51 protein-coding genes and 1 pseudogene (1 of these 52 cut by a window edge) are annotated in these 56,193 nt (G+C 72.4%); 18 read left to right on the top strand and 34 right to left on the bottom strand.

Annotated elements, in window-relative coordinates; genetic code table 11:
* Positions 1–469 carry the end of a CapA family protein gene (locus ACIQUT_RS25580; RefSeq protein ID WP_403565967.1) on the top strand. 788 nt of this gene lie to the left of the window's left edge, so only the last 469 of its 1,257 coding nucleotides appear in the window; its start codon lies off the left edge, out of view; it ends in the stop codon at positions 467–469.
* Between the two features lie 68 nt (positions 470–537).
* Here the strand turns inward: ACIQUT_RS25580 and ACIQUT_RS25575 are convergent, their stop codons facing one another.
* The 9 genes from ACIQUT_RS25575 to ACIQUT_RS25535 all read right to left on the bottom strand — a co-directional run bounded on the left by ACIQUT_RS25575 (position 538) and on the right by ACIQUT_RS25535 (position 10,925).
* Entirely contained in the window at positions 538–1,488 is a 951-nt protein-coding gene (locus ACIQUT_RS25575) for an SCO1860 family LAETG-anchored protein (protein WP_403565965.1), read from the bottom strand.
* 358 nt (positions 1,489–1,846) lie between these two features.
* Entirely contained in the window at positions 1,847–2,935 is a 1,089-nt protein-coding gene (locus ACIQUT_RS25570) for an amidohydrolase family protein (protein ID WP_403565964.1), read from the bottom strand.
* Between the two features lie 839 nt (positions 2,936–3,774).
* Positions 3,775–4,482, bottom strand: coding sequence for a DsbA family oxidoreductase (locus ACIQUT_RS25565; protein ID WP_403565962.1), 708 nt, complete (start codon positions 4,480–4,482; stop codon positions 3,775–3,777).
* An 80-nt stretch (positions 4,483–4,562) separates the two neighbouring features.
* The gene (locus ACIQUT_RS25560) at positions 4,563–5,054 is read right to left on the bottom strand and encodes a GNAT family N-acetyltransferase (RefSeq protein ID WP_403565960.1); all 492 of its coding nucleotides are present in this window, start codon (positions 5,052–5,054) and stop codon (positions 4,563–4,565) included.
* A gap of 62 nt (positions 5,055–5,116) precedes the next feature.
* Entirely contained in the window at positions 5,117–6,565 is a 1,449-nt protein-coding gene (locus ACIQUT_RS25555; RefSeq protein WP_403565959.1) for a peptidoglycan D,D-transpeptidase FtsI family protein, read from the bottom strand.
* 73 nt (positions 6,566–6,638) lie between these two features.
* On the bottom strand, positions 6,639–7,310 hold the full coding sequence (locus ACIQUT_RS25550; RefSeq protein ID WP_403565958.1) for a response regulator: 672 nt from the start codon (positions 7,308–7,310) through the stop codon (positions 6,639–6,641).
* Positions 7,307–8,707, bottom strand: coding sequence for a sensor histidine kinase (locus ACIQUT_RS25545; protein ID WP_403565957.1), 1,401 nt, complete (start codon positions 8,705–8,707; stop codon positions 7,307–7,309). The genes ACIQUT_RS25550 and ACIQUT_RS25545 overlap by 4 nt, the downstream gene beginning before the upstream one ends.
* A gap of 158 nt (positions 8,708–8,865) precedes the next feature.
* Entirely contained in the window at positions 8,866–9,930 is a 1,065-nt protein-coding gene (locus tag ACIQUT_RS25540) for a hypothetical protein (RefSeq protein ID WP_403565955.1), read from the bottom strand.
* A gap of 104 nt (positions 9,931–10,034) precedes the next feature.
* The gene (locus ACIQUT_RS25535) at positions 10,035–10,925 is read right to left on the bottom strand and encodes an IclR family transcriptional regulator (protein ID WP_403565954.1); all 891 of its coding nucleotides are present in this window, start codon (positions 10,923–10,925) and stop codon (positions 10,035–10,037) included.
* A 147-nt stretch (positions 10,926–11,072) separates the two neighbouring features.
* Here ACIQUT_RS25535 and ACIQUT_RS25530 point away from each other — a divergent pair, with 147 nt between their 5' ends.
* The 4 genes from ACIQUT_RS25530 to ACIQUT_RS25515 all read left to right on the top strand — a co-directional run bounded on the left by ACIQUT_RS25530 (position 11,073) and on the right by ACIQUT_RS25515 (position 14,595).
* Complete coding sequence (locus tag ACIQUT_RS25530; RefSeq protein ID WP_403565953.1) at positions 11,073–12,614, top strand: aldehyde dehydrogenase (NADP(+)); 1,542 nt, start codon at positions 11,073–11,075, stop codon at positions 12,612–12,614.
* A gap of 52 nt (positions 12,615–12,666) precedes the next feature.
* Positions 12,667–12,888, top strand: coding sequence for a hypothetical protein (locus ACIQUT_RS25525; RefSeq protein WP_403565951.1), 222 nt, complete (start codon positions 12,667–12,669; stop codon positions 12,886–12,888).
* 210 nt (positions 12,889–13,098) lie between these two features.
* Positions 13,099–14,295 carry a TerD family protein gene (locus ACIQUT_RS25520; RefSeq protein WP_403565950.1) on the top strand — a complete coding sequence of 399 codons (1,197 nt, stop codon included), beginning with the start codon at positions 13,099–13,101 and terminating at the stop codon, positions 14,293–14,295.
* Between the two features lie 114 nt (positions 14,296–14,409).
* Positions 14,410–14,595, top strand: coding sequence for a hypothetical protein (locus ACIQUT_RS25515; RefSeq protein ID WP_403565949.1), 186 nt, complete (start codon positions 14,410–14,412; stop codon positions 14,593–14,595).
* An 84-nt stretch (positions 14,596–14,679) separates the two neighbouring features.
* On the opposite strand, the gene ACIQUT_RS25510 is transcribed toward ACIQUT_RS25515, so the two are convergent.
* Both ACIQUT_RS25510 and ACIQUT_RS25505 read right to left on the bottom strand, forming a co-directional pair.
* Positions 14,680–16,122, bottom strand: a complete 1,443-nt coding sequence (locus tag ACIQUT_RS25510; protein WP_403565947.1) for an alkaline phosphatase PhoX — start codon at positions 16,120–16,122, stop codon at positions 14,680–14,682.
* 286 nt (positions 16,123–16,408) lie between these two features.
* Positions 16,409–17,980 (bottom strand): hypothetical protein, encoded by a 1,572-nt coding sequence (locus ACIQUT_RS25505; protein WP_403565945.1) that lies wholly within the window; start codon positions 17,978–17,980, stop codon positions 16,409–16,411.
* 366 nt (positions 17,981–18,346) lie between these two features.
* Here ACIQUT_RS25505 and ACIQUT_RS25500 point away from each other — a divergent pair, with 366 nt between their 5' ends.
* The 3 genes from ACIQUT_RS25500 (at position 18,347) to ACIQUT_RS25490 (ending at position 21,214) form a co-directional block, all read left to right on the top strand.
* Positions 18,347–20,191 (top strand): endonuclease/exonuclease/phosphatase family protein, encoded by a 1,845-nt coding sequence (locus tag ACIQUT_RS25500; protein ID WP_403565943.1) that lies wholly within the window; start codon positions 18,347–18,349, stop codon positions 20,189–20,191.
* 123 nt (positions 20,192–20,314) lie between these two features.
* Entirely contained in the window at positions 20,315–20,752 is a 438-nt protein-coding gene (locus ACIQUT_RS25495) for a GNAT family N-acetyltransferase (protein ID WP_403565941.1), read from the top strand.
* Positions 20,753–20,935: 183 nt separating this feature from the next.
* Positions 20,936–21,214 (top strand): hypothetical protein, encoded by a 279-nt coding sequence (locus ACIQUT_RS25490; RefSeq protein WP_403565939.1) that lies wholly within the window; start codon positions 20,936–20,938, stop codon positions 21,212–21,214.
* A gap of 165 nt (positions 21,215–21,379) precedes the next feature.
* On the opposite strand, the gene dapD is transcribed toward ACIQUT_RS25490, so the two are convergent.
* Positions 21,380–22,360, bottom strand: a complete 981-nt coding sequence (gene dapD, locus ACIQUT_RS25485; protein ID WP_403565937.1) for a 2,3,4,5-tetrahydropyridine-2,6-dicarboxylate N-succinyltransferase — start codon at positions 22,358–22,360, stop codon at positions 21,380–21,382.
* 9 nt (positions 22,361–22,369) lie between these two features.
* Positions 22,370–23,599, bottom strand: coding sequence for an MFS transporter (locus tag ACIQUT_RS25480; protein WP_403566065.1), 1,230 nt, complete (start codon positions 23,597–23,599; stop codon positions 22,370–22,372).
* A 97-nt stretch (positions 23,600–23,696) separates the two neighbouring features.
* Between ACIQUT_RS25480 and ACIQUT_RS25475 the strand changes: the two genes are divergently transcribed.
* Positions 23,697–24,575, top strand: a complete 879-nt coding sequence (locus ACIQUT_RS25475; protein WP_403565935.1) for a winged helix-turn-helix transcriptional regulator — start codon at positions 23,697–23,699, stop codon at positions 24,573–24,575.
* A gap of 190 nt (positions 24,576–24,765) precedes the next feature.
* On the opposite strand, the gene ACIQUT_RS25470 is transcribed toward ACIQUT_RS25475, so the two are convergent.
* The 11 genes and pseudogenes from ACIQUT_RS25470 to ACIQUT_RS25420 all read right to left on the bottom strand — a co-directional run bounded on the left by ACIQUT_RS25470 (position 24,766) and on the right by ACIQUT_RS25420 (position 32,765).
* The gene (locus tag ACIQUT_RS25470; RefSeq protein WP_403565933.1) at positions 24,766–25,338 is read right to left on the bottom strand and encodes a TetR/AcrR family transcriptional regulator; all 573 of its coding nucleotides are present in this window, start codon (positions 25,336–25,338) and stop codon (positions 24,766–24,768) included.
* On the bottom strand, positions 25,338–25,658 hold the full coding sequence (locus tag ACIQUT_RS25465; RefSeq protein ID WP_403565931.1) for a DMT family transporter: 321 nt from the start codon (positions 25,656–25,658) through the stop codon (positions 25,338–25,340). The genes ACIQUT_RS25470 and ACIQUT_RS25465 overlap by 1 nt, the downstream gene beginning before the upstream one ends.
* A gap of 102 nt (positions 25,659–25,760) precedes the next feature.
* A pseudogene (locus ACIQUT_RS25460) lies at positions 25,761–26,072 on the bottom strand (hypothetical protein); the annotation flags it as partial.
* 108 nt (positions 26,073–26,180) lie between these two features.
* A complete protein-coding gene (locus tag ACIQUT_RS25455; RefSeq protein WP_403565929.1) occupies positions 26,181–26,525 on the bottom strand; it encodes a metal-sulfur cluster assembly factor in 345 nt (114 codons plus the stop codon).
* On the bottom strand, positions 26,522–26,983 hold the full coding sequence (sufU, locus tag ACIQUT_RS25450; protein ID WP_179172072.1) for a Fe-S cluster assembly sulfur transfer protein SufU: 462 nt from the start codon (positions 26,981–26,983) through the stop codon (positions 26,522–26,524). The genes ACIQUT_RS25455 and sufU overlap by 4 nt, the downstream gene beginning before the upstream one ends.
* A 25-nt stretch (positions 26,984–27,008) precedes the next feature.
* A complete protein-coding gene (locus ACIQUT_RS25445; protein WP_403565927.1) occupies positions 27,009–28,265 on the bottom strand; it encodes a cysteine desulfurase in 1,257 nt (418 codons plus the stop codon).
* A complete protein-coding gene (gene sufC / locus ACIQUT_RS25440) occupies positions 28,262–29,026 on the bottom strand; it encodes a Fe-S cluster assembly ATPase SufC (RefSeq protein ID WP_403565925.1) in 765 nt (254 codons plus the stop codon). The genes ACIQUT_RS25445 and sufC overlap by 4 nt, the downstream gene beginning before the upstream one ends.
* Positions 29,027–29,033: 7 nt before the next feature.
* Positions 29,034–29,351, bottom strand: coding sequence for a bifunctional 3-phenylpropionate/cinnamic acid dioxygenase ferredoxin subunit (locus tag ACIQUT_RS25435; RefSeq protein ID WP_403565923.1), 318 nt, complete (start codon positions 29,349–29,351; stop codon positions 29,034–29,036).
* Positions 29,351–30,529 carry a Fe-S cluster assembly protein SufD gene (gene sufD, locus ACIQUT_RS25430; RefSeq protein ID WP_403565921.1) on the bottom strand — a complete coding sequence of 393 codons (1,179 nt, stop codon included), beginning with the start codon at positions 30,527–30,529 and terminating at the stop codon, positions 29,351–29,353. Before sufD ends, ACIQUT_RS25435 begins: the two co-directional genes overlap by 1 nt.
* 62 nt (positions 30,530–30,591) lie before the next feature.
* Complete coding sequence (gene sufB / locus ACIQUT_RS25425; protein WP_385678121.1) at positions 30,592–32,007, bottom strand: Fe-S cluster assembly protein SufB; 1,416 nt, start codon at positions 32,005–32,007, stop codon at positions 30,592–30,594.
* On the bottom strand, positions 32,004–32,765 hold the full coding sequence (locus ACIQUT_RS25420; RefSeq protein ID WP_403565919.1) for a helix-turn-helix transcriptional regulator: 762 nt from the start codon (positions 32,763–32,765) through the stop codon (positions 32,004–32,006). Before ACIQUT_RS25420 ends, sufB begins: the two co-directional genes overlap by 4 nt.
* A 208-nt stretch (positions 32,766–32,973) precedes the next feature.
* Here ACIQUT_RS25420 and ACIQUT_RS25415 point away from each other — a divergent pair, with 208 nt between their 5' ends.
* From ACIQUT_RS25415 to ACIQUT_RS25400, 4 genes are all read left to right on the top strand, one after another.
* The gene (locus tag ACIQUT_RS25415) at positions 32,974–33,900 is read left to right on the top strand and encodes an ABC transporter ATP-binding protein (RefSeq protein WP_403565917.1); all 927 of its coding nucleotides are present in this window, start codon (positions 32,974–32,976) and stop codon (positions 33,898–33,900) included.
* Positions 33,897–34,679, top strand: coding sequence for an ABC transporter permease (locus ACIQUT_RS25410; RefSeq protein ID WP_403565915.1), 783 nt, complete (start codon positions 33,897–33,899; stop codon positions 34,677–34,679). The genes ACIQUT_RS25415 and ACIQUT_RS25410 overlap by 4 nt, the downstream gene beginning before the upstream one ends.
* A gap of 85 nt (positions 34,680–34,764) precedes the next feature.
* Positions 34,765–35,913 carry a hypothetical protein gene (locus tag ACIQUT_RS25405; protein WP_403565914.1) on the top strand — a complete coding sequence of 383 codons (1,149 nt, stop codon included), beginning with the start codon at positions 34,765–34,767 and terminating at the stop codon, positions 35,911–35,913.
* Between the two features lie 4 nt (positions 35,914–35,917).
* A complete protein-coding gene (locus ACIQUT_RS25400) occupies positions 35,918–36,907 on the top strand; it encodes a heme A synthase (protein ID WP_403565912.1) in 990 nt (329 codons plus the stop codon).
* Between the two features lie 153 nt (positions 36,908–37,060).
* Here the strand turns inward: ACIQUT_RS25400 and ACIQUT_RS25395 are convergent, their stop codons facing one another.
* From ACIQUT_RS25395 to ACIQUT_RS25385, 3 genes are all read right to left on the bottom strand, one after another.
* Positions 37,061–38,182, bottom strand: a complete 1,122-nt coding sequence (locus ACIQUT_RS25395; protein ID WP_403565911.1) for an amidohydrolase family protein — start codon at positions 38,180–38,182, stop codon at positions 37,061–37,063.
* A 202-nt stretch (positions 38,183–38,384) separates the two neighbouring features.
* Positions 38,385–38,723: a hypothetical protein gene (locus tag ACIQUT_RS25390; protein WP_403565910.1), complete on the bottom strand. Its 339-nt coding sequence runs from the start codon at positions 38,721–38,723 to the stop codon at positions 38,385–38,387.
* 24 nt (positions 38,724–38,747) lie between these two features.
* Positions 38,748–39,689 carry a heme o synthase gene (locus tag ACIQUT_RS25385; RefSeq protein ID WP_403565908.1) on the bottom strand — a complete coding sequence of 314 codons (942 nt, stop codon included), beginning with the start codon at positions 39,687–39,689 and terminating at the stop codon, positions 38,748–38,750.
* A 258-nt stretch (positions 39,690–39,947) separates the two neighbouring features.
* Here ACIQUT_RS25385 and tkt point away from each other — a divergent pair, with 258 nt between their 5' ends.
* The 5 genes from tkt to pgl all read left to right on the top strand — a co-directional run bounded on the left by tkt (position 39,948) and on the right by pgl (position 46,716).
* A complete protein-coding gene (gene tkt, locus ACIQUT_RS25380; protein ID WP_403565906.1) occupies positions 39,948–42,032 on the top strand; it encodes a transketolase in 2,085 nt (694 codons plus the stop codon).
* A 35-nt stretch (positions 42,033–42,067) separates the two neighbouring features.
* Entirely contained in the window at positions 42,068–43,186 is a 1,119-nt protein-coding gene (tal, locus tag ACIQUT_RS25375) for a transaldolase (protein ID WP_403565904.1), read from the top strand.
* A gap of 5 nt (positions 43,187–43,191) precedes the next feature.
* Positions 43,192–44,718: a glucose-6-phosphate dehydrogenase gene (zwf, locus tag ACIQUT_RS25370; RefSeq protein ID WP_403565902.1), complete on the top strand. Its 1,527-nt coding sequence runs from the start codon at positions 43,192–43,194 to the stop codon at positions 44,716–44,718.
* The gene (gene opcA, locus ACIQUT_RS25365; RefSeq protein ID WP_403565900.1) at positions 44,715–45,833 is read left to right on the top strand and encodes a glucose-6-phosphate dehydrogenase assembly protein OpcA; all 1,119 of its coding nucleotides are present in this window, start codon (positions 44,715–44,717) and stop codon (positions 45,831–45,833) included. Before zwf ends, opcA begins: the two co-directional genes overlap by 4 nt.
* 100 nt (positions 45,834–45,933) lie before the next feature.
* Entirely contained in the window at positions 45,934–46,716 is a 783-nt protein-coding gene (gene pgl / locus ACIQUT_RS25360) for a 6-phosphogluconolactonase (RefSeq protein WP_403565898.1), read from the top strand.
* A 190-nt stretch (positions 46,717–46,906) separates the two neighbouring features.
* Here pgl and pgi read toward each other — a convergent pair whose 3' ends face one another.
* The 7 genes from pgi to ACIQUT_RS25325 form a co-directional block, all read right to left on the bottom strand.
* Positions 46,907–48,562, bottom strand: coding sequence for a glucose-6-phosphate isomerase (pgi, locus tag ACIQUT_RS25355; RefSeq protein WP_403566063.1), 1,656 nt, complete (start codon positions 48,560–48,562; stop codon positions 46,907–46,909).
* Positions 48,563–48,714: 152 nt separating this feature from the next.
* Complete coding sequence (locus tag ACIQUT_RS25350) at positions 48,715–49,050, bottom strand: RNA polymerase-binding protein RbpA (protein ID WP_007263454.1); 336 nt, start codon at positions 49,048–49,050, stop codon at positions 48,715–48,717.
* 195 nt (positions 49,051–49,245) lie between these two features.
* Positions 49,246–49,476 carry a preprotein translocase subunit SecG gene (gene secG / locus ACIQUT_RS25345; RefSeq protein WP_179172089.1) on the bottom strand — a complete coding sequence of 77 codons (231 nt, stop codon included), beginning with the start codon at positions 49,474–49,476 and terminating at the stop codon, positions 49,246–49,248.
* Positions 49,477–49,651: 175 nt separating this feature from the next.
* Positions 49,652–50,428, bottom strand: a complete 777-nt coding sequence (gene tpiA, locus ACIQUT_RS25340; RefSeq protein WP_403565896.1) for a triose-phosphate isomerase — start codon at positions 50,426–50,428, stop codon at positions 49,652–49,654.
* 6 nt (positions 50,429–50,434) lie between these two features.
* Positions 50,435–51,646 carry a phosphoglycerate kinase gene (locus tag ACIQUT_RS25335; RefSeq protein WP_403565895.1) on the bottom strand — a complete coding sequence of 404 codons (1,212 nt, stop codon included), beginning with the start codon at positions 51,644–51,646 and terminating at the stop codon, positions 50,435–50,437.
* A gap of 146 nt (positions 51,647–51,792) precedes the next feature.
* Complete coding sequence (gene gap, locus ACIQUT_RS25330) at positions 51,793–52,797, bottom strand: type I glyceraldehyde-3-phosphate dehydrogenase (protein WP_403565892.1); 1,005 nt, start codon at positions 52,795–52,797, stop codon at positions 51,793–51,795.
* Between the two features lie 210 nt (positions 52,798–53,007).
* Complete coding sequence (locus tag ACIQUT_RS25325) at positions 53,008–55,968, bottom strand: M14 family zinc carboxypeptidase (protein WP_403565890.1); 2,961 nt, start codon at positions 55,966–55,968, stop codon at positions 53,008–53,010.
* Between the last annotated feature and the right edge of the window lie 225 nt (positions 55,969–56,193).

Raw genomic sequence — 56,193 nt, 5'->3', positions numbered from 1 at the left:
GTGGCAGACGGCGCCCGACCAGCAGCAGCGCGATCTGGCGCAGGCCCTGACCGCCTCGCGCGGTCCGGACGGCCTCCCCGACATCGATCTGATCCTCGGCACGCACAACCACGTGCCGCAGCCCTACGAGAAGATCAACGGGACGTGGGTGGTCTTCGGCATGGGCGACCAGATCGCCAGCTTCTACGAGCCCGAGAAGCTGCGCGGCAACATGTCGTCGATCCCCCGGTTCACCTTCGCCCCGTCGGCCGCGCACCCGGGCCGGTGGGAGGTGGCCAAGGCCGAGTACCTCACCCAGTTCTCGGACCGGGGCGGTCCGTTCCGCGTCGTGTGCACCTCCTGCGCCGCCGACGGCGGCGGGGCCGGCGGGGCCAAGCGGTCGGAGTACGCCGCGGTCGACAAGCAGATCAGCGAGGCCGTGCTGTCGCGCGGGGCCGACAAGCAGGGCCTGCAGCACGCGACGCGCTGAGCCGGCCCGCCCCCTCCAGCCGGGCCGGGTCCGCCTCGCCGCGTGCTGCGGTGGTGCCGCGCCCGGTGCTACCGGGTGCGGCTGCGCCGGGTCACGACGAGCGCGACCGCTCCGAGGCCGAGCAGGGCCAGTGCTCCGCCGGCGACGTACGGGGTGAGCGAACCGGCGCCGGTCTCGGCCAGGTTGGCGTCCGCGGTGATGCTCGACCCGGTGCCCGAGGCGCCGGTCTGCGGCTTGATGTCGGGCCGGCCGCCCGTGTCGGCGGCGGGCTCGGTGCCGGGGCCGGCGGAGGGGGGCGGCCCGGCCGGGGACTCGCAGCGCGACTCCGCGAGGACGATCTCGCCGTCGACCTGTGCCACGTTCAGGTTCAGCGGGTTCACCGACACCTTGAGGCGGAGCGCGGCCGCGGCGGCGGTGGTGGAGGTGGTCTCCTTGGCGGAGAGCTCCAGGTCGACCAGGCCGACCCCCGGGATCTCCACCTTGGTCGGGCCGCCGGCGGTGAGGGTGACCTTCTTGCCGAGCACGGTGGCCGCGCCGAGCACGTTGGCGTCGGCCTGCGGCTTCTTCCCGGCCTCGCACACGGCCTTGGAGGTGACCTTCTCCACCTCGATCAGGGAGAGCGCGGGCAGCCCGGGGACGTGCACCCTGGCGTGGGCCAGAGTGGCCTCGGCGACGGCGCGCTGCTTGTCCGCGGTGGCCTTGGAGGTGGCCACGTCGGCGCGGAGCACGCTGACCGGCTTTCCTCCCTCGGCGCCGTCCACGGCGACGGCGAGGGCGGTCTTCTCGGCGGTCGCCGGGGCGCTGACCTCGTTCAGGGTGGTCTTCAGCGGGACGTGCACGGCCTTGTTGAGCAGGCCCACGTCCAGTCCGGCGCGCAGCACGACGGCGGCGGCCTTGCCCTCGCCCCCGCCCGCGCCGGAGCCGCCGCCCGTAGCGGCGGCGGGCGGGGCGGTGAGCAGGGCGACCGCTCCCGCGGCGAGCAGGACGGCCGCGGGCGTGCGGAAGGTGTTGCGGTTCACGTGGGAAACCCCCAGGGAGACGGGAGCCGCCGCGCGCCAATGGGGGACATCGCGCCCGGACGGCCTACTACCCCCGGAATCTTTTACGCACGGAGAGTGAAGGGACAGCCACCTGAGGTGAGTTCATCCCAACGGGTGGTTTCCATGCACGTATTCGATTAGCTGCGCCCCACAAGGAACGGGAGTTCATTTCCGCCACACGCAGACGCGGGTCACCCCCGCGCCGAAGCCCCGGCGGACCCTCTACAACGACCGCCGAGCCACCCGGGTCACGCGACGTCAACCACGACGTCAACCGTGCGGTCAACCCGCGAGGTCAACCGATGGCGCCGACCGGGGACGCACCGCCGTGCCCCGCTCAGGCGCGGACCGTACCGTTCACGACCACCCGCAGCGGCTGCGCCAGCGCCCGTACGTCCGCCCGCGGGTCGGTGCCGTACACCACGAGGTCGGCGGGCGCGCCCTCGGTGAGCCCCGGCCGGCCGAGCCACTCGCGCGCCGCCCACGCCGTCGCCGACAGGGCGTCCAGGGGCGGGATCCCGGCCCGCACCAGCTCCGAGACCTCGTCCGCGACCAGGCCGTGCGGGAGGGAGCCGCCCGCGTCCGTGCCGACGTACACCGCGATGCCCGCGTCCCAGGCCGCACGCACGGTGTCGTACCGGCGCTCGTGCAGCCGCCGCATGTGCGCCGACCAGCGGGGGAACTTGGCCTCGCCGCCCGCCGCCAGCTTCGGGAAGGTGGCGATGTTGACCAGGGTCGGGACGATCGCGACCCCGCGCTCCGCGAACAGCGGGATCGTGTCCTCGGTGAGCCCCGTGGCGTGCTCGATGCAGTCGATGCCCGCCTCGACCAGGTCGCGCAGCGAGTCCTCCGCGAAGCAGTGCGCGGTGACCCGGGCGCCCAGCCGGTGCGCCTCGGCGATGGCCGCCTCCACCTCGGCACGCGGCCAGCAGGCCGTCAGGTCACCGGCATCGCGGTCGATCCAGTCCCCGACCAGCTTCACCCAGCCGTCGCCGCGCCGCGCCTCGCGGCCGACGTACGCGACGAGGTCGGCGGGCTCGATCTCGTGGGCGTAGTTGCGGATGTAGCGGCGGGTGCGGGCGATGTGCCGGCCCGCCCGGATGATCTTCGGCAGGTCGTCCCGGTCGTCGATCCAGCGCGTGTCGGAGGGCGAACCGGCGTCGCGGACGAGCAGGGTGCCGGCGTCGCGGTCGGTCAGCGCCTGCCGTTCGGCGGTCTCCGCGTCGACCGGGCCGTGGGCGTCCAGCCCCACGTGGCAGTGCGCATCGACCAGGCCCGGCAGGACCCAGCCCGACACCGTGGTCGTCTCACGGGCGCCGGCCGGGCGCTCGTAGGAGATCCGGCCGCCGACCACCCAGAGCTCGTCGCGCACGTCGTCGGGTCCGACGAGCACCCGCCCCTTCACATGCAGCACGTCATCGGTCATGCCCGCACTGTACGTGCGCACCCGACAGCCCCATCCGGCACCCCGAACGAACCGACCGCCACCGTGCCTGCGGACACGCCACCACGCGACTCGCGCTCACGGTTCACCTCAGGCCCATGAGCCGCCCGGCGGCCGCCCCGGGCAGCCGGCTCGGAGCACCCGGGCACGGGGGATCCGCGCAGCCCCAGGGGTCACACATGTGCATCGATCAATGAAATTTCTCTCTATTCGCTCTACCTGCGCCACCCCGCGCTATGTGGTGAGCCACGAACGCCACCCCCTACACATGGGGGCGACAGCCACTCCGACCGGTAGGAGAGACGGTGCCCAATCCGCGTGCCCAAGAGCCCCCTTCGGCTCCACAGGTCGATATTCGCTGTGGGTCCATGCGCATCACGATCCAGCGCGTTCCGGGTTGGCTGATCACTGCCATAACAACCGCCGCGGGAGCCGGAATTACCTGGTGGACGAGCCGCTAGCCGACAGGTGGGGTGCCGCGGGGGACACGCCCTCGAACTCGGTGCCCGCCTTGAGCCCGTGGCAGTCGTGGCACAGGACCTGAACGTTGCCGTCAACGCCATCGCCCATGGGGCGACGGCCGCAGGCTGACCCCCGGCCCGCATCCCGGCGGGGACTGCCACGCGGAACCGGCCCGAGTCGGCCCGGCGCGGCAGGTCGGCCGGCCGAGCGGGCGGGCGGTCTGACAAGCAGGCGAGCAGCAGGCCGACCGGTCAAGCACTTGGCGCCGACCGGCCAGACCGGCGCCAAGCCGCGGCCGAACGGGGCGGCGCACGATCGCGGCCGGGCCGGGTCCGGTGGCCGCGGCGAGCCGGGGGTGGTTATGGCTGGGGGACGGTGCAGGCGCCTTCCGGGGTGCAGGCGTCGGCCGTCGGGGTCGGCTCGGCAGGCTCCTGGTCGGCCCAGGCCTGCTCCAGGGCGCGGGTGAACACCTCGGCCGGCTGGCCGCCGGAGATCCCGTAGCGGCGGTCCAGGACGAAGAACGGCACGGCGTTGGCGCCGAGTTCGGCCGCCTCCCGCTCGTCCGCCCGCACCTGCGCGGCGTACGCGGAGTCGTCCGCGAGGACGGCGCGGACCTCGGCCTCCTCCAGTCCGGCTTCGACGCCGAGCGCGAGCAGCACCTCGGGGTCGAAGACGGACCGCTCCTCGGCGAAGTTCGCGCGGAAGGCCAGGTCGAGCAGCTCCTCCTGGCGGCCGCGGGCGGCGGCCAGGTGCAGCAGCCGGTGGATGTCGAACGTGTTGCCGTGGTCGCGGCCCTCGGTGCGGTACTCCAGCCCCTCGGCGCGGGCGGTCGCCGCGACGTGCTCCTCCATGCCGCGCGCCTCGTCGAGGGTGCGGCCGTACTTCTTGGCGAGCATCTCCACGACGGGCGCGGTGGCACCCTTGGCGCTGTTCGGGTCGAGCTCGAAGGACCGGAAGACGACCTCGACCTCGTCGCGGTGCGCGAACCCGGCCAGCCCCTTGGCGAAGCGGGCCTTGCCGATGTAGCACCACGGGCAGGCGATGTCGCTCCAGATCTCGACGCGCATGTTCCTTCTTCTCTCGGTTCAGGTGGACGCCCCGGCGGAGAGCCGAGGCGGTTTCACGTTCAACCACCGCCCGGAGCGTCTCATTCCCCGGACAGGGCTCCGACCTCCAGCACGAGCGTGAGGTGCGTGCCGGAGCGGGGGACGGCAGGGTCCTGGCGCCAGCCGTGGCGGGCGTAGAAGGCCTGGGCGCGGAGGTTGTGCTCGTACACCTCCAGCCGGACCCGGTCGACGCCGGCGGCGCGCCAGGCGTCGAGGCAGGCGGTGTGCAGGGCGGCGCCGATGCCGCGCCGCCAGAGCGCCGGGTCGACGTGGAGCTGGGTCAGGGTGGTCTCCCCCGCCCCGGTGCGGAAGGCGGCGACCCCGGCGAGCCGGCCGTCCTCCTCTGCGCACAGCACCCTCCCCTCGGCTTCGCTGCGGGCCACGGCACGGGACCAGCCCTCACGGGACGCCGCGAGTTCGGCTGCGCCCGCGTAGGCCTCCTCGGGGAGGCGGCCCCGGTAGTAGGTGGCACGGGCCCGGGTGTGGAGGGCGGCTATGGCATCGACGTCGGCGGCGTGCGCGGCTCTGATCATGGAGCGTGAAACGCGCCGGGAACCGTGTCGGTTCCCGGCGCGCGGGGGTGGTGCGGGGCCGGCTACTTCTTCAGCCAGGCGTCCATCATCTTCTGGGCGATGGGGGCGGCCAGCCGGCCGCCGCCGATCTCGGACCGGTCGGTGTCCGAGTTCTCGATCATCACGGCGACGGCGATCTGCTTGTCGCCCGCCTTGCCGTACGAGGTGAACCAGGCCAGCGGCGGCAGGCTGTTCTTCACACCGCGCTGGGCCGTGCCGGTCTTGCCGCCGACCTCGGCGCCCGACACCTGCGCGGGCTTGCCGCCGCCCTCGGCGACGACGGTCTTCATGGCGTCCCGCAGCATGGCGGCGGTCTTCGGGCTCATCGCCTGCTGGACCTTGGGGTTCTTGAAGCTCTCCAGCACGGTGCCGCCCGAGTCGGTGACCTCGGAGACCGAGTGCGGGGCGACGAGCTTGCCGTCGTTCTCGATCGCTGCGGTCACCATGGCCATCTGCAGCGGGGTGGCCTGCACGTCGAACTGGCCGATACCGGTGAGCGCGACCTGGTCGACGGACATCTTCTTCGACGGGTACTTGCTCGGCACCCGGGTCGTGACCGGGGTCTCGACGTTCGTGTTGAAGCCGAGCTTCTCGGCCATCGCGCGCATCTTGTCCTGGCCCAGCTTGGACGCGAGCTCGGCGAAGACGTTGTTGCAGGACAGCCGGAGCGCGGTGCGCGCCGAGGCGTTGTTGCAGGCTGCGGAGCCGGCCTCGCTGGGCAGCTGCGTCTTCGTCCCCGGGATGGTGTACGGGTCGGGGGTGCCGGTCGGCGTGTCCAGGTTCGTGACGAGCCCGTTCTCGATGGCCGCCGCCAGGGTGACCAGCTTGAAGGTGGAGCCGGGCGCCTGCGGCTTGCGCAGCGCCACGTTCTCCATGGCCTTGCCGTTGTCGGCGGACAGCTCCTTCCAGGCCTCGGTGTCGTTGGCACCGGAGATGCGGCCCGGGTCGAAGGAGGGGTTGTTCACGATGGCGAGGATCTCGCCGGTCGCGGGGTCGATCGCGACGGCGGAGCCCTGCTTGCCCTGCAGCGCGTCGTACGCGGCCTTCTGGACGCCCTTGTCGACGGTGGTCAGGACGTTGCCCGGTGAGGCCCGCTTGTTGGTGAGGAGGTCCATCACGGTCTTCAGACGGTCGTCCGAGCCGTTGAGGATCTTCTTGTACACGCCTTCGAGCATGCTCGTGCCGAACGCCTGCGAGCTGAAGCCGGTGAGCGGCGCGTACAGCGGGCCGTCGACGTAGGTCCGCTTGTACCCGAAGTCCTTGCCGCCCGTCTTGGCCGAGCCGGTGATCGCCTCCCCGCCCACGATGATGTTGCCCAGCGGGTTCTCGTACTGCCCGATGAGGTTCCGCCGGTTGTTCTCGTTGTCTGCGAGGGCCTGGCCTTGGTAGGCCTGCACCCAGGTGACCCGGAGAAGCAGGGCCAGCACGAGGAGCAGACAGAAGACCGACGCACGCCTGATCGTCTTGTTCATCTCCCGGAAGGACGTGCGAGGGCGTCCGGGCGTTCCGCCCTGTCCCGTTTGTGGCCGGGTTCTCAGCTTTTCCTCATGTTGCGGCCCCTCTGACGATGAAGCCGCCCTCGTAGGCGGCGATGACGGCCTGGGTGCGGTCGCGGGAACCGGTCTTGGACAGGACGGCGGCGACATGCGTCTTGACGGTCTGCGGGCCGACCCCGAGGCGTTCGCTCATCTCGTGGTTGGACAGCCCGGTGGCCATCAGGCGCAGGACGTCCGCCTCGCGGTCGGTGAGCCGGGCCACCCACGGGGCGGCGGCTCCGGGGGCGGCGGCCGCGTGGGAGGCGGCGAGGGCGCGGACGGCCGCCGGGAACAGCAGGGAGTCGCCCCGGGCCACCAGCCGGACCGCGCCGAGCAGCTCGTCCGGATCGGCTCGCTTGAGGAGGAAGCCGGCGGCGCCCGCGCGCAGCGCGTCGTAGACGTAGGAATCGTTCTCGAAGGTGGTCACGACCATGATCCGCGGCGGTTCGGGCAGGGTGGCGAGGATCTGCTCGGTGGCCTGGATCCCGTCGACACCGGGCATGCGGACGTCCATCAGCACCACGTCCGGGGCCAGTTCCCGCACCACGGAGACGGCCTCGGCGCCGGAGGCCGCCTCCCCGACGACCTCCAGGTCGGGTTCGGCGTCGATGATGACCCGCAGCGCGGTGCGGACCATCCGCTCGTCGTCGGCGAGCACGATGCGCAGCGGCGGCCGGCTCATCGCGAGCCCCCGCCGGAGCCCCGGCCGGAGCCCCCGCCGAGCGGGAGGACGGCGCGCAGCCGCCACAGCCCCTCGTGCGGGCCCGCCTCGACGCGGCCGCCCAGCAGGGCCGCCCGCTCGGCGGCGCCGCGCAGCCCGCGGCCCCCGGTGGTGCGCGGCGCGGGACCCTCGCCGCTGCCCGGTGGATTGGTCATGGTGATCTCCAGTTCGCGGTGTGCGCTGTGTTCGCGGAGTGCGCGGTGTGCGCGGTGTGCGCTGTCCTTGCCGGCCGATGCGTCGCCCGCGTCCCGCGCGTCCGTGACGGCGATGCGCAGCTCGACGGGTCCGGCGCCGTGCCGCAGTGCGTTGCTCAGGCCCTCCTGCACGATCCGGTACGCCTCGCGGGAGGCGATCGCCGGGAGCTGGGCCCAGTCCCCCACCGGTCCGGGATCCTGGCGGGCGGTGACGGTGGTGCCGGCGGCCCGGGTCCGGGCGAGCAGCCCGTCCAGGTCGGCGGCGAGGGTGGGGGCCGGCGCCGCGTCCGGCCGGGCCTGGTCCCCGTCCCGCAGCAGGCCCAGTACGGTGTCCAGCTCGCCCACCGTCCGCCGCGTGGTGTCCTCGATCGCCGCCAGCGCCTCCCGTACGAATGCGGGGTCGCTGTCGAGGACCCGCCGGGCGGCGACCGCCTGGAGGGTGACGGCGCTCAGGGCGTGCCCGACCGCGTCGTGCAGCTCCCGGGCGAGCCGGTTGCGCACGGCCAGGTCGGCGGCCCGCTCCTCGGCCGCGGCCAGCCGGTCCGCCGGCGTCGGCCCGAGCAGGACGGGGGCGAGCCGGGCCAGCAGCGCCCCGGCCCCGGCGGCGCACAGCACGAGCACCGCCAGCAGGCCGATCCCGAGGAACGGGGCGACGTACGGATCGGCGGCCGTGCTCAACCAGCCCGACCCGACCGGCATCTCCCGCAGTGCCGTCAGGAACGGCAGCAGGATCAGCACGACCGCCATGGGCGGCACCGCAAGGCTCATCCCGCTGACCAGCGCCCCGATCCCCAGGTGAAGAGACCACCAGGCGGCGGTCCTCGCCCGGGCCGCCCAGGACCGGGCCGGCCCCTCGGCCAGCTGCTCCCCCGGCACCCCGCACAGCGCCCGAACCGCGACCACCGACATCTGCCGGACCAGCCCGAGGACACCGGTCGCCGCGGCCAGCGGCACCGAGACCCCGTACGCGATGAACGTCAGGGGCGTGGAGGCCAGCGCGTTCACCCCGCCGGCGAGGACACCGACGAACACCTGCGCCAGCAGGAAGTACGGCATCAGCAGCGCCCCGCCGAGGATCAGGTGCACCCAGCGCAGCCGCGCCCGCGACCCCAGCACCCGCCCCAGGCCGGCGGGTATCCCCACGGCCCACGCCCCCGTCCGCATCACTCCACCCCCTCGTTCCGCTTCCGCCCGCGCCCGGCTCCCTCCGGGCGCGCCCCCTCCGGTCCATCTTCTGCTCGGCCCGTACGTTCTCCGGCCCGTCCCCTCCATCGCTCGCGGCCGTTCCGGCGCTTGCCCCGCGGCCGTTCCCGGCGGTCGGCTCAGGCCGCGAGGCGTGACCGGGTGAACCGGGCCAGGACGGCCGCGGAGAGGCAGCCGGCAAGCACCTGGCCAGCGTAGGCCAGGAAGATCATCGGCGATATGTGCGCGGTGTCGCCGAACTCCAGACCGAGCATCGCCACGAGCATCCACAGCCCCCAGCCGAGCGTCGCCGACGACCCGACCCAGGCGAGGGCCAACGGCCACCGGGCGCGCAGCGCCCCGCCCCGGGCCAGCAACAGCGCCCCGGCGCCCGCCGCCAGCGCGCACAGCCCGTGGACCGCCGAGCCCACGCCGGTCTCCGCCGAGTACTGCGCCACCTGCTTGGCGTCCAGCCAGGCCGTACCGCCGAAGGCCCAGTACAGGTGTATCGCTGCCACCGCTGCGCCGACCGTGGCCGCGGCTCCCGCCACCACCCCCGTGGGCGACGGGAGCCGCGTGCCCAGCACGCCCTGCCGGCACCGCCCCCAGCGCTCGCGCGCATAGGGGACGAACAGCCCGGCCAGGGCGAGTCCTTGGATGATGAAGCCGCTGTAGACGACGGCGAAGACCCATTCGTCGAGGAACGGCTCGCGCCCGGCCTCCACCGCTTCACCGGCTCCCAAGCCCAGCGCCCTGACCGCGAGTTGGGCCGGGAAGGCGGTCATGATCGGGGTGAGCAGTCCGGTGGCCGTGAACACGGGGACGACCAGCAGCCACCCCGGCACCCGTCTGCCCCAGGGCCGGGTGAGCAGCAGCGCGAGCACGATCACACAGGCGTCCATCGCGATCGTGAAGGCGTTGGCCACGGCGGAGAACAGCCCGGGTTCCAGCAGCACGCTGCCGTCCGGTATGCCGATGCGGCTCCCCGCCAGCCATGCGCCCTTCAGGGCGATGTAGGGCACGGTGGCGATCATGGCGGCCGCCCGCAGGAACCTTTGCACCGGGGTCGCCGCACTCGTCAGAGTCGCCGGGTCCGCCGGGAGCGTCTCGTTCGGCGGGTCCGCCCTGGCCGGCGGGTCGGTCGTCGGCGGCGGGTCGGTCGTCATCGGCGGGTCGGTCGTGCGTCGCATCGCTCGTGTCGTCATGGCTCAACAGTCGCGCGCCCGTCGCCCCGCCACCTCCCCCGCGAAGGTGAACCGCCTCCCCCATGCGGGGGAGAGGCCCCTCCACCCCCGGCTCAGCCTCCGCCTCACATGCGCCGGGTCACCACCGACAGCCGGTCCCGGGCTGCGAACAGCGCTGCCTTGATCGCCTCCTCGTGGTCCGCCGTCAGCCGGGCCACCGGCACCGAGCAGCTCACCGCGTCCCGCGCCGGCGTCCGGTACGGCACGGCCACGCCGAAGCAGCGCAGCCCGAGCGTGTTCTCCTCCCGGTCCACCGCGTACCCCTGCTCCCGCACGGCCTCCAGCTCCTCGATGAGCTGCTCGCGGTCGGTGACGGTGTGCTCGGTGACCGCCTCCAGCCGCCGCGGCAGCAGCGTGCGCACCTCCTCGTCGGAGTGCGTGGCGAGCAGCGCCTTGCCCAGCGCGGTCGAGTGCACGGGCAGCCGCCGCCCGACCCGGGTGAACGGCCGCAGGTAGTGCTGGGACTGGCGGGTGGCCAGGTAGACGACGCTCCGCCCGTCCATCCGGGCCAGGTGAATCGTTTCGGTGGTGTCCTCGGAGAGCCGGTCCAAGGTGGGCCGGGCCGCGGCGACCACCTCGTCCCCGTCGATGTAGGAGCTGCCGACGAGCAGGGCCCGTACGCCGATGCCGTACCGGGTGCCCGTGGCGTCCGTCTCCACCCACCCCAGATTCACGAGCGTGCGCAGCAGCATGTAGAGGCTCGACTTGGGCAGGCCGAGGTCGTGCTGGATGTCGGCGAGGCTGTGCAGGCCGGGCCGCGCCGCGAAGTGCTCCAGCAACACGACCGTGCGGACGGCGGACTTCACGGCCGCCGGGGCCGCGCCCCCCGCCCCGGCGGACTCGTCGGGGCCGCCGCCCTCGCCGCCGCCCCAGCCCTCGCCCCCGCTCCCGCCCGGTGCCGCTGCCGCTGCCGCTGCCGCCGGATCCTCGAACTCGATGCGCTCACCTCTGGCCATTCGCCTTCCTGCCCCTCTTGTTCTCTTGTCACGCGAAAGACGCGGAAATAGAGTCCGGAACGGATGGAGATCATTCACCCATCGGAACGGCGTTCAGAATACTGAACGCCACGCATGGGGCGGCGTAGATCCAGGAGGCAGTGCGGCATGGCAGGGACACCAGTCTGGAGTGTGGACCCCCGCACCGGGAAGCAGCGGGCGCAGGTTGCGGCGGAAGCCGGCTCCCCCGAGGTCGACGAAGCCGTCCGGGCGGCCCACGCCGCCCGCCCGGCGCTCGCGGACCGCACCGCCCGCATCGCGTTCCTGCGCGCCGCCGCGGACCTGCTCGACGCCGCCGCGGACCAGGTCGTCGAGGCCGCCGACGCCGAGACCGCCCTCGGGCCGGGCCGGCTCACCGGCGAGCTCGCCCGTACCACCGGCCAGCTGCGCGCCTTCGCCGACGCCGTCGCCGACGGCGGCTACCTCGACATCCGGATCGACCGGCCGGACCCCTCCCTCACCCCGCCGCGCCCCGAACTGCGCCGCTACAAGGTGCCGCTCGGCGTCGTCGCCGTCTACGCCGCCTCCAACTTCCCGCTCGCGTTCTCGGTCCCCGGCGGGGACACCGCGAGCGCGCTGGCCGCCGGCTGCCCCGTGGTCGTCAAGGCGCACCCCGACCACCCGGCCACCTCCGAGCTGTGCGCCTCGCTGCTGCGCCGGGCGGCGGTGTCCGTCGGGCTGCCGGGTGAGGTGATCACCGTGCTCCACGGGTTCGACGCCGGCCTGGAACTGGTCCGCCACCCGCTCGTCACCGCCGCCGGGTTCACGGGCTCCCTCCGCGGCGGCCGGGCGCTCTTCGACGCGGCCGCCGCGCGCCCCGTCCCCATCCCCTTCCACGGGGAACTCGGCTCCCTCAACCCCGTCGTGGTCACTCCGGACGCCGCCGCCGAGCGCGCCGAGGAGATCGGCGCCGGGCTGGCGGGCTCGGTCACCCTCGGCGTCGGCCAGTTCTGCGTCAAGCCGGGCCTGGTCCTCGTCCCGGAGGGCGCGGCCGGGGACCGGCTCGCCGAGTCCCTCACCAAGGCGCTCGGCGAGACCGGTCCGGGCGTCCTGCTCGACCACCGGATGCGGGACAACTTCATCGCGGGGGTCGCCGAACGGGCGGCGCTGCCCGGCGTCACCGCGCCCGTCACACCGGGCCCCGCCGGGGAGCACACCGTCGGCGCGGGGTACCTGGCCGTGCCTGCCGCGAGCCTGCTGGCGGGCCCGGCGCACGAGGTGCTGCTGGAGGAGTGCTTCGGCCCGGTGACCGTCGTCGTCCGGTACGCCGACCAGGACGAGGCGGGGGCGGTGCTCGACCGGCTCCCCGGCAACCTGAGCGCCACCCTCCAGCTGTCCGCCGCCGAGGCGGAGGGCGCCCCCGGCCCGGCGGCGGAGCTGGTCTCCCGCATCACGGCGCTGGCCGGGCGGGTCGTGGTCAACGGCTGGCCCACCGGGGTCGCGGTGGCCCCGGCCCAGCACCACGGCGGCCCCTACCCGGCCGCGACCTCGCACTCCACGTCGGTCGGGGCCACCGCGATCGAACGCTGGCTGCGCCCGGTGGCCTACCAGTCGGTGCCGGAGCCGCTGCTTCCGGCAGAGCTGCGCGAGGCGAACCCGCTGGGCCTGCCGCGCCGCGTCACCGAAGCCGCGGACCGGGCCGGCCGCTGAGTCCGGCAAATTCCGTTGCCTGCCCCGCCCCGAGCGGGGCAGGCTGCGGCCCATGCCGAGACCGCACGGATTCACGTACGAGCGAAGAGGCGACGGAAGCGTCGTCATCACCCACCGGGGCCGGGCCGCGGGAACCTTGCGCGGGGCCCGCGCCGAGAAGTTCCTGGCCGAGGTGGAGGCCGGCGACGCGCAGCTCGTGATGGCCCGCTGGACGGGCGCGTACAAGTTCGGGAACGAGCGCGCGGCCAAGAACCACCCCCGCAACCGCCGCTGACGCCTCCGCCGACACCGCCCGCACCGCAGCCACCCCGGCACCGCCCGCACCGCAGACGCCCCGGCACCGCAGCCACCCCGGCACGGCAGACACCTCAGCACCGCCCGCACCGCACACGCCCCGGCACCCCGGCCGCCCGCCTGTCCCCCAACCGGCCCCTCCGCTCGGCCCCGGGGGGAACGGCACGGCACCCCCGGTCGTTCTCCGGGCATGACCGCTATGACCCCTGGTTCCAACCTGCCGCTCAATGCCGTCCGGGTGACGGTGGACGTGGCTGCCCCGGTGCGGCTCGACGTGTCGGGGCTCCTCCTCGCGGCCGACGGCAAGGTGCGCTCCGACGCCGACTTCATCTTCTACAACCAGCCCTCCGGGCCCGGTGTCAGCCACCGCTCCGGCGGCGGTACGGCCCCCGACTCCATCACCGTGGACACCGGCGGGCTGCCGCCCGGCATCGAGCGGATCGTGGTCACGGCCAGCCCCGACGCGGCGGGGCAGACCTTCCAGGGCATCGAGCCCACCGCCACCGTGCGGCACGCGGACACCGGCGCGGTGATCGCCACGTTCACCCCGCCGCAGCTGGGCACGGAGACGGCGCTCGTGGTCGTCGAGGTCTACCAGCGGGGCGGTGTGTGGAAGGTGCGCGCGGTCGGCCAGGGGTACGCGAACGGCCTCGCCGGCATCGCCACCGACTTCGGGGTCTCGGTGGACGAGGAACCGGCCCCGGCACCCGCGGCCGCCCCGCACACCCCCGCCGCCCCGGTCTCCCCGCCGGCTCCGCCCGCCACACCCGCCACACCCGCCGCGCCCGCAGCCGCTCCGGCCGGCACCGGGAAGATCAACCTCGACAAGGGCCGGGTCAGCCTCCAGAAGAACCAGACGGTGTCCCTCGTCAAGAACGGCAGCCCGCTGCTCTCCCAGGTGAAGATGGGCCTCGGCTGGGAACCGGCCTTCCGCGGCCGGGACATCGACCTCGACGCGTCCGTCATCGCGTACGGCCCGCAGCGCAACCACATCGACAGCTGCTACTTCAGCAGACTGTCCATCCTGGGCGGCGCCATCCGGCATTCGGGTGACAACCTCACCGGCGAGGGTGCCGGGGACGACGAGGAGATCGTCGTGGACCTCGGCCGGCTGCCCGCCGAGGCGACGGGCCTGGTCTTCACCGTGAACTCCTTCTCCGGCCAGAAGTTCACCGAGGTCGCCAAGGCCTACTGCCGCCTGATCGACGCGGCGAGCGGCGAGGAGCTCGTCCGCTTCGACCTCACCGGTGCCGAGCCGCAGACCGGGGTGATGATGGCGAAACTGGTCCGGCAATTCTCGGGCGAATGGGAGATGACGGCCATCGGGGAGTTTGTGAAGTCCCGCACAGTGCGCGGCATGGTGAAGCCCGGCGCCGAGACACTCTGAGCAGGTGGGCGGGCACATGGGGCGACCACCGGCGGTCCCGGCCGCCGGCGAAGGTGATGGATTACACCCTTAAACCGGCAGTGACGGTCCGTGTCCGCCCGTAGCCTGGAAACCATGTACAGCACACTCAGGCCCGCGGGTCCCGCCCGCCCGTCCGCCGCAGAGGCGAACGAGGCGATACGGCACCTCGTCGAGACCCGGGTGGATGACGAATGGCCCTCAGCGGCGTACGAGTTCCTGCTCGAACAATGGGCCAGCGCCAGCCGCGCCGAACCCGTCGAGGTCGCCGCCGCCCCGTGAGGGCGGCGGCGCAGCCGTGCCCGCACAGCGGGTACGGACACGGCAACGGCGGCAGCCGCAACAGCACTAGCAACAACGGAAGGGTCAGCGCGGTGTGCGCCGCCACGGCCCGGTGACGGCCAGCATGATGCCCGGTTCCTGGATGCAGGCGAACAGCGTGCGCCCGTCGGGCGAGAAGCAGACACCCGCGAACTCCGAGTACTCCGGCTCCTCCGCGGTGCCGATGTTCAGCTCGTTGCGGGCCAGCGGGTAGGTGCGTCCCGACTCGGTGGCGCCGAACAGGTGCTGGAGGCCCTCGCCGTCCTCCGCGATGACCAGCCCGCCGTACGGGGAGACCGTGATGTTGTCGGGGCCGTCGTCGGCCGCGCCCCCGGCCGGGTCCGGGTTCACTCCGAGCAGCACCTTCAGCGTGATCGTGCGCCGTTTGGGGTCGTAGAACCACACCTGGCCGTCGTGCGCGGCGCCCGGGCTCTCCTCACGCGCGTACGAGGAGACGAAGAAGGCGCCGCCGTCGGCCCACCACATGCCCTCCAGCTTGCGCGCCCGGGTCACCGCGCCGTCCCCGAACTGCTTGCGCACCGGCACCGTCTGCGCGTCGCGGTCCGGTACGGCCACCCAGTCGACGCCGTAGACCGTGCCGGTCTTCGTCGCCCGCGACAGGTCGTCGACGAACCGGCCGCCGCTGTCGAAGCACTTGGCGACCGCGAGCACCCCGGCGTCGGCCGCGAGCGTACGGAGCCTGCCGCGCCCGTGGCGGAAGCCGCTCGGCGGGGTCCAGCGGTAGAGCAGCCCGCTGGGGCCGGAGGCGTCCTCGGTCAGGTAGGCGTGGCCGAGGCGGGGGTCGATGACGACGGCCTCGTGCGCGAACCGGCCCAGGGCCTTGACCGGCTGCGGCGCGCGGTTGGCGCGGCGGTCGTGCGGGTCGACCTCGAACACGTAGCCGTGGTCCTTGGTCATCCCGTTCTTGCCGGCCCGGTCCTCGGTCTCCTCGCAGGTGAGCCAGGTGCCCCAAGGGGTGGCGCCGCCGGCGCAGTTGGTCGACGTACCGGCGATGCCGACCCATTCGGCGACCTCTCCGCCGCGCCGGACCTCGACGACCGTGCAGCCGCCGGCCGCGGCCGGATCGTAGACGAGGCCCTCGGCGAGCGGCACGGGGTGGGCCCAGTCGGCGCGCTTGCCCTTGAGCTCGTGGTTGTTGACGAGGAGGGTGACTCCGCGGTGGCCCTCGAAGGCGGCCGTGCCGTCGTGCTTCTGCGGGGTGGACTCGCCGGATTCGAGGCGGGTGACGCCGCTGCGGGTGAGGACGCGGTACCGGAAGCCGGCGGGGAGGGCGAGGATTCCGGCCGGGTCGGACAGGAGCGGGCCGTAGCCGGGCTCGCAGGGCCGGCCGTGCTCGTCGCGGTGCGCGCTGTCGTCGGCCGCCAGCGCCCCCGGGGCGGTGGCGAGGGCGCCGACCGTCCCGGTGAGCGCGACTCCCGCACCGGCGACGACGGTTCGGGCGGTGAATTCTCTACGGCTGAGCGGCATCGGGTCACTCCAGGGGGTGTGGGAGATGGTGCGCCTGTCGTTGTGAGCGGACGTCCCGCACGGCAGCCGGGGCTGCCGCGCGGCGCACACGCTCGCGCCCGCACGTGAACGGCGGCTGAATTACCCCCGGCGGCGAGCCGTCCGCTTGCCGCCCGGCCGTATTGACCGACACCCACTCAGGAACGGCTCGTTCCGCCCCCTCCACCCGCCCGCGCGCTCCACCCGCCCGCGCGCTCCACCCGCCGGCTCCCCTCCGCCCGCCTGCCCTCCCGCGCTTGTTGCCGGGTCAGAGCCGGCGCGAGCGGGCCTTGTACGCCGCCTTGCGGGCCTCCTTGGCCGCCTTCCTGTCCGGGTGCAGCCGGCCCATCGCCTCCAGCACCTCCCCCGTCGCCGGGTGGTCCACCCGCCACGCCTGGTCGAAGAAGCCCGTGTGGTGGGCGGTCAGGGACTCCATCAGCAGGGGCAGTTCCATGGCCTCCGCGTCCGCGGCCAGCTGCGCCGCGATGGTGTCGACGGTCAGCCAGTACACCATCGCCCCGTTCGGCGCCGGTACGTCGGCGGCCCCGCGCTCGGCGAGCCACACCCGGGCGAGGCCGCCGAGCTCCGGGTCGTCCAGCACCGCCCGGACCGCCGGCTCGGCGCCCTCCCCGGCGGACGCGAGGGCCTGCTGGCAGCGCAGCCGGCGCAGCGGGGCGCCCTGGTCCGAGCCGCGGGCAGCGGACAGCAGCTCGGCGACGGAGTCGGGCAGTTCGCGGTCGGCGAGCCACTGTCCGATCTCGGCCTGGGCCGCGCCCTCGGGGTAGTCGCAGACCGCGTCGAGCAGCGCGTCGGCGCCCTTGTCGGCGAGTTCGCCGACGGCGGGGGCCGTGATGCCGGCCTCCCGCATGCGCGCGCGGAGCCCGTACAGGCCGAGCGGGGTGAGGCGGACCATCCCGTACCGGGAGACCTCCTCCGCGTCGAGCTCGCTCGGGCCGGCTTCGGCGGACTCCTCGTCGTCGGACTGCGCCATCAGCGCTTCGTCGACGGGCCGGTACTCGACCAGCCCGATCGGCTCCAGCTGCCGGAACTGGTCGTCCAGGCGCATCATCGCGTCCGAGACCTGCTCCAGCACGGCGTCCGTGGGCCGGGCCATACCGTCCGGAACCACCATGGAGGCGGCCAGCACGGGCAGCGGCAACGCGCCGCCCCGCTCGGCTCCGCTGTCGGCGACGGTGAGCAGGTAGAGGTTGGCGAGGACGCCGTCGAGGAAGTCGGCCTCCCGCTGCGGGTTCCAGTCGAGCCGGTCGAAGTCGATGGTGCCGCCCTCGTCCAGCGCGTCGACGAGGTCGTCCAGTCCGGGCACGGCCGCGTCGGCGAGGACGGCGTCCAGGGCGGACAGCCACAGGTCGAGCACCTCGGCGGGTGCGCCGCCGGTGACCCGCGCCAGGTCCTCGCCGGCCGCGGCGCCGCCGAACTCCCCTGCCCCGCCTGCATCCGGGCCGTCCGCATGCGGGCCGTCCGCATGCGGGCCGCCCGCATCAGGACCACCCGCATCCGGACCGCCGGCCCCCACCCCGTCCGCCTCCGGCCCCTCCGGCTCGGTCAGTTCGACGAGGCCGGTGTCGAGAGCCGTCCGCCACGCCCGGCTCGCATCCGCGCGGGCGTCCGCGTCGGCGGGGTCGAGGCCGAGCGCGGCAGCCGCCTCGGGCAGCTGCGCCCGGTCGAGTTCGCCGTTGCCGTCGACGCGGGTGCCGGGGCCGACCCAGCGCGCCAGCCGCACGGCGCGGGCGAACAGGGGGGCGACGAGGGCGTCTCGGGCGAGTTCCGCGTCGGAGGGCAGCCGTACCGGCGGCAGGGTGGAACGCGGCTCTGCGGACATGGGATGGGTCTCCTCGCGGACGCGGTCGGTCGGAGGGCCGTCAGCGGCCGTCCGGCGCACCAGAGTAGACGCAATTCGGACGTGTCCGGCGGTCACACCTTTGGTTCATCTCACAGTCGGCCTCCGTATGTCCTGGAGGTCTTGACAACGTCCCTGATCACCCAGGAAATTGACGCGCGTAGATATTAGGGGGACCCCGGGGATCCCTGCGGACCACGCACGGCCAGCCCGTCGACCACCGCAGATTTCCGGCCATTTCGCACCGCAGTACCGCACCGCAGCACCAAGGCACCGCCGCTGTACCGCTCCACGCAGTACCGCGACGCCCCCTCCGCTTTTCTCCTCCACACACCGGAGTACCTGACCATGCACTCCTCACACCCCCGCTCCGCCGCCGTCGCGGCCCTCGTCGCGGGCGCCCTCGCCACCGGCCTGCTCACGGGCACCGCCGACGCGGCCGAAGGCACCGCGGCCGACGGCGCGGTCCGCATCCACGACATCCAGGGCACCACCCGGATATCCCCGCTGAACGGCAAGCCGGTCGCCGACGTCGCGGGCATCGTGACGGGTGTGCGCACCTACGGCTCGCGCGGCTTCTGGATCCAGGACCCCGACGCCGACGACAACGCCGCCACCAGCGAGGGCATCTTCGTCTTCACGGGCTCCGCCCCGACCGTCGCCGTCGGCGACGCCGTCAAGGTCTCCGGCCTGGTCGGCGAGTACATCCCCGGCGGCGTCAACTCCGGCAACCAGTCGGTCACCCAGATCTCCAAGCCGACCGTCACCGTGGTCTCCTCGGGCAACGCCCTGCCCGAGGCCACCGCCGTCAACGAGTACACCGTGCCCGCCGCCTACGCCCCCGCGGGCGACCAGGCCGCCGCCGGCAGCATCAACGGCCTGACCCTGGACCCGTCCCGCTACGCCCTGGACTTCTACGAGTCCCTGGAGGGCATGAACGTCGCCATCGGCACCTCGCGTGTCGTCGGCGCCACCGCCGCCGAGTACGGCGAGCTGTGGGTCACCGTCAAGGGCTGGGAGAACACCGCCAAGCGCGGCGGCACCCTCTACGGCTCCTACGAGTCCCAGAACACCGGCCGCCTGAAGGTCCAGCAGCTGGCCCCGGTCGCGCAGCAGCCCTTCCCGGTCGCCAACGTCGGCGACAAGCTGACGGGCACCACCGAAGGCCCGTTGGACTTCAACCAGTTCGGCGGCTACACGCTGGTGGCCCGCACCCTGGGCACCCTCGCCAAGGGCACCATCGCCCCCGAGAAGACCAAGGCGCAGGCGCCGGGCGAGCTCGCGGTGGCCACGTACAACGTCGAGAACCTCGACCCGAGCGACCCGCAGGAGAAGTTCGACGCGCTCGCGAAGGCGGTCGTGGAGAACCTGGCCTCGCCCGACATCCTGGCCCTGGAGGAGATCCAGGACGACAACGGCGCCAAGAACGACGGCACGGTGTCCGCGGAGCAGACCCTGACGAAGTTCACGACGGCGATCGCGGCCGCGGGCGGCCCGGCCTACCAGTGGCGCACCGTCAACCCGTCGAACAACCAGGACGGCGGCGAGCCCGGCGGCAACATCCGCCAGGTGTTCCTGTTCAACCCGGCCCGCGTCTCGTTCACCGACCGCGCCGCCGGCGACGCCACCACCGCCACCGGTGTGACCACGGAGAAGGGCCGCGCCGCCCTCACCCACTCGCCGGGCCGCATCGACCCGGCGAACCCCGCGTGGAAGGACAGCCGCAAGCCGCTGGCCGGCGAGTTCGTCTTCCGCGGCCGCACGGTCTTCGTGATCGCCAACCACTTCGGTTCGAAGGGCGGCGACGAGGCCCTGACCTCCCACCACCAGCCGCCGGCCCGCCCCTCCGAGGCCAAGCGGCTGCAGCAGGCGCAGGCCGTGAACACCTTCGTCAAGGAGCTCCTGGCCGCCGACAAGAACGCCAAGGTCCTCGCCCTCGGCGACATCAACGACTTCGAGTTCTCCGACACGACGAAGGCGCTGGAGGACGGCGGCGCGCTGTACTCGGCCATCAAGTCGCTGCCGAAGTCGGAGCGCTACTCGTACGTCTTCCAGGGCAACGCCCAGGTGCTGGACCAGATCCTGGTCAGCCCGACGATCAAGGGCTACACGTACGACAGCGTGCACATCAACGCGGAGTTCTCGGCGCAGAACAGCGACCACGACCCGCAGGTGCTGCGCTTCCGCCCGTAACACCACGGCACCGCACCGCCATGCACCCGCAGCCCCCGTGGGACGACCCACGGGGGCTGCGGCCTCCGGTCCGCAGAGGGCCCGGCCGCCGTCCCGGCCGGGCCCTCTGCCACACTTCCGGCCATGATCCTCCGCGAAGCCACCCACCGGGACCTGCCCGTCGTACTCGCCCTGCTGGACGACAACGGCGCCGAGCGGGCCGAGGTGACCGAGGCCCACGAGCGGGCCTTCGCCGCCATCGGGGCGGACGCCCGCAACGAGATGCTGGTCCTCGCCGACGGGGACGAGGTGGTGGGCTGCCTGCAGCTGACCTGCATACCCGGCCTCGGGCAGGGCGGCCGGGAACGGGCGCTGGTGGAGGCGGTCCGAATCCGCGCGGACCGGCGCGGCGGCGGGCTCGGCGCCGAGCTGATGCGGCTCGCCGTGGAGCGGGCCCGCGGGCGCGGCTGCGGAATGGTGCAGCTGACCAGCAACAAGCGGCGCGGCGCCGCCCACCGGTTCTACGAGCGGCTCGGCTTCGCCCGCAGCCACGAGGGCTTCAAGCTGCACCTGGAACCCTGAGCTCCGGCACCGGGGGCCGCGGAGCGGCAGCCCGGTGGTTCCGTGGCCGGGAAAACGGGCAGAACGGGGAAGTTGGGGACTTTCGCCCCTGGCGTGACGCTCGCCACATCCCGGTCCCTTCGGCCCGGGTTGTGGTGTTGAGTGTGTTCACGCCCGGTCTTTGCCCGTCGCCCGGAGGTCCGCGTGCTCCCCTCGATCTCCCCCGCCCAGCACATCGGCATCGCCGTCCTGCTCGTGGCCGTCTTCCTGTGGGTGGCCGGATTCGGCCGCCTGGTCTGGGGCGCCCGCCTCCACCACCGGCCGGAGGCCGAGCCCCGCGTCGCGGGCCTCGCCGGGATCGCCGCGATCCCCGCCCAGCGCCGCGCGGAGGCGCACCCGATGGAGTCGGTCGAGCTGACCGAGGCGGAGGAAGCGGCGTTCGCGAGCCTCGTGCGCTCCATCCGCACCCTCCCCCAGCGCTGACCACGGCAGCCCCGGGGCCGACCCGCGGCTGACCCGCCGCCCGGACACCGGACACCGGACACCGAACCACCGGTCTCCCGCCCCGCCCCCGAAATACGCGCGGCCGGTGTGTGCTCCCCCGCTCGGGGAGGGAGCACACACCGGCCGCGTCAGGACGCCGGGGCGTCAGTTGTGGCTGTGCAGGACGTCGTTCAGGCCGCCCCAGACCGCGTTGTTCGGGCGGGCCTCGACGGCGCCGGTGACCGAGTTGCGGCGGAAGAGGATGTTGCTGGCGCCCGAGAGGGTCAGCGCCTTGACGATCTCGCCGTCCGGCAGGGTGACGCGGGTGCCCGCGGTGAGGTAGAGGCCCGCCTCGACGACGCACTCGTCGCCGAGCGCGATGCCGATGCCCGCTTCCGCGCCGATCAGGCAGCGCTCGCCGACCGAGATGATCTGCTTGCCGCCGCCGGACAGGGTGCCCATGGTGGAGGCGCCGCCGCCGATGTCGGAGCCGTCGCCGATGACGACGCCCGCGGAGATGCGGCCCTCGACCATGGAGGTGCCGAGCGTGCCGGCGTTGAAGTTGACGAAGCCCTCGTGCATGACGGTGGTGCCCTCGGCGAGGTGCGCGCCGAGGCGGACGCGGTCCGCGTCGGCGATGCGCACGCCCTTGGGGGCGACGTAGTCGGTCATCCGCGGGAACTTGTCGATCGAGGTGACCTGGAGGTGCAGGCCGGCGGCGCGCGCGTTCAGGCGCACGGTCTCGACCCGGTCCACGGCGACCGGGCCGAGGGAGGTCCAGGCGACGTTGGCGAGGAGGCCGAAGACGCCGTCCAGGTTCTGGCCGTGCGGCTTGACCAGGCGGTGGCTGAGCAGGTGCAGGCGCAGGTACGCGTCGTGCGCGTCCAGCGGCTTGTCCTCCAGGGAGGCGATCACGGTGCGGACGGCCACGACCTCGACGCCGCGCACCTCGTCCTTGCGGATCGCCTCGGCCGCGGCGGCGCCCAGGAGTTCCACGGCCTGCTCGGCGGTGAGGCGCTCGGTCCCGGCCGGGCCGGGCTCGGCGACCAGCTCGGGGGCGGGGAACCAGGTGTCGAGGACGGTGCCGTCGGCGGCGAGGGTGGCGAGTCCGGCGGCGGCAGCGCCGGTGGTACGGGTAGCAGTCATACGGGAAACCTAACCGGCCGCGGCCCGAGGTTGCGAACCGGTCTCAGGTGCCGGGCTCGGCCCGTGTCGCAGCGGGCGCCGGCCCGCGTACAGCACCGCGGCGCCCGCCCCGCCGGCCAGGACGGCGCACAGCGGCCACAGCAGCCCGGGCGCGGCGGCGTACAGGGCGCCGCCGAGCGGCGGGCCGAGGACGACGCCGCTGACGGAGACCCCCGCGTACAGGCTCTGGAACCGGCCGACGGCGTGCTCGGGGGCCTGGTCGGCGACGTAGGCGGTGGCGGTGGTCTTGTAGAGGATCTCGCCGAGGCTCAGCAGCACGATCATGGAGGCCGCGGTCCCGACGCCCGCTCCGGGCAGCAGTGCCGCGTACGCGGCCCCGACCAGCAGCAGCCCGGCGCCGATGACGGGGAGCGGCGGCCGGGCGCGCAGGGCGACGGCGGCGGGCAGTTCCAGCAGCAGGATGACGGCGCCGTTGAGGGCGATCACGAAGCCGAAGTCCCGGGTGTCGAGGCCGTGGTCGGCGAGGAAGACGGGGAAGGTGCCGTACTGCTGGCGGTACACGAGGTCGGTCACCAGGACCGCGCCGAGGACGGCGAGCACGGCGGGCCGGGCGCGCAGCTCGGCCCACAGGCCGCGGTCCGGCGCCGCGTCAGGACCGGCGGCGGGGGTGCGGGCGGCGGCGCGGGCGGGGACGACCCGTGCGGTCCACAGGGCGAAGAGGAGGGTGCCGAGGCCGTCGCCGACGAAGAGCCAGTCGTACGAGAGCCCGGTCGCGATCAGCGCGCCCAGCGGCGGGCCGAGGGTGAATCCGCCGTTGGAGACGCAGCGTACGACGGCGAAGGCCTGGCGGCGGGCGCCCTCGGGGACGGTCACCGCGACCAGTGCCGAGTTCGCGGCCCGGACCACGCCGGAGGCGTACTGGGCGAGGGGCAGGGCGGCGTACAGCCCGGCGGCGGGCAGCAGCGGGAAGGACATGAGGGTGAGGCCGCCGAGGGTGGAGGCGGCGAGCAGCACGCGGCGGTGGCCGAAGCGGTCGCCGTACCAGCCGCCGGTGAAGTTGCCGGCGACGAGGCCGATGCCGCCGATGCCGGTGACCAGGCCCGCCTGGGCGGTGCCGAGGCCGCGGGGGCCGGTCAGGTACAGGAAGACGAAGACGAAGGTGAAGCTGACGACGGCGTTGACGAACACCCCCGCCGCCAGCAGCCACACCACTCTCGGCACGTCTCTGAGCACTTGCACCATGCCGGTCCGCTCCCCCCGCGACACTCAGTGAGTTCCTTTTGGGAACTGACTATGTCAGCATGACAGCCTTGGGTCAACGGACAAAGGAGTGCCCATGGCCCAGCGCACGCACCTCGGCGACGCGGACTGCTCGATCGCCCAGGCCCTCGACGTCGTGGGCGACTGGTGGACGCTGCTGATCGTCCGCGACGCCGCGCGCGGGCTGCACCGCTTCGAGGAGTTCCAGCGCGAGCTGGGGGTGTCCCGGAAGGTGCTGACCGAGCGGCTGAAACTGCTGGTCGAAGCCGGGGTGCTGGCACGCGAGCCGTACCGGGAGCGCCCGGTGCGGCACGAATACCGGCTGACCCCGCGCGGGCGGGGCCTGCTGCCGGTCCTGGTGGCCCTCCAGGACTGGGGTGACACCTGGGTCCAGGGAGAGGGAGAGATGACGGCGACGACGCAGGAGGCCTCGCAGGAGGCGGAGCGGGTGCACGGGCTGCGCGGCCGGCGCGTACCGGAGCTGCTGCTGCCGGACCGGTTCGGCGAGCTCCGCGACCCGGTCGCGGCCGACACCCCGTTCACCGTCCTGTACTGCTTCCCCGGCGCGTACGCCCGGGCCGAGTCCTACCCGCCCGGCTGGGCCGGGATCCCGGGCGCGAAGGGCTGCACGCTGGAGTCGTGCACGTACCGCGACCAGCTCGCGGAGTTCACGGCGGCGGGGGCGACCGTCCACGGGGTCTCGGCCCAGCGGCCCGACGAGCAGCGGGCGTTCGCGGAGGCCGAGCAGCTGCGCTTCCCGCTCCTCTCGGACGCGGACCTCGGCCTGACGGCGGCGCTGCGGCTGCCGACGTTCCGCGCGGCGGGGGTGAGCCGGATCAAGCGGCTGACCCTGGTGCTGGACCGGGAGCGGACGGTGCGCGAGGTGATCTACCCGATCACGGACATCGAGGCGAGCGTCACCGCGGCCCTGGCCGCGGTCCGCGCCGCCGCCTGAGGACACCGGACGGCCCAGACCTCCGGCCGCCGGGCCGGCCAAGGCAGGGCGGTCAGGCCTCCCGGGGCAGGGCCGGGGGCAGGCTTCCCGACGCCGGGCCGAGCGGTCAGGCCTCCCGGGGCGGGGCCGGTCGGTCAGGCCTGCCCGCGCCGGGGCCGGCGGTCAGGCTTCCCCGCGCCGGGGCCGGCGGTCAGGCTTCCCCGCGCCGGGCCGGGGCGTGCAGGACCCGGCTCAGGATCTCGCGGGCGTAGCCCCCGTCGTACGGCGCGTCCGTCAGCAGCACCTGGAGGCTGATCCCGTCCATCACCGCCACCAGCGCCCGCGCGGTCACCGGGTCGGTCCGCTCCGCCAGGGCCGCCGCCACCGCCTCGTACCACTCCGCGGCCACCGGCCGCAGCGCGGGGCGGCGCAGCGCCGCGAGGTAGAGGTCGTACTCCAGCTCCACCCGCGCCCGGTCCGCGCCGAGGAACTCCCCCAGCAGCGCGGCCAGCGCCCCGGCGAGGTCCGCCTCCGGGTCCTCCAGGGCGGGCGAGGCGGCGACGGTCTCCGCGAAGCCCTCGTTGGCCTGCCGGAGGGCGGCGACCAGCAGGTCGTCCAGCGTCTTGAAGTGGTACGTGGTCGAGCCCAGCGGTACGTCCGCCTCCGCGGCCACCGTGCGGTGGGTCAGCCCGGCGATGCCCTTGGCGCCGACCACGCGGATCGCCGCGTCGATGATCCGCTGCCGCCGCTCGGGGTCGTGGCGGCGGACTCCGGAGGCGCCCATCAGTGCGCCCCGCTCAGGTTGACGAGGACCACCCCGGCGATGATCAGCGCGATGCCGGCGAGCTTCGCGGCGGTCGCGGCCTCGCCCAGGAACGCCATGCCGATGGCGGCGATGGCGGCGGTGCCGACGCCGGCCCATATGGCGTAGGCCGTGCCCACCGACATCGACTTCAGGGTCTGGGCGAGCAGCGTGAAGGCGACCAGGTACCCCACCACCGTGCCCACCGAGGGCCACAGCTTCGTGAACCCGTCGCTGAACTTCATGGCGGTGGTCCCGGCGACCTCGGCGGCGATGGCGGCGGCAAGCAGTATGTAGGGCATGTGTACGACAGTACACAACGTTGTGGACGCCCGTACACATCCCCGCGGAGGAGAACGAGGAGCCGAGGAGTAGAGGACCCTAGGTCAGCCGTGGAGCCGGGGTCAGCCCAGCGTGAACCACGCCGCGCGGGCCTTCTTCCACTCCGGGTGCGTCAGGTCCTTCGCCTCGGTCCCGTCGCCGTACAGGTCCGCCGAACCGGAGTCGGTGATCAGCTGCACCCGCGCCCCCGGCACCGACAGATCGGGCACCTCGACGATGGCCTCCCAGCCGCCCGGGTCGGCGGTCGGCAGGTCGGCGCGCTTGACGGGGGCGTGGCCGGGGACGCCGTCCCACTGGTAGAGGGCGTACGGGTCGGAGTTGTCGTCCGCGGCTCAGGAGCCGGCCAGGATCAGGTACTGCCCGGCCGCGTTCCGTGGCCAACCCGGGGTGCACGCCGCGCGTCCGCCGCACGAACAGCGAGGGCCCCCGGCACGTTCGTGCCGGGGGCCCTCGGGGTCCCGCTCCGCGGTGCGCGGAAGGTGTCAGACGTTGAAGCCGAGCGCGCGCAGCTGCTCACGGCCGTCGTCCGTGATCTTGTCCGGACCCCACGGCGGCATCCAGACCCAGTTGATGCGCAGCTCGTTGACAATGCCCTCGGTCGCCGACTTCGCCTGGTCCTCGATGACGTCCGTCAGCGGGCAGGCCGCCGAGGTCAGCGTCATGTCGAGGGTGGCGATGTTCGCGTCGTCGATGTGGATGCCGTAGATCAGGCCCAGGTTGACGACGTCGATGCCCAGCTCGGGGTCGACCACGTCGTAGAGGGCCTCGCGGACCTCCTCCTCGCTGGCCGGCTTGATCGACGCCTCGGGCGTCGCGTTCTCGGTCATGCCGTCTCCCTCTCCGCGCCGCCCAGCACCTGGGCGGTCGCGTCCTTCCACGCCATCCAGCTCAGCAGAGCACACTTGACACGCGCGGGGTACTTGGAGACGCCGGCGAACGCGACCGCGTCCTCCAGCACCTCCTCCATCTCCTCGTCCGGCTCGATCTTGCCCTTGGACTGCATCAGCTCCAGGAAGGTGGCCTGGATCCGCTGCGCCTCGGACAGCTGCTTGCCGACGAGCAGCTCGTTCAGCACGGACGCGCTGGCCTGGCTGATCGAGCAGCCCTGGCCCTCGTACGAGACGTCGGTGAGCGTCTCCCCGTCGTACTTCACACGCAGCGTGATCTCGTCGCCACACGTCGGATTGACGTGGTGCACCTCGGCGTCACCCTCGCGCAGGCCGCGCCCGTGCGGGTGCTTGTAGTGGTCCAGGATGAGCTCCTGGTACATGGAATCCAGCTTCACAGCGTCCTCGTCCTCGTGGCCCTGGTCAGGCGAAGAAGTTCCGTACGTGCTCCAGCCCGTCGACCAGCGCGTCGACGTCGGCCGGAGAGGAGTACAGATAGAAAGACGCTCGCGTCGTCGCCGGAATTCCGTACCGCAGGCAGACGGGGCGGGCGCAGTGGTGTCCCACGCGGACGGCGATGCCCTGCTCGTCCAGGACCTGCCCCACGTCGTGCGGGTGGATGTCGCCGAGCACGAAGGAGATCGCGGCGCCGCGGTCCTCGGCCGTGGTGGGGCCGATGATCCGCAGGTCGGGGACCTCCTGCAGGCGCTTCACCGCGTACTCGGTGATCGCGTGCTCGTGGGCGGCGATCTTGTCCATGCCGATCGCGGACAGGTAGTCCACGGCCGCGCCGAGGCCGACGGCTTGGGCGATCGGGGGCGTGCCCGCCTCGAACTTGTGGGGCGCCGGGGCGTACGTCGACGAGTGCATCGAGACGGTCTCGATCATCTCGCCGCCGCCGAGGAACGGCGGCAGGTCCTCCAGGAGCTCCTGCCGGCCCCACAGGACGCCGATGCCGGTCGGGCCGCACATCTTGTGGCCGGTGAAGGCCACGAAGTCGGCGCCGAGGGCCTGGACGTCCAGGGGCATGTGCGGAGCGGCCTGCGAGGCGTCGATCAGCACCAGCGCGCCGACCTCCTGCGCGCGCCGGACGATCGCCTCGACCGGGTTGACGGTGCCGAGCAGGTTGGAGACCAGCGTGAAGGAGACGATCTTCGTCTTCTCCGTGATGACCTCTTCGATGTTCGACAGGTCGAGCCGGCCGTCGTCCGTGAGGCCGAACCACTTCAGCTTCGCGCCGGTGCGCTGCGACAGCAGCTGCCACGGAACGATGTTGGAGTGGTGCTCCATCTCGGTGATGGCGATCTCGGTGTCGCGGTCGACCCGGTAGGGCTCGTCGGCCCAGCCGAGCATGTTCGCGACGAGGTTGAGCGACTCCGAGGCGTTCTTGGTGAAGATCACCTCGTCGCGGCTCGGCGCGTTGACGAAGGCGGCCACCTTGTCGCGGGCGCCCTCGTACAGTGCCGTGGCCTCCTCGGCGACCAAGTACACGCCGCGGTGGACGTTGGCGTTGTGCCGCTCGTAGTACTCGTTCAGCGCGTCGAGCACCTGGCGCGGCTTCTGCGAGGTCGCCGCGGAGTCCAGGTAAACGATCTTCTTCCCGTCATGGACCACACGATCCAGCAGGGGGAAGTCCTTGCGGATCGCCTCGATGTCGAGGAGGCCAGGCAGCTGTGTCACGCGGTCGCGCCACCCTTCACGTACTTGTCGTAGCCCTCCGACTCCAGCTGGTCGGCCAGCTCGGCGCCGCCGGACTCGGCGATGCGGCCGTTCGCGAAGACGTGCACGAAGTCGGGCTTGATGTAGCGCAGGATGCGCGTGTAGTGGGTGATCAGCAGGGTGCCGACCTCACCGGTCTCGCGGACGCGGTTGACGCCCTCGGAGACGATGCGCAGCGCGTCGACGTCGAGGCCGGAGTCGGTCTCGTCGAGGATCGCGATCTTCGGCTTGAGGAGCTCCAGCTGGAGGATCTCGTGGCGCTTCTTCTCACCGCCGGAGAAGCCCTCGTTGACGTTGCGCTCGGCGAAGGCGGGGTCCATCTGGAGACGCTCCATGGCCTCCTTGACCTCCTTCACCCAGGTGCGCAGCTTGGGGGCCTCGCCGCGGACGGCGGTGGCGGAGGTGCGCAGGAAGTTGGAGACCGAGACGCCGGGGACCTCGACCGGGTACTGCATGGCGAGGAAGACGCCGGCGCGGGCGCGCTCGTCGACGGACATCTCCAGGACGTTCTCGCCGTCGAGGGTCACCGAGCCACCGGTGATGGTGTACTTCGGGTGGCCGGCGAGCGAGTACGCCAGGGTGGACTTGCCGGAGCCGTTGGGGCCCATGATGGCGTGCGTCTCACCCTGCTTGACGGTGAGGTCGACACCCTTGAGGATCTCGCGGGCGCCGTTCTCCGCTTCGACGGAGACGTGCAGGTCGTGGATTTCAAGCGTTGCCATGGGTGCCTCAGGACTCCTGGGTGAGGGAGACGAGCACGTCGTCCCCTTCGATCTTTACGGGGTATACGGGAACGGGGCGCGTCGCGGGCAGCCCGGACGGCTTGCCGGTGCGCAGGTCGAAGGCCGATCCGTGCAGCCAGCACTCGATCATGCAGTCCTCGACCTCGCCCTCCGAGAGCGAGACGTTCGCGTGCGAGCAGATGTCGTTGATCGCGTACACCGATCCCTCGGTGGACACGATGGACACCGGCGTGCCGTCGAGCTCCACCCGCTTGGGGGTGTTCTCCTCCAGCTCGCTCAGCGCACAGGCCTTGAGGTAGGTCATCAGACGGACGCCTCGAGCTCGGCCTCGATCTTGGCGATGAGGCGCTCCTCGATGTCGTCGACACCGATCTGGTGGACGAGCTCGGCGAAGAAGCCGCGCACGACCAGGCGGCGGGCCTCGTCGGCCGGGATGCCGCGGGCCTGCAGGTAGAACAGCTGCTCGTCGTCGAAGCGGCCGGTCGCGGAGGCGTGGCCGGCGCCGACGATCTCGCCGGTCTCGATCTCCAGGTTCGGCACCGAGTCGACCCGCGCGCCGTCCGTGAGGACGAGGTTGCGGTTCATCTCGTAGGTGTCGGTGCCCTCCGCGCTCTTCTGGATCAGGACGTCGCCGATCCAGACGGCGTGGGCGTCCTGGCCCTGGAGCGCACCCTTGTAGACCACGTGGGACTTGCAGTGCGGGGCGTCGTGGGTGACCAGGAGGCGGTGCTCCTGGTGCTGGCCGGCGTCGGTGAAGTACAGGCCGAGCAGCTCGGCCTCGCCGCCGGGGCCGGCGTAGCGCACGCGCGGGTGGATGCGGACGACGTCACCGCCGAAGGTGACGACGACCGACTTGAAGCTGGCGTCGCGGCCGATCAGCGCGTTGTGCTGGGAGGTGTGGACGGCAGTGTCGTCCCAGTCCTGCACCGACACGAAGGTCACCTTGGCGCCGTCGCCGACGAGGATGTCGACGTTGGCGGCGCGCACGCCGTCACCGGTGTGGTCGATGACGATGATCGCCTCGGCGAACGGCTTGATGTCGAAGACGGTGTGGCCGAAGGTCGTGCCGCCCTCGCCGTGCAGGGCGACGCGGATCGGCTCGGCGAGCACGGTCTCCTTGGGCACGGTGACGACCGTGGCCTTGGCGAACGACGTGAAGGCCTGGGCGGCGACCCGGTCCACCGGGGTGCCGGCCTTGCCGATGCGCTCGTCGCCGCGCTCGACCGTCTCGACGGTGACGCCCTCGGGCGCGTCGATCTGGGCCTTCATGGTCCCGCTGGCCACCGCGGTGCCGTCGTGGAGCCCGCGCAGCCGCCCCAGCGGGGTGAAGCGCCACTCCTCCTCGCGGCCGTGGGGGACGGGGAAGTCCGCCACGTCGAAGGACGGCGGCGCGCTCATCCGGGTGGCGACGGTGGACTCTGCGGCCACCGCGATGGAGCCGGCGGTGGTGGAGCCCACCGGAATGTTCTGGGCCTCAGCCATGGCTGTCGTTCTGCTCTCTTCCTACGTCAAAGAATGTGCTGCGGGACGGTGGCGGGCCGGGACTAGCCGACCGAGCCCTCCATCTGCAGCTCGATCAGCCGGTTGAGCTCCAGCGCGTACTCCATCGGCAGCTCCTTGGCGATCGGCTCGACGAAGCCGCGCACGATCATCGCCATGGCCTCGAACTCGCTCAGGCCGCGGGCCATCAGGTAGAAGAGCTGGTCCTCGGAGACCTTGGAGACGGTCGCCTCGTGGCCCATCGTCACGTCGTCCTCGCGGACGTCGACGTACGGGTAGGTGTCGGAGCGGGAGATGGTGTCGACGAGCAGGGCGTCGCACAGGACGTTGCTCTTCGATCCGGCCGCGCCCTCGCCGATCTCGACCAGGCCTCGGTAGGAGGTGCGGCCGCCGCCTCGCGCCACCGACTTGGAGACGATGTTCGAGGAGGTGTTCGGCGCCATGTGGACCATCTTGGAGCCGGCGTCCTGGTGCTGGCCCTCGCCCGCGAAGGCGATGGACAGGGTCTCGCCCTTGGCGTGCTCGCCCATCAGGTAGACGGCCGGGTACTTCATGGTGACCTTGGAGCCGATGTTGCCGTCGATCCACTCCATGGTCGCGCCCTCGTAGGCCACGGCGCGCTTGGTGACCAGGTTGTAGACGTTGTTCGACCAGTTCTGGATCGTCGTGTAGCGGCAGCGGCCGCCCTTCTTCACGATGATCTCGACGACCGCACTGTGCAGCGAGTCGGAGGAGTAGATCGGGGCGGTGCAGCCCTCGACGTAGTGGACGTACGCGTCCTCGTCGACGATGATCAGCGTCCGCTCGAACTGGCCCATGTTCTCCGTGTTGATGCGGAAGTAGGCCTGCAGCGGGATCTCGACGTGGACGCCCTTGGGCACGTAGATGAACGAGCCGCCCGACCACACGGCGGTGTTCAGCGACGCGAACTTGTTGTCGCCGACCGGGATGACCGTGCCGAAGTACTCCTTGAAGAGCTCCTCGTGCTCCTTCAGCGCGGTGTCGGTGTCGACGAAGATGACGCCCTGCTCCTCCAGGTCCTCGCGGATCTGGTGGTAGACGACCTCGGACTCGTACTGGGCCGCGACACCGGCGACGAGGCGCTGCTTCTCCGCCTCCGGGATGCCGAGCTTGTCGTACGTGTTCTTGATGTCCTCGGGCAGTTCCTCCCAGGAAGCGGCCTGCTTCTCGGTGGAGCGCACGAAGTACTTGATGTTGTCGAAGTCGATGCCGGACAGGTCGGAACCCCAGGTCGGCATGGGCTTCTTGTCGAAGAGCTTCAGGCCCTTGAGGCGGAGCTTCAGCATCCACTCGGGCTCGTTCTTCTTCGCCGAGATGTCCCGGACGACCTCTTCCGACAGGCCTCGCTTGGCAACCGCGCCCGCCTCGTCGGAGTCGGCCCAGCCGTACTCGTAGTTGCCCAGACCCTCGAGCTCAGGGTGAGCAGTCTCCGTGGTCATGCGGGGTTCCTCCCGGCCGTGCGTGCAGATGCTGATGTGTTGGACTGTGCTGTGCCCGCGCCACGCGGGATGAAGGTGGTGCACACCCCGTCGCCGTGGGCGATGGTGGCGAGGCGCTGCACATGGGTCCCGAGCAGGCGGGAGAAGACCTCGGTCTCCGCCTCGCAGAGCTGCGGGAACTGCTCGGCTACGTGGGCCACCGGGCAGTGGTGCTGGCAGAGCTGTTCACCGCTGTGCGGACCGGGAGCGCTCTTCGCCGTCGCAGCGTACCCGTCCGCGGTCAACGCCCTGGCAAGGGCCTCGGTGCGGTCCGCGGGGGCGGCTGCGTCGACTTTCGTGCGGTACGCCTCGGCCTGGGCCTCCATCCGCGCCCTGGCGAAGGCGGCCACGGCCGCCTCCCCCTTCTCGCCCCCGCCGGCGGCCTGCGCGATCCAGCGCATGGCGTCCGCGGCGAGCGAGTCGTAGGACTGGTCGAAGGCATCGCGCCCGCAGTCGGTGAGCGCGAAGACCTTGGCCGGCCGGCCTCGGGTGCGCGTGCCGTACACCCGCTGCTCACGGGCTTCGACCACGTCGTCGGCGACGAGCGTGTCGAGGTGGCGGCGGACGGCGGCCTGGGTGAGGCCGAGACGCGCGGCGAGGTCGGCGACGGTGGACGGACCGTGGTCCAGGATGGACCGCGCGACCCGGTTGCGGGTGGACCGCTCCCCGGTAGCGAGCTCCCCCTGGGGGGTCTCGATCAGCCGTTCGCCGTATTTCACAACGCCATTGTTGCGTAATTACCTGAGGGCCGACAAGCCGTGACGGACGCCACCCCTGGTGTCCTCCATCACTAAGGGTCACCTAACCAATCTACGGAGAGTGAGGAAAAGGCCCGGGTTCAACCGCCTGGCCAGCGACGATGCACCGGGTGGCCGAACCTCGCCCCGGGACCCGTACCGGCCCGTACGGCTCCGTAGACTCACCCGCATGAGCAACGACCCCGCCGTGGAGATCCGCGGACTGGTGAAGCGGTACGGCCCCAAGACGGCGGTGGACGGTCTCGACCTCACCGTCCGCAGGAGCTCGGTCACCGCGGTCCTCGGCCCCAACGGCGCGGGCAAGACGACCACCGTGGAAACCTGCGAGGGGTACCTGCGGCCCGACGCCGGGACCGTGCGCGTCCTCGGCCTCGACCCGGTCGGCGAGGCCGCCGCCCTGCGCCCGCGCGTCGGCGTCATGCTCCAGTCCGGCGGCGTCTACTCCGGGGCCCGCGCCGTCGAGATGCTGCGCCACATGGCCCGCCTGTACGCCGACCCGCTCGACGTGGACGGCCTGGTGGAGCGGCTCGGGCTGGGCGGCTGCGGCCGCACCCCCTACCGCCGGCTCTCCGGCGGCCAGCAGCAGCGCCTGTCGCTGGCCATGGCCGTGGTGGGCCGCCCGGAGCTGGTCTTCCTGGACGAGCCGACCGCGGGCCTGGACCCGCAGGCCCGCCGCGCCACCTGGGACCTCGTACGGGAGCTGCGCGCCGACGGGGTCGGCGTCGTCCTCACCACCCACCACATGGACGAGGCCGAGCAGCTCGCCGACGAGGTGGCCATCATCGACGCCGGGAAGGTCATCGCCCACGGCAGCCCCGAGCAGCTGTGCCGCGGCGGCGCCGAGAACACCCTGCGCTTCACCGGCCGCCCCTCCCTCGACCTCGCCTCGCTCCTCAAGGCACTGCCCGACGGCACCGAGGCCGCCGAGCTCACCCCGGGCGTCTACCGGGTCACCGGCGACGTCGACCCGCAGATGCTGGCCACCGTCACCTCCTGGTGCGCCCAGAACGGGGTCATGCCGGACAGCCTCTCGGTGGAGCGGCACACCCTCGAAGACGTCTTTCTGGAGCTCACCGGTAAGGAGCTGCGCGCATGAGCGCCGGTACGTTCGCCCCCCGCCCGGGGGCCGCGCCCGTGTCCCGCATGATCCTCGCCCAGACGGCGCTGGAGACCCGGATGCTGCTGCGCAACGGGGAGCAGCTGCTGCTCACCGTGATCATCCCGGCGCTGCTGCTGACCCTGTTCTCGGTGGTCGACATCGTCACTGTGCCTGTTCAAGAGGGCGGCTCGGGGAAGTCCGTGGACTTCCTGGCCCCGGGGGTGCTCGCGCTCGCCGTGATGTCCACCGCCTTCACCGGGCAGGCCATCGCCACCGGCTTCGACCGGCGCTACGGGGTGCTCAAGCGGCTCGGCGCCTCGCCGCTGCCCCGCTGGGCGCTGATGGCCGCCAAGACGCTGTCCGTGCTGGTCACGGAGGTGCTCCAGGTCGCCCTGCTGACGGTGATCGCGCTGGCCCTCGGCTGGTCCCCGCAGGGGAACCCGCTGTCGGTGGCGCTGCTGCTCCTGCTGGGCACGGCCGCCTTCTCCGGACTCGGGCTGCTGATGGCGGGCACCCTCAGGGCCGAGGTGACGCTGGCCGCCGCCAACCTGGTGTTCCTGCTGCTCCTGGTGGGCGGCGGGGTGATCGTGCCGCTGGAGAAGTTCCCCGGCTCGGTCCAGGCGGTGCTCGGCCTGCTGCCGATCTCGGCGCTGTCCGACGGCCTGCGCGAGGTGCTCCGGGACGGGGCCGCGCTGCCGTGGGGCGACGTCGCCGTGCTGGCCGGATGGGCCGTCCTCGGCCTCGGCGCCGCCGGGAAACTGTTCCGCTGGGAGTGATTCCCGGCCCCCGGACGTTGGTCTTGCAGACCACGGGCACCGCCGCACAGGCGCGGCGCCCATCAGGACGCCGGGGGGCGGACGCATGGGGGAACGGGAAGCCGCATTGCGGCTGGACGAACAGTGGGCACGGATCCGGTCGGGGGCGGAGCCGGCCGAGTACGCCGTCGCGGAGACGCTGCTCGCGGAGCTGATCGGCGCGCTGCGCGAGCCCGCCGCGAGCGATCCCGAGTGCGCGGCGCGACTCGGGCTGCGCCTGGGCGATCTGGCGGCCCGCCGGTTCGCCGGCGGTGACCGGGCGGGGGCGCTCGCGGCGATCGAGGAAGGGCTGCGGTACGCGCAGCAGGCAGCCGGGTACGGGCCGGAGTACGCCCGCTGGTACGCCCGGGGGCTGATCAACCAGGGGGTCTGGCTGGCCTGGCCGCTCAGCGACGGCGACCGGCTGCCCCGGTACCCGCTGGGTGCGGCGGCGGAGCACGGCCCGAGCGCCATCGAGCGGGCGGCGGGCGAGCGGGCCCGGGACCTGACCCGCGCCGCGGTGGAGGTGTGGGGCGGCCTGGACCGGCAGGACCCGGTCAACCGGCGGGGGCTCGCGCAGGCCGAGGTGTTCCTCGGGGACCGCCTGGCGGAGCTGGGGCTCGCCGAGGAGGCGGTGGCCTGGGCGGTGGACGCCGAGGACGGCTTCCGCCGGCTGCTGCTCGGCGGCGCCGGCCCGGAGGAGGCCCGGGAGGCGGAGGAGGCCCTGGACCACATCGGCCGGCAGCTCCGGCTGCGGCTGCGCTTCCTGTCTTTCGACGCGCTGGCGAACCTGCGCGCCCGGGTGCTGCTGCCCGAGCGGCTGCTGCCGCAGGCGGTGGTGGCGGCCCGGATCGGCGGGGCGGCCGAGGCCGCGATCGCGGAGGGGCTCCGGCTGGATGCCGAGCAGGTGCGGACGATGCTGGAGGTCACGCCCTGGCTGGCCGTGTGGCGCTTCGAGGTGCGCGGCCCCGACGGGCTGTGGGAGGTCCTGGGCGACCCCTGGCGCGGCAGCGCGGAGGTACGGAACCGGACGGCCGAGGAGATGGGGGACGAACTCGTACGAACCTTCCTGGCGTCCCCGGACCACCCCGGCGACGGCGCCTATTGGCGCGTCCTGGTCTGGTGGCACGAGGAGGGAGACCCCGCCGGGGCCCGGTTCCGGGCGCTCGCGGGGCCCGACACGCAGGGCGGCGTGCTCGACGCGACCCCCTCGTGAAAGTTTGCACAAGGGGCCGCCTACGATAGGGGGCGTGTTTAACCCCCTCGCCTACCTCGCCGACCGCTGGACGCCCTCACCCCGGATCGTCCAGCGTGCCGCACTCGCCGCGCTCTCCATGACCGTCTTCATCGTCGTCACCGGCGGCGCCGTACGGCTGACCGGATCCGGGCTGGGCTGCGACACCTGGCCCAAGTGCACCGACGACAGCCTGATCACCACCCAGGCCCAGGGCATCCACGGCGCCATCGAGTTCGGCAACCGCATGCTGACCTATGTGGTCAGCGCGGCCGTCGGCTGGTGCATCCTGGCCGCCCGGTGCGCCAAGCCGTGGCGCCGGTCGCTGACCAGGCTCGGCTGGGTCCAGTTCTGGATCGTCTGCGCCAACGCCGTGCTCGGCGGCATCACCGTCCACACCAAGCTCAACCCGTGGAGCGTCGCCGGGCACTTCCTGCTCGCCACCGCGCTGATCACCGTCACCACGCTCACCTGGCAGCGTGCCCGTGAGGGCGACAGCGCCCCCAAGCCGCGGGTGCCGGGGCCGGTGCGCAAGCTGTCGTGGGCCCTGCTCGCCACCACCGCCGTGCTGATCGCCGCGGGCACCTTGGTCACCGGCTCGGGGCCGCACGCCGGCGACAGCAGCAAGGTGCCGCGCATGCCGTTCGACTGGGAGAGCACGGCCCACGTGCACGCCGTCGCCGCCTGGGTGGTGTGCGCGCTCGCCGTCGCCATGTGGCTGGTGCTGCGCGTGGTGGACGCCCCGGACGACACCCGGGCCCGCGCACGGGACCTGCTCCTCGTCCTCCTCGCGCAGGGCGCCATCGGATACGTGCAGTTCTTCACGGACCTGCCCGAGGTCCTGGTCGGCGCCCACATGCTGGGCTCCTGCCTGGTGTGGATCGCCGTCCTCCGCGTGGCGCTGAGCCTCCGGGAGCGCCCGGCCGAGCAGGCGGAGATCCCGGCGCAGAGCGACCCGCAGCTCTCCGCCCTCTGATCCGCCCCCGCGACCGGATCCGTCCGGTCCGCACCCGCTGACCGCGCACCCGAGCCGGGCCGTCCACCGCGACGGCCCGGCTCTGCCGTGCCCGCACCCGTCGCGCCCGCACCCGTCGCGCCCTCGCCCGTCGTGCCCGCGCCGCCCGCCGGGTCAGGGGCGGTCGTCGAGGCGGTAGACCCGCCGGGCGTTGCCCGCCGCGACCATAGCGGCAACCCGCTCGGCGTCCCGCCAGGACCAGGCCCCCTCCCCCACCCAGCCGCCGAGCACCCGGCTCAGCGCCTCCCGGAACACCAGGGCGCCCACCGCGTGCAGCTCGGGCAGCCGCCGCCCGCCGCTGGAGAACAGCAGCTTTCCGAACGGGGCGAGTTCCAGCAGCTCGGCCAGGACGGCCGGGGCCCGCGCCCCGCTCTGTCCGAGGGCCGCTCCGAGGTCGGCGTGGACGTGCGGGAAGGCGGCCGCCAGCTGGGCCGTGCGCCGGTGGTACGGGTAGCCGCCGAGCAGCACCAGCGGACTCCCCCGCCCCTCGGTGGCCCGTACGAAGTCCGCCAGCAGCGCCGGATCGGCCTCCTCCGGCTGCCGCCCCGGCGCGGCCCCGCCCGTGTGCAGCTGGAGCGGCAGCCCGGTCGCCACCGCGCTCCACAGCAGGTGCCGCAGGAGTACGGGGTCCCGTGCGGCCCCGCCCGCGGCGCGGCCGGCCAGCCACCGCCCGGCGGCCCCGCGCACCTCCCCCGGCCCGGGCGGCTCGGGGCACCACGCGAGGGCGGCCGGGTACCCCGCGTCGGCACCGCAGGTGAAGGCCACGGCCCCGGCGGCGGCGTGGTGGACGGCCTCGGCGAGGTTGGCCAGGAAGGCGGGCACGGTCGCGGAGGTGTCGGCGACCCGCTCGGCCAGCAGCTCCAGCCGGACGATCTCGAAGGCTTCGGCGTCCCCGGCGAGGGCGAGTTCCTTGGGCCCGGTGAGGTCGCCGGGCTCGCCGGTGTCGACCAGGTAGGCGGCGGTGCCGGAGCCGCGCAGCAGTCTGCGCCCGGACTCGGCCGCGCCGAGCTCGCGCCGCCGGGCCAGGTACCGGGCGGGGGCGCAGTGCGCTTCCAGGCCGAGCAGCGGCGGGCACCAGCGGCGCACGGCGAAGCCGGTCTGGGTGTCGAAGAAGGTGGTCCCGGGGGCGGGCGGTCCTGCCGGGGCGGACAGCTGGGCCTCGAAGGTTCCCAGCCCCAGCTCGGTGCGGAGCAGTCCGTGGCAGTACTGGTCCACCAGGGGCGGCGTTTCGATCATCCGGGCATCCCGTTGCGGACGTGGGGGCTTCCACACGTCCTAACGGGTGAGCGGGGTGCGAGGTGTTGCTCGGGCTGGTGACCGAGCGGCCACCGTACGGGTGCGCGCCGCCGTACGGGCGCAGGCGTACGGGCGCAGGCATACGGCCCGGGCGTCCCGGATCGGGCGTACGGGATCGGGCGTACGGGATCGGGCGTACGGCTCAGGCCGCCGGGTTCGCCGTCCCGCCGAGCTGGATGCCGGCCATCCGGGTCCACTCGTACGGGCCGGTCTTCACGCGGGCGGCGAATTCGCCGTCGAACTCCTCGTGGAGGGTGAGCCCGGCCTTCTCGGCGGCCTTCTCGGCCACCGCGTAGCTCGGGGCGACCAGGTCGCCCCAGCCGCCGTCCGTGCCCACGAGCACGATCCGGGTGCCGGCCTGGCCGATGTGCGCGAGCTGGCCCTCGGCGCCGCCGTGCTCCCGCGCGAAGGCGCCGATCTGCTTGGCCAGCTTCGCGGCGGCCCGGTCCTGCTTCTTGGTGTCTGCGGTGGTGTCAGCCATGGACAGCATGCTACCGGCGAGTAATCAGCGGAGGAAGGGATCCACGGCCACGGCCACGAAGAGCAGCGACACGTAGGTGATCGACCAGTGGAACAGGCGCATCTCCTTGAGCTTCGCGCCGGTCACGCCCGCCTTCGCCCGCGCGTGCAGCGCGTGCGCCTCCCACAGCCACCAGCCGCCCGCCGCCAGCGCGACCGCGGTGTAGAACCAGCCGGTGTACCCCAGCGGGGTGAGCAGCAGCGAGACGCCGACCATCACCCAGCTGTAGAGGACGATCTGCCGCGCGACGGCCTTGTTGCCGGCGACGACCGGCAGCATCGGCACGCCGACGCGCGCGTAGTCGTCCTTCACCTTCATCGACAGCGGCCAGTAGTGCGGCGGCGTCCAGAAGAAGATGACGAGGAAGAGGATGACGGCGGCCCAGGAGACGTCGTCGCGGACCGCGGACCAGCCGATGAGCACCGGCATGCAGCCCGCGATGCCGCCCCAGACGATGTTCTGGGTGGTGCGCCGCTTCAGCAGCATCGTGTAGACGACGACATAGAAGAGGAGTGCACCCAGGGCGAGCGCGGCGGACAGCCAGTTGATGAGGAACCCGAACCACAGCGTCGACACCACGCCCAGGGTGATGCCGAAGACCAGGCACTCGCGGGGGCTGACCATGCCGGTGACCAGGGGCCGCTGCGCGGTCCGGTCCATCAGCGCGTCGATGTCGCGGTCGATGTACATGTTCAGCGCGTTCGCGCCGCCCGCGGACATGTAGCCGCCGAAGCAGGTCGCGAAGACCAGCCACAGCGACGGCACGCCCTGCTCGGCGAGGAACATCACCGGCACTGTGGTGATCAGCAGAAGTTCGATGATTCGCGGCTTGGTCAAAGCCACAAAAGCCTTCGCACGGGCCCCGAACGGCCGGTGGCCGGGGCTCGTCCCGAGCACCCCCGAAGGACGGGATTCGACGGCCGTCACGCACACCCCTGACAGAGAATCCAGCAAGTTCCGGACATGTTGGACCGGTAAAGACTTGCGCGTACCACGCCACTTTAGACGTTCCGCTGTGCGCGCCCCGCGCGGGGGTCGCCTCGTGTTGGTCCGATCGCGGGCGGCAACGTTTTGACGTACTGCGCGCACTCGAATAGCTGCACGCCGCGGCGGGGGTAGGCTCGGAATCGCCGGTGCACGGTAAGTCACCGGGAACCGACATCTGGAGAGGAGCCCTGACCCACGGTGACCACCAAGCCGACGACCACAGAGCTCGAATGGACCGATCTGGACCAGCGGGCCGTCGACACCGCCCGCATCCTGGCCGCCGACGCGGTCCAGAAGGTCGGGAACGGCCACCCGGGCACGGCGATGAGCCTGGCCCCGGCCGCCTACACCCTTTTCCAGAAGGTGATGCGGCACGACCCGGCGGACCCGGACTGGGTCGGGCGTGACCGCTTCGTGCTCTCCGCCGGTCACTCCTCCCTGACCCTCTACACCCAGCTGTACCTGGCCGGTTTCGGCCTGGAGCTGGACGACCTCAAGGCCTTCCGCACCTGGGGCTCGAAGACCCCCGGCCACCCGGAGTACGGCCACACCAAGGGCGTCGAGACCACCACCGGCCCGCTCGGCCAGGGTGTCGCCAACGCCGTGGGCATGGCGATGGCCGCCCGCTACGAGCGCGGCCTGTTCGACCCGGAGGCCGCCGCGGGCACCTCCCCGTTCGACCACATGGTGTACTGCATCGCCGGCGACGGCTGCCTGCAGGAGGGCATCTCCGCCGAGGCCTCCTCCCTCGCGGGCCACCAGAAGCTCGGCAACCTGGTGCTGCTGTGGGACGACAACCACATCTCCATCGAGGGCGACACGGAGACGGCCGTCTCCGAGGACACCGCCAAGCGCTACGAGGCGTACGGCTGGCACGTCCAGCGCATCGAGCAGCAGGCCAACGGCGACATCGACCCCAAGGCCCTGTACGCGGCCCTGGCCGCCGCCAAGGCCGAGACCGAGCGCCCCTCCTTCATCGCGATGCGCTCGATCATCGCCTGGCCCGCCCCGCACGCCCAGGGCACCGAGGCCTCCCACGGCTCGGCCCTCGGCGACGACGAGGTGGCCGCCACCAAGCGCGTCCTCGGCTTCGACCCGGAGCAGGCCTTCGAGGTCACCGACGCCGTCATCGGCCACACCCGCAAGGTGCTGGACCGCGGCCGCGAGGCCAAGGCCGCCTGGGAGAAGGACCTCTCCGCCTGGCGCACCGCCAACCCGGAGCGCGCGGCCGACTTCGACCGCATCCAGGCCAACGAGCTGCCCGAGGGCTGGGAGGACAAGCTCCCCGTCTTCGAGCCCGGCACCGGGGTCGCCACCCGCGCCGCCTCCGGCAAGGTGCTCGCCGCCCTCGGCGCGGTCATCCCGGAGCTGTGGGGCGGCTCGGCCGACCTGGCCGGCTCGAACAACACCACCATCGACAAGAACTCCTCGTTCCTGCCGAAGGGCAACCCGCTGCCGGAGGCCGACCCGTACGGCCGCACCATCCACTTCGGCATCCGCGAGCACGCCATGGCCGCCGCCATGAACGGCATCGCGCTGCACGGCCACACCCGTATCTACGGCGGCACCTTCCTGGTGTTCTCCGACTACATGCGCAACGCCGTGCGCCTGTCGGCCCTGATGCACCTGCCGGTGACGTACGTGTGGACGCACGACTCCATCGGCCTCGGCGAGGACGGCCCGACCCACCAGCCGGTCGAGCACATCGCCTCGCTGCGCGCCATCCCGGGCCTGAACATCGTCCGCCCGGCCGACGCCAACGAGACGGCCGTCGCCTGGCGCGAGATCCTCAAGCGCCACACCAAGGTCTTCGGCAAGGGCACCCCGCACGGCCTTGCACTGACCCGCCAGGGCGTCCCGACGTACGAGCGCAACGAGGACGCGGCGAAGGGCGGCTACGTCCTGTTCGACGCAGAGGGCGGCGACGCTCAGGTCGTGCTCATCGGCACCGGCTCCGAGGTCCAGCTCGCCGTGGCCGCCCGTGAGGCGCTGCAGGCCGAGGGCATCCCGGCCCGGGTCGTCTCGATGCCGTCCGTCGAGTGGTTCGAGGAGCAGGACCAGGCGTACAAGGACAGCGTCCTGCCGCCGTCCGTCAAGGCGCGCGTCGCGGTCGAGGCCGGCATCGGCCTGACCTGGCAGCGCTACGTCGGCGACGCGGGCCGCATCGTCTCCCTGGAGCACTTCGGTGCCTCCGCCGACGCCAAGGTGCTGTTCCGCGAGTTCGGCTTCACCGCCGAGGCCGTTGCCGCGGCCGCCAAGGAATCGATCGAAGCCGCGCGCTGACGCCGGTACGAACACCAGTAGGAGATGCAATTCCCATGACAGACGCACTCAAGCGCCTCTCCGACGAGGGCGTGGCGATCTGGCTGGACGACCTGTCCCGCAAGCGCATCACGTCGGGCAACCTGGCGGAGCTCGTCGACGAGTCGCACGTCGTCGGCGTCACCACCAACCCGTCGATCTTCCAGAAGGCGATCAGCAGCGGCGACGGCTACGAGCAGCAGCTCGCGGACCTGGCCGCCCGCAAGGTCACCGTCGACGAGGCCATCCGCATGATCACGACGGCGGACGTCCGCGACGCCGCCGACATCCTGCGCCCGGTCTTCGACCGGACCGACGGCCAGGACGGCCGCGTGTCGATCGAGGTCGACCCGCGCCTGGCCCACAACACCGCGGCGACGATCGCCGAGGCCAAGCAGCTCGCCTGGCTGGTGGACCGCCCGAACACGCTGATCAAGATCCCGGCGACCAAGGCCGGCCTGCCGGCGATCGCCGAGGTCATCGGCAAGGGCATCAGCGTCAACGTCACGCTGATCTTCTCGCTGGAGCGCTACCGCGAGGTCATGGACGCGTACCTGACGGGTCTGGAGAAGGCGAAGGCCGCGGGCCTGGACCTCTCGGAGATCCACTCGGTCGCCTCCTTCTTCGTCTCCCGTGTGGACACCGAGATCGACAAGCGCCTGGACGCGCTGGGCACGGACGAGGCGAAGGCCCTGAAGGGCAAGGCGGCGCTCGCCAACGCCCGTCTGGCCTACGAGGCCTACGAGGAGGTCTTCTCCTCCGACCGCTGGGCCGCCCTGGAGCGTCTCGGCGCCAACAAGCAGCGCGCGCTGTGGGCCTCGACCGGCGTGAAGGACCCGGCCTACAAGGACACCCTGTACGTGGACGACCTGGTCGCCCCGAACACGGTGAACACCATGCCGGAGGCCACCCTGGAGGCCACCGCCGACCACGGTCAGATCACGGGCGACACGGTGCGCGGCACCTACGAGCAGTCGCGCGCCGAGCTCGACGCGGTCGCGAAGCTGGGCATCTCGTACGACGATGTCGTCCAGCTGCTTGAGGACGAGGGCGTCGAGAAGTTCGAGGCGGCCTGGAACGACCTGCTGAAGTCCACCGAGGCGGAGCTGGAGCGCCTCGCTCCCACGGAGGCCTGAGCACTTTGTCTGTAAACGGAGCGAACCCGCTTCGTGACGCACAGGACCGGCGGCTCCCGCGCATCGCGGGGCCGTCCGGCCTGGTCATTTTCGGCGTTACGGGTGACCTGTCGCGCAAGAAGCTGATGCCTGCCGTCTACGACCTGGCCAACCGCGGCCTCCTCCCGCCGGGCTTCTCGCTGATCGGCTTCGCCCGCCGGGAGTGGGAGCACGAGGACTTCGCCCAGGAGGTGTACGAGGCCGTCAAGCAGCACGCGCGCACACCCTTCCGGGAAGAGGTGTGGCAGCAGCTGGTGCAGGGCTGCCGCTTCGTCCAGGGCGACTTCGACGACGACCAGGCCTTCGAGATGCTGAAGTCCACGATCGAGGAGCTCGACAAGCAGCAGGGAACGGGCGGCAACTTCGCCTTCTACCTGTCCGTGCCGCCGAAGTTCTTCCCGAAGGTGGTCCAGCAGCTCAAGGACCACGGACTCGCCCAGAAGGAGGGCTCCTGGCGGCGCGCCGTCATCGAGAAGCCCTTCGGTCACAACCTGAAGAGCGCCGAGGAGCTCAACAAGGTCGTGCACGAGGTGTTTCCGCGGGACGAGGTCTTCCGCATCGACCACTACCTCGGCAAGGAGACCGTCCAGAACATCCTGGCGCTCCGCTTCGCGAACACGATGTTCGAGCCGATCTGGAACCGGTCGTACGTCGACCACGTGCAGATCACCATGGCCGAGGACATCGGGATCGGCGGCCGGGCCGGCTACTACGACGGCATCGGCGCCGCCCGCGACGTCATCCAGAACCACCTGCTCCAGCTGCTCGCGCTGACCGCGATGGAGGAGCCCGGCTCCTTCCACCCCAAGGCGCTGGTGGCGGAGAAGCTGAAGGTGCTCAGCGCCGTCCAGATCCCCGAGGACCTGGGCAAGCACACCGTGCGCGGCCAGTACACCTCGGCGTGGCAGGGCGGCGAGAAGGTCGTCGGCTACCTCGAAGAGGACGGCATCGACCCGAACTCGAAGACCGACACCTACGCGGCCATCCGCCTGGAGATCAACAACCGCCGCTGGGCGGGCGTGCCGTTCTACCTGCGGACCGGCAAGCGGCTGGGCCGCCGCGTCACCGAGATCGCGGTGGTCTTCAAGCGGGCCCCGTACCTGCCGTTCGAGTCGGGCGCGACCGAGGAGCTGGGGCAGAACGCCCTGGTCATCCGGGTCCAGCCGGACGAGGGCGTGACGGTCCGCTTCGGCTCCAAGGTCCCGGGCACCTCCATGGAGGTCCGGGACGTCACGATGGACTTCGCCTACGGCGAGTCCTTCACGGAGTCGAGCCCCGAGGCGTACGAGCGGCTGATCCTCGACGTCCTGCTGGGTGACGCGAACCTCTTCCCGCGCCACCAGGAGGTCGAGCTCTCCTGGAACATCCTCGACCCGATCGAGGAGTACTGGGACAAGCACGGCAAGCCCGCCCGGTACACGGCGGGCACCTGGGGGCCGGTCGAGGCGGACGAGATGCTCGCACGAGACGGACGGAGCTGGCGCCGGCCATGAAGATCGACCTCACGGAGACCACCTCCAGCAAGATCAATGCCGCGATGGTGCAGGCACGCCGGGACATCGGCACGCCGGCCGTCGGCATGGTCCTCACGCTGGTGATCGTGACCGACGAGGAGAACGCGTACGACGCGCTCAAGTCGGCGAACGACGCGTCCCACGAGCACCCCTCGCGGATCATCGTCGTCATCAAGCGGGTCAGCCGCTCGCCGCGCAGCCGCCGCGACGCCCGTCTCGACGCGGAGATCCGCGTCGGGGCGGACGCCGGCTCGGGTGAAACGGTTGTCCTCCGCCTCCACGGTGAGCTGGTCAACCACGCCGACTCGGTGGTTCTCCCCCTGCTCCTGCCGGACGCCCCCGTGGTCGTCTGGTGGCCGGAGGGTGCCCCGTCGGACCTGGCGGGCAACCCGCTGGGCGCACTCGGGCAGCGCAGGATCACGGACACGTACGCCTGCGAGGACCCCATCGGCGTGCTGGCGGGGCGGGCGGCCGCCTACGCCCCCGGCGACACGGACCTGTCCTGGACCCGGATCACGCCGTGGCGCTCCATGCTCGCGGCGGCCATGGACCAGCAGGCCTTCCGGGTGACCGCGGCGGTCGTCGAGGGCGAGGACGAGAACCCGAGCTGCGAACTGCTGGCCATGTGGCTGGCGGACCGCCTGAAGGTCCCCGTCCGGCGCACCCTGTCGGCGGGCCCCGGCCTGACGTCGGTGCACCTGGAGACCAAGGACGGCGAGATCGTCCTGGACCGGGCGGACGGTTCGCTGGCGACGCTGCGCATGCCGGGCCAGCCCGACCGGAGCGTGGCGCTCAAGCGCCGCGACACGGCCGAGCTGCTGGCGGAGGAGCTGCGCCGGCTCGACCCGGACAACACCTACGCGTCCGCGCTGAAGTTCGGCGTGGCGAAGCTGGAGTCGGCCCGGGCGGCGGCCCAGGCGGCCCCGGCCGGGGCGGAGCCCGCCGCGGCCGAGGCGGAGGCCGTGGCCGAAGCCGTGGCCGACGCCGAAGCCGACACCCCGTCCGACGCCGCCGGGCCCGCGCCCGCGGCCAAGGGCGGCAAGTCCGCCGGCAAGGCGGCCGCGCCGGCCAAGAAGGCCTCGGCCAAGCAGTGAAGCACGACGGCCGCCGGCCGGACCGCCCCCCGTTCCCGGGGGTGCGGTCCGGTCGGCGGCCGAGCCATTTCCTGACGAAGAAGGCGGCAACAACATGGGTATGACGACTCCCCAGGTCGTCGTCCACCGGGACAAGGAGCTGATGGCCCAGGCCGCGGCCGCCCGGCTCATCACGAAGATCGTGGACGCGCAGGCGGCCCGCGGCAGCGCCTCGGTGGTCCTCACGGGCGGCCGCAACGGCAACGGGCTCCTCGCGGCCCTGGCGGCGGCCCCGGCCCGGGACGCGGTCGACTGGTCCCGCCTGGACCTGTGGTGGGGCGACGAGCGGTACGTCCCGGCCGACGACCCCGAGCGCAACCACGTCCAGGCCCGCGAGGCGCTGCTCGACGCGGTCCCGGTGGACCCGGCCCGGGTCCACGTGATGCCGGCCTCGGACGGCCCGTACGGCAGCGACGTGGACGCGGCGGCCGCGGCGTACGCGGAGGAGCTGCGCCGGGCCGCGGGGCCGGAGGACCACGGTCCGGTGCCCCGCTTCGACGTGCTGATGCTGGGCGTCGGCCCGGACACGCACGTGGCCTCGCTGTTCCCGGAGCACCCGGCGGCGCGCGAGACCGAGCGCACGGTCGTCGGCGTCCACGGCGCCCCGAAGCCCCCGCCGACCCGGGTTTCGCTGACCCTGCCGGCCATCCGGGCGGCCCGCGAGGTGTGGCTGCTGGCGGCGGGTGAGGACAAGGCGGGCGCGGTGGCGATCGCGCTCGGCGGGGCCGGCGAGCTCCAGGCCCCGGCGGCGGCCGCGTACGGGCGCTCGCGCACCCTGTGGCTGCTCGACCGGGCCGCGGCGGGGAAGCTCCCGCCGGGCCTGTACCCGCCGGCCTCGGCCTGACCCGACACGGGTCCGGCGGCCGGGGCTGACCCGACACGGGGTCCGGCGCCCGGCCCGGCCGGCCCGGCCCCGTCAGCACGCGCAAGGGCCCGCCCTCCCCCGGAATGGTGAATTCCCGGGGGAGCGCGGGCCCTTGGCGCATGCCGCGGCCGGCGGCCTCAGCGGGCCGCGGGCCGCAGGCCGCGGAGGATCAGGAACGGCCGCGCAGCGAGCGGTACGCGTCCACCAGGGCGCGGGTCGAGGCGTCGAGGCCCGGGACGTCGGCGCCCTCGGTCAGGGCCGGCTCCACCCGCTTGGCCAGGACCTTGCCGAGCTCCACGCCCCACTGGTCGAAGGAGTCGATGTTCCAGACTGCGCCCTGGACGAACACCTTGTGCTCGTAGAGGGCGATGAGCTGGCCGAGCACCGACGGGGTCAGCTCGGCGGCCAGGATCGTCGTCGTCGGGTGGTTGCCGCGGAAGGTCTTGTGCGGGACGAGGGGCTCCGGCACTCCCTCGGCGCGGACCTCGTCCGCGGTCTTGCCGAAGGCCAGCGCCTGCGTCTGCGCGAAGAAGTTGGCCATCAGCAGGTCGTGCTGGGCGGCCAGGGCCGGGGACAGCTCGGCCACGGGGTGGGCGAAGCCGATGAAGTCCGCCGGGATCACCTTGGTGCCCTGGTGGATCAACTGGTAGTACGCGTGCTGCCCGTTGGTGCCGGGCGTGCCCCACACGACCGGGCCGGTCTGCCAGTCCACCGGGCGGCCTTCGCGGTCCACGGACTTGCCGTTGGACTCCATGTCCAACTGCTGGAGGTACGCGGTGAAGCGGGACAGGTAGTGGCTGTAGGGCAGGACGGCGTGCGACTGGGCGTCGTGGAAGGCGCCGTACCAGATCCCGAGGAGGCCGAGCAGGAGCGGGGCGTTCTCCTCGGCGGGCGCCGTGCGGAAGTGCTCGTCCATCAGCCGGAAGCCGCCGAGGAGTTCGCGGAAGCGGTCGGGGCCGATCGCGATCATCAGGGAGAGGCCGATGGCGGAGTCGAAGGAGTAGCGGCCGCCGACCCAGTCCCAGAACTCGAACATGTTGGCCGGATCGATGCCGAAGTCCGACACCTTCCCGGCGTTGGTGGACAGCGCGACGAAGTGCCGTGCCACGGCGGCCCGGTCGCCGCCGAGGCCGTCCAGCAGCCAGGCGCGCGCCGATTCGGCGTTGGTGATGGTCTCGATGGTGGTGAAGGTCTTGGAGGCGATGATGAACAGGGTCCGCGCCGGGTCGAGGTCGCGCACCGCCTCGTGCAGGTCGGCGCCGTCCACGTTGGAGACGAACCGGACGGTCAGGTCGCGGTCGGTGAAGGCGCGCAGCGCGTCGTAGGCCATGGCCGGGCCCAGGTCGGAGCCGCCGATGCCGATGTTGACGACGTTGGTGATGCGCTCGCCGGTGAAGCCGGTCCACTCCCCCGAGCGGATCCGGTCGCTGAAGGCGGCCATCCTGTCGAGGACGGCGTGCACGCCGGGGACGACGTTCTCGCCGTCCACCTCGATCACCGCATCGGGGGCGGCGCGCAGCGCGGTGTGCAGGACGGCGCGGTCCTCGGTGGTGTTGATCTTCTCGCCGCGGAACATGGCCTCGCGCAGTCCGGCCACGCCGGTCGCCGCCGCCAGCTCGCGCAGCAGCGTCAGCGTCTCGTCCGTCACGAGGTGCTTCGAGTAGTCGATGTGCAGGTCCCCGACCCGCAGCGTGTAGTCCGCGCCCCGACCCGGCGCCGCCTCGAACAGCTCGCGCAGATGCGTCTGCCCCAGCTCTTCCCGGTGCTTGCCGAGGGCAAGCCACTCGGGGGTCCGGTTGAGCCTCACACGGCTGTCTGCGTTCATATCGGACATCAACCCGTTTCTTCCGTCCTGTCGTGCCCCGCCGATCACCAACTTAAAGGATCGGAAGAGGGCCGACCGCACGCGAAGGGGCCCGGCCCGCGGGAGAACACTCCTGCGGGCCGGGCCCCTGTCACATCGTCATCGCGCGTTCGTCAGATCTCGCCGCGGAGTTTGGCGAGCGCCTCGGCGAGGATCGCCTCGCCGTCGGCGTCCGTGCGCCGTTCCCGTACGTACGCCAGGTGCGTCTTGTAGGGCTCGGTGCGGGGCGGCGCCGGGGGGTTGTCCCGGTCCTGTCCGGCCGGGAACCCGCAGCGCGGGCAGTCCCAGGTGTCCGGCACCTGCGCGTCGCTGGCGAAGCTGGGCTGCGTCTCGTGCCCGTTCGAGCACCAGAACGAGATGCGCAGGCGGGGTGCGGACTCGCCGCGCTCGGCCTCGCCCATCGGCCCCGCCCCGACCCGGCTACCACGGATCGCGTTGCCACTTGCCACGGTCGTAACTCCCTGCGTGATGGTGCCGCGAAGCGTGAGTGGTTTCCGCCGCGGGCGCCCCAGTCTACGTAAGGCCCAACGGACGTCCAGCAAATGGAGTTACTCACTCCAGGCCGTGGACGCCTTCCTCATGATAGGCAGGACGGGCCCGGCCGGGCGGGCCGAATGGCGAGAACCGGCGGCTGCCCGTACGGGTCAGGTCGCCGACTTGGTGAGCAGGCCGAGCACCACGATGCACGCGAACCACAGCAGACCCACCACGATGGTGATGCGGTCGAGGTTGCGCTCGGCGACCGAGGAGCCGCCGACCGACGACTGCATGCCGCCGCCGAACATGTCCGAGAGGCCGCCGCCCTTGCCCTTGTGCATCAGCACGAGCAGCATCAGCAGGGCGCTGAAGACGATCAGGGCAATCGAGAACCCCATAACCACGGCTGATTCCTACTTTCTGGCTTCTCTGGCTTCCGGCTGTGCTGGACGGGCGCGGGGGCCAGTGGCTGCTGGTTCAGCCCCCTGGCCCCCGCAAGGGTACGACGGATCCGCCCCGCCGCCTACTCGCTGCCGCGAGCGTCAGGCAGCCTGCGTGCGGACCCGCCGCGGACTACTGGTCCCGGAAGCGGACGATCTTGACGAACTCGTCCGCGTCGAGGGCCGCGCCGCCGACGAGGGCGCCGTCGACGTCCGGCTGGGCCATGATCGCCGCGATGTTGCCGGCCTTGACCGAGCCGCCGTACTGGATGCGGACCGCGTCGGCCAGCTCCTGGGAGTACAGCTCGGCGAGGCGGGCGCGGATGGCCCCGCAGACCTCCTGGGCGTCCTCGGGGGTGGCGACCTCGCCGGTGCCGATGGCCCAGACGGGCTCGTAGGCGATCACGATGGACGCGGCCTGGTCGGCCGGGACGTCCTTCAGGCCGCCGTCGACCTGGGCGAGGGTGTGCGCGACCTGGTTGCCGGCCTTGCGGACGTCGAGGCCCTCGCCGACGCACAGGATCGGGGTGAGGCCGTTGCGGTAGGCGGCCTTGACCTTGGCGTTGCAGAGCTCGTCGGACTCGCCGTGGTACTGGCGGCGCTCGCTGTGGCCGACGGCCACGTACGTGCACTTCAGCTTCGAGAGCATCGGGCCGGAGATCTCGCCGGTGTAGGCGCCGGAGTCCTGCGCCGAGATGTCCTGGGCGCCGTACTTGATCTTCAGCTTGTCGCCCTCGACCAGCGTCTGGACCGAGCGCAGGTCGGTGAAGGGCACCAGCACGGCGACCTCGACGGCGTCGAAGTCCTTGTCGGAGAGGGCGAAGGCGAGCTTCTGGGCGTGGGCGATGGCCTCGAGGTGGTTGAGGTTCATCTTCCAGTTGCCCGCCATCAGCGGGGTGCGCGTGGTCATGCGGGGTCAGACCTCCAGTGCAGCGATGCCGGGGAGCGACTTGCCCTCGAGGTATTCGAGGGAGGCGCCGCCGCCGGTAGAGATGTGGCCGAAAGCGTTCTCGTCGAAGCCGAGCGTACGCACGGCGGCGGCGGAGTCACCGCCGCCGACGACGGTGAACGCGGAGCTGTCGACGAGGGCCTGCGCGATCGCGCGGGTGCCGCCGGCGTAGTCGGGGTGCTCGAAGACGCCCACCGGGCCGTTCCAGAAGACGGTCTCGGCGTCGGCGATCTTCGAAGCGTACAGCTCGCGGGTCTTGGGACCGATGTCCAGACCCTCCTTGTCGGCGGGGATCTTGTCCGCGTCGACGGTCTCGAAGTCGGCCGGGGCCTTGGTCTTGAGGTCGGGGAATTCCGCCGAGACCAGGACGTCCACCGGCAGGAGCAGCTCGACGCCGTTGGCCTCTGCCCGCGCCATGTACTCCTTGACCTTCTCCACCTGGTCCTTCTGGAGCAGGGAGATGCCGACTTCACAGCCCTTGGCGTACAGGAAGGTGTACGCCATGCCGCCGCCGATCAGCAGGCGGTCGGCCTTGCCGAGCAGCTCGTCGATGACGGCGAGCTTGTCGGAGACCTTGGCGCCGCCGAGGACGACGACGTAGGGGCGCTTGACCTCGGCGGTCAGCTTCTTCAGGACGCCGACCTCGGTGGCGATGAGGAAGCCGGCCGCGTGCGGGAGGCGCGCGGGCAGGTCGAAGACCGAGGCGTGCTTGCGGTGGACGGCGCCGAAGCCGTCGCCGACGTAGACGTCGGCGAGCTCGGCGAGCTGGTCGGCGAAGGCGCCGCGCTCGGCGTCGTCCTTGGCCGTCTCGCCGGGGTTGAAGCGCAGGTTCTCCAGGACCGCGACCTGGCCGTCGGCGAGCTTCGCGACGGTCTCCCGGGCCGAGGCGCCCACGGTGTCGGCGGCGAAGGCCACCTCGGCACCGAGCAGTTCGCCGAGCCGCTGGGCGGCCGGGGCGAGGGAGAAGGCCGGGTCCGGAGCGCCCTTCGGGCGGCCCAGGTGCGAGGCGACGACCACGCGGGCGCCGGCCTCGGCGAGCTTCGCGATGGTCGGCTGCACGGCGCGGATGCGGCCGTCGTCGGTGATCCGGTCACCGGCGAGCGGCACGTTGAGGTCCGCGCGCACGAAGACCCTCTTGCCGGAGACGCCCTCGGCGAGGAGTTCGTCGATCGTCTTCATCTGTTTCTACTCCTTGTCCCCCGGCACGGGCGGTGCCGGTGCGGGGTGGGTGGGACAGGCAAGCAACAGGGCCCGTACAACGCTTCATCGCGCTGCGCGGACCCTGTGCTCACATCATCGTGTTTGGCTTTGGTGCCCGACGAACCTTAGAGCTGACCGCCGACGAAGACGGTGAGGTCGACGAGGCGGTTGGAGTAGCCCCACTCGTTGTCGTACCAGCCGACGACCTTGACCTGCTTGCCCTGGACCATCGTCAGGGACGAGTCGAACGTGCAGGAGGCGGGCCAGTTCACGATGTCGGAGGAGACGATCGGGTCCTCGGTGTAGTCCAGGATGCCCTTCAGCTGGCCCTCGGCGGCCTTCTGGAAGGCGGTGTTGATCTCTTCCTTGGTCGTCTCGCGGTCCAGCTCGATGACGAGGTCGGTGACCGAGCCGGTGGGGACCGGGACGCGCATCGCGATGCCGTCCAGCTTGCCCTTGAGCTGCGGGAGGACCAGGGCGGTGGCCTTGGCGGCACCGGTGGAGGTCGGGATGATGTTCTCGGCGGCGGCGCGGGCGCGGCGCAGGTCCGAGTGCGGGAAGTCCAGGATGCGCTGGTCGTTCGTGTACGCGTGGACCGTGGTCATCATGCCCTTGACGATGCCGAAGTTCTCGTCGAGGACCTTGGCCATCGGCGCCACGCAGTTGGTGGTGCAGGAGGCGTTGGAGATGACGTGGTGGTTGGCCGCGTCGTACTTGTCCTGGTTGACGCCCATCACGATGGTGATGTCCTCGTCCTTGGCCGGGGCCGAGATGAGGACCTTCTTCGCGCCGGCGGCGATGTGCTTGGCGGCGTCGGCCTTCTTGGTGAAGATGCCGGTCGACTCGATGACGATGTCGGCGCCCAGTTCGCCCCAGGGGAGGTTCGCGGGGTCGCGCTCGGCGAAGGTCTTGAAGGTGTTGCCGCCGACCGTGATGGTGTCCTCGGTGTGCGTGACCTCCTGCTTGAGGCGGCCGAGGATGCTGTCGTACTTGAGGAGGTGCACCAGGGTGGCGTTGTCCGTCAGGTCGTTGACACCGACGATCTCGATGTCCGCCCCCTGCTCCAGGAGAGCTCGGAAGTAGTTGCGGCCAATACGGCCAAAACCGTTGATTCCTACGCGGATCGTCACGAACCGATCTCCTCGTTGGTGCGCCGGTCTGTGCGCCGGCGAGCTGTAAATGGGATGTCCCCGACCGCTTACGACCCTACCTCTCCGTGAGCTTGCGAGTGACATCGTCCAAGGGCTGACACACCCCGGGGACCCGCACCGGAAAGCCGGTGCGGGACCCTCGGCACCTCGGCCCCTGTGACACAGGGTGAGCGGCGGCCGGGCCTTCGATCAGTGGTGCAGCGAGCGGAGTGCCTTACCGATCAGTACAGCTCGGTCCCGGGCCGTCGGCAGGTGCTCCAGACCGAATCCGAGCAGGACGGTGTTACGCGTGGTGACCGACGCATAGGACCTGAACAGCTCTCCGGAGAGGGACCAGTCGCCCGGAACCGCGGGGCTTCCGGCCGGCCCGGGCTGCACCGTCCAGGCGCCCAGGGAGCCCTCGAAACCGTCAGTGGTCTGGTCCACCGACCCGAGGGAGAGGCGCGCGTCGTCGAGGAAGACCCCCCGGCCGCCCTCGCTCCCGTCGGTGATGTACGAGAAGGAGAGCTCGACCGTCTTCCCCGCGTAGGCGCTCAGGTCGAAGGAGACCTGCTTCCAGCCGTCGGAGGAGCCGGTGAAGCTGTGCCACGCGCCGCTGGTGCCCTGCGCGGTGCAGCCGCCGCTGCCGAGGGTCAGGTAGTGGCCCAGGAACGGGTGGCCGCCCAGGAGGAACCCGGCGGCGCAGTCCGTCGGGACCTGGGAGCGGGTCAGGCCGCCGGCCTCGGGCAGCGTGGTCCAGTCGTCCGCGCCGGCGGTGCGGGCCTCCAGGACCGCGTGGTCGTAGCCGGGCTCGGTGTTCCAGTGGAGGGCGGCCTTGAGCTGCGGCCTGTCGGCGGCGGTGACCTTGGTGAGGTCGACGGTGCGGGTCAGCCGCTTCCAGTCGTCGTCGGCGTGGACGGCCGCGGCCATCCCGGTGCCGGCGTACGGGGCGTACGGGTTCACGACCCCGGCGTAGCTGCCGCCCTGCGCGCTCTTGAACTGCGGGAACTGCGCCGGGGGCAGGGCATCGGAGGTCACCGTGTACGCCCCGGGGGTGTCCAGCGGGTTGCCGGCCGCGTCGCCGACGGCCCCGCGGGCGCCGGCCAGGGCTCCGGCGCCGGTGAAGCCGGTGGCGCCGCTGCCCGCTCCGGCGCGGCCGTACGCGCCGAGCCAGTACTGGCTGAAGTCGTCGGTCAGGGCGGGCCCGACCCGGGCGCTGCCGCCCGCCAGTTCGCCGGCCTCGATCAGCCGGCCGCCCTCGTTGAGGAAGTCGCGCACGGCGAGTTGGGTGGGGCCGCCGGGGGCCGCGGCCCCGGTGTAGTGGACGGCGGTGCGGAAGTGGGAGAGGACGCCGAGGGGGTGCGGGGCGCCGCGCTCGGCCACGTCCCAGACGGCCGCGGACCGGCCGGCCGCCCGCAGCGCGTCGACGTAGGTCTGGGCGTGCCGGGCCGTGGCGCCCTCCTCGGCGATCACCAGGACGTCGGCGCGGGGCCGCTGCGCGACCGTGTACGTGAAGTGCTCGCTGGAGACCTGTCGGCCGGACTCGTCGCGGCCGGTGAACCAGACCTCGACGCGGTCGCCGGGCCGGGCGCCGTCGGCCTTCGCCCGGTACCGGTCGAACCAGTTGTTGTCCTCGCCGCCGTAGACGGATCCGCCCTTCCAGGGGCGCAGGCCCTCGTCGTGCGTACGGCCGCCGTTGATGCGGTACGTGAGCCGCTTGTCCTTCAGCGCCTTGCGGGCCGTGACGGAGACCTGCTGGTCCTGGCCGCGGGCCGCGTAGGAGGTGGTGAAGGGGTCGGGGGTGAAGTCGGCGGCGGTCAGGCCCACCGGGGACTTCGGGCGGTCGGGGCGGGCGGCGCTCTCGGCGACGGCCAGGGCGAAGGGGACGTTCTTGGCGAACTCGGCCTGGATCAGCTTCTCGTCGTCGGGGAAGGTGAAGCCGGAGCGGCAGTCCTCGGGCCGCCAGCGGTCGTTCGGATCGCCGGCGGACGCCGTCTGGCAGGTCGTCATCTCCGGCGTGAACATCATGATGCCGTTGGCGTTGGACGCGTGGCCGTCGGCCTCGCCGTTGGTGGTGTAGAGCTCCGACGACAGCTGCGGGTGGTAGCCGGGCACGGCCGGGTTCTCGGGGGTGCCGGCCAGCGCCTTGTAGGCGACGTCGTCCGGGGTGCCGGTGGCGACCTGCCAGCCCACGCCGTAGAGCAGCAGCTCGGCGGCGGAGTGGTAGTTGACGGCGTACCGGAAGCCGATGCGCTTCTGGAACCGGTCGAGGGCGACGGTCTCGGGCTCGGAGGAGGCCCGGGGGCCGCGGTAGGTCTCGCTCGACGGGACCGGTGAGGAACCCTCGTTGTCGTAGCCCCACTTGTAGGCGAAGTTCCGGTTGAGGTCGACGCCGTCGCCGGTGGTGATCTTCCCGTCGCCGTTGTTGTCGTGCAGGTTCTTGCGCCAGAGCCGCTTGCCGTCGGGGGCGTGGGTGTAGTCGTACCCGTCGGGGTTGGCGGAGAGCAGGAACCACAGCTCGGTGGAGTCCACGAGCGCAGTGATCCGCGGGTCCTTGCCGTAGCCGTCGAGGGTGTGGTGCATCAGCCGCCGGGTCATCTCGGGGGTGATCCACTCGCGGGCGTGCTGGTTGGACATGTAGAGCACGGCCGGCTTCCGGCCGTCGCCGGTCCGGGCGGCGTCCTTCGTGACCTTCAGCGCGAGGATGTCCTTGCCCTGGACGGTCTTGCCGATGGAGACGGCCTTGGTGAGGGCCGGGTGGTCCTGCGCGGTCTTGAGGATCTCCTCCTGGAGGCCGCCCTTGCCGCTGTACGGGCGGAAGACCCCGTCGCCGGGCGCCTGGGCGCGGGCCGATTCCCCCGCCCGCCGCTCGGCGAGGCTGATCCCGCGGGCGGAGAGCTGCCCGGCCTGGGCGGGGGTGAGGATCAGTTCGATGCGGGCGGTGCCCGTCTGCGGGGCGCGTTCGGTGAGCTCGTGGGCGTCCTGGCCGGCGGCCAGGACGAGCGGGATCTGCTCCTTGGTGACGTCGGCGTCGTAGACGCGGACGTCATCGGTGTCGGCGCCCGGTGCGGTGTCCGCCGCAGGGCGCGCGTGGGCCGCCGGGAGGGCGGCGAGGGTGGTCCCTAAGAGGAGTGCGCCGGCGGCGAGGATCGATCTCGTGAGGTGCCTCATGTGCCCCCCTGGGCGTCGTCAGCCACGAAAGCGAAAGCGTGTGCACGACAGGCTCACGAGAGCCCATGTTCATGTCAATGGGGCCTTGTGGGTTTGAGTCGCGGCGGGGGCGGGGGCGGGCCCGGGGGGCGGGGGGGGGCGGGGGGGGCCCCCCCCCCCCCGGGCGCCGGGGGGCGCCCCCCCCCCCCCGCGGGTTGGCGCCCACGACACAGGGGTGGGATAGAA

It is taken from the genome of Streptomyces sp. NPDC090445, from assembly GCF_044769385.1.
In the GTDB taxonomy this organism is placed as follows: domain Bacteria; phylum Actinomycetota; class Actinomycetes; order Streptomycetales; family Streptomycetaceae; genus Streptomyces.
The sequence above is the reverse complement of the archived record's forward strand: the minus strand, read 5'-3'. Positions and strand labels throughout refer to the sequence as shown.

Bases quoted from the DNA above. Each gene is read 5' to 3' on its own strand.
- ACIQUT_RS25395 (WP_403565911.1), bottom strand. From the start codon at position 38,182: ATGATCGAAACGCCGCCCCTGGTGGACCAGTACTGCCACGGACTGCTC.
- ACIQUT_RS25570 (WP_403565964.1), bottom strand. From the start codon at position 2,935: ATGACCGATGACGTGCTGCATGTGAAGGGGCGGGTGCTCGTCGGACCC.
- ACIQUT_RS25390 (WP_403565910.1), bottom strand. From the start codon at position 38,723: ATGGCTGACACCACCGCAGACACCAAGAAGCAGGACCGGGCCGCCGCG.
- pgi (WP_403566063.1), bottom strand. From the start codon at position 48,562: ATGAACGCAGACAGCCGTGTGAGGCTCAACCGGACCCCCGAGTGGCTT.
- ACIQUT_RS25415 (WP_403565917.1), top strand. From the start codon at position 32,974: ATGAGCAACGACCCCGCCGTGGAGATCCGCGGACTGGTGAAGCGGTAC.
- sufD (WP_403565921.1), bottom strand. From the start codon at position 30,529: ATGGCTGAGGCCCAGAACATTCCGGTGGGCTCCACCACCGCCGGCTCC.
- ACIQUT_RS25510 (WP_403565947.1), bottom strand. From the start codon at position 16,122: ATGCCGCTCAGCCGTAGAGAATTCACCGCCCGAACCGTCGTCGCCGGT.
- ACIQUT_RS25555 (WP_403565959.1), bottom strand. From the start codon at position 6,565: ATGAACAAGACGATCAGGCGTGCGTCGGTCTTCTGTCTGCTCCTCGTG.
- ACIQUT_RS25565 (WP_403565962.1), bottom strand. From the start codon at position 4,482: ATGCGCGTCGAGATCTGGAGCGACATCGCCTGCCCGTGGTGCTACATC.
- tal (WP_403565904.1), top strand. From the start codon at position 42,068: ATGACAGACGCACTCAAGCGCCTCTCCGACGAGGGCGTGGCGATCTGG.
- ACIQUT_RS25560 (WP_403565960.1), bottom strand. From the start codon at position 5,054: ATGATCAGAGCCGCGCACGCCGCCGACGTCGATGCCATAGCCGCCCTC.
- sufB (WP_385678121.1), bottom strand. From the start codon at position 32,007: ATGACCACGGAGACTGCTCACCCTGAGCTCGAGGGTCTGGGCAACTAC.
- ACIQUT_RS25520 (WP_403565950.1), top strand. From the start codon at position 13,099: ATGACCGCTATGACCCCTGGTTCCAACCTGCCGCTCAATGCCGTCCGG.
- ACIQUT_RS25470 (WP_403565933.1), bottom strand. From the start codon at position 25,338: ATGGGCGCCTCCGGAGTCCGCCGCCACGACCCCGAGCGGCGGCAGCGG.
- secG (WP_179172089.1), bottom strand. From the start codon at position 49,476: ATGGGGTTCTCGATTGCCCTGATCGTCTTCAGCGCCCTGCTGATGCTG.
- ACIQUT_RS25505 (WP_403565945.1), bottom strand. From the start codon at position 17,980: ATGTCCGCAGAGCCGCGTTCCACCCTGCCGCCGGTACGGCTGCCCTCC.
- ACIQUT_RS25515 (WP_403565949.1), top strand. From the start codon at position 14,410: ATGTACAGCACACTCAGGCCCGCGGGTCCCGCCCGCCCGTCCGCCGCA.
- ACIQUT_RS25500 (WP_403565943.1), top strand. From the start codon at position 18,347: ATGCACTCCTCACACCCCCGCTCCGCCGCCGTCGCGGCCCTCGTCGCG.
- pgl (WP_403565898.1), top strand. From the start codon at position 45,934: ATGACGACTCCCCAGGTCGTCGTCCACCGGGACAAGGAGCTGATGGCC.
- ACIQUT_RS25540 (WP_403565955.1), bottom strand. From the start codon at position 9,930: ATGACGACACGAGCGATGCGACGCACGACCGACCCGCCGATGACGACC.
- sufC (WP_403565925.1), bottom strand. From the start codon at position 29,026: ATGGCAACGCTTGAAATCCACGACCTGCACGTCTCCGTCGAAGCGGAG.
- ACIQUT_RS25525 (WP_403565951.1), top strand. From the start codon at position 12,667: ATGCCGAGACCGCACGGATTCACGTACGAGCGAAGAGGCGACGGAAGC.
- ACIQUT_RS25465 (WP_403565931.1), bottom strand. From the start codon at position 25,658: ATGCCCTACATACTGCTTGCCGCCGCCATCGCCGCCGAGGTCGCCGGG.
- ACIQUT_RS25535 (WP_403565954.1), bottom strand. From the start codon at position 10,925: ATGGCCAGAGGTGAGCGCATCGAGTTCGAGGATCCGGCGGCAGCGGCA.
- tpiA (WP_403565896.1), bottom strand. From the start codon at position 50,428: ATGACCACGCGCACCCCGCTGATGGCGGGCAACTGGAAGATGAACCTC.
- dapD (WP_403565937.1), bottom strand. From the start codon at position 22,360: ATGACTGCTACCCGTACCACCGGCGCTGCCGCCGCCGGACTCGCCACC.
- ACIQUT_RS25435 (WP_403565923.1), bottom strand. From the start codon at position 29,351: ATGACCTACCTCAAGGCCTGTGCGCTGAGCGAGCTGGAGGAGAACACC.
- ACIQUT_RS25455 (WP_403565929.1), bottom strand. From the start codon at position 26,525: ATGACCGAGAACGCGACGCCCGAGGCGTCGATCAAGCCGGCCAGCGAG.
- ACIQUT_RS25545 (WP_403565957.1), bottom strand. From the start codon at position 8,707: ATGCGGACGGGGGCGTGGGCCGTGGGGATACCCGCCGGCCTGGGGCGG.
- ACIQUT_RS25550 (WP_403565958.1), bottom strand. From the start codon at position 7,310: ATGAGCCGGCCGCCGCTGCGCATCGTGCTCGCCGACGACGAGCGGATG.
- ACIQUT_RS25530 (WP_403565953.1), top strand. From the start codon at position 11,073: ATGGCAGGGACACCAGTCTGGAGTGTGGACCCCCGCACCGGGAAGCAG.
- ACIQUT_RS25405 (WP_403565914.1), top strand. From the start codon at position 34,765: ATGGGGGAACGGGAAGCCGCATTGCGGCTGGACGAACAGTGGGCACGG.
- ACIQUT_RS25495 (WP_403565941.1), top strand. From the start codon at position 20,315: ATGATCCTCCGCGAAGCCACCCACCGGGACCTGCCCGTCGTACTCGCC.
- ACIQUT_RS25475 (WP_403565935.1), top strand. From the start codon at position 23,697: ATGGCCCAGCGCACGCACCTCGGCGACGCGGACTGCTCGATCGCCCAG.
- opcA (WP_403565900.1), top strand. From the start codon at position 44,715: ATGAAGATCGACCTCACGGAGACCACCTCCAGCAAGATCAATGCCGCG.
- ACIQUT_RS25335 (WP_403565895.1), bottom strand. From the start codon at position 51,646: ATGAAGACGATCGACGAACTCCTCGCCGAGGGCGTCTCCGGCAAGAGG.
- ACIQUT_RS25410 (WP_403565915.1), top strand. From the start codon at position 33,897: ATGAGCGCCGGTACGTTCGCCCCCCGCCCGGGGGCCGCGCCCGTGTCC.
- ACIQUT_RS25325 (WP_403565890.1), bottom strand. From the start codon at position 55,968: ATGAGGCACCTCACGAGATCGATCCTCGCCGCCGGCGCACTCCTCTTA.